This is a genomic window from Sphingomonas sp. Leaf37 (assembly GCF_920939475.1).
Classification (GTDB): domain Bacteria; phylum Pseudomonadota; class Alphaproteobacteria; order Sphingomonadales; family Sphingomonadaceae; genus Sphingomonas.
In genome coordinates, this window is record NZ_CAKLAX010000003.1 from 1 (window position 1) to 57,671 (window position 57,671).

Consider the following 57,671-nt stretch of genomic DNA (forward strand, 5'->3'; position numbering starts at 1 on the left):
TTCGGCCGCCTGAAAGATTGGCGCCGCGTCGCCACACGCTACGACCGATGCCCAACGGTCTTCTTCTCGGCCGTTGCCCTCGCGGCCACAGTCATCTTCTGGCTATGACCAATGAGTCCTGACCCTAGATGACGCGTTCAGCCTCGGTATCTTGACGTCTCGCATCAGCCTCGAATGGACCTTCGCGAATAGCGGACTGATGGGTGTCGCAAAATTCGAACAAGGACACCGATACACCAAGAGCAATATCTTCGACCCCTTCCCCTTCCCCGACGCCACGCCCGAACAGCGCCGCATCATCGGCGATCTCGCCGAGGAGCTGGATGCGACGCGCAAGGCGGTGCTGGCGGAGCATGGCGATCTGACGCTGACCGGGTTGTACAACCTGCGCGAGAAGGTGCGCGGGGGTGTAGCGCTGACGGCGGTGGAGCAGGATCAGCGGCGACGCGGGCTGGTGGACATCATCGCCGAACTGCACGACCGGATCGATGCGGCGGTGGCGGCGGCCTATGGCTGGCCGGGGGACTTGCCGGACGAGGCGATCGTCGCGCAGCTGGTGGCGCTGAATGCCGAACGGCATGCCGAGGAACAGGCGGGCAAGGTGCGCTGGCTGCGGCCGGATTATCAGATCGCCAAGGCCGGGCTGACCGCGCTGCCGACCGCCAAGGCCGCCAAGCCGGAGCAGATCGAGGCACTGTTGCCGGATGCGGCGGCGCGCAAGCCGAGTTTCCCACGCGATGCGATCGGCCAGACCGCGGCGGTGCTGGCGGCGCTGCACCATGGCAATGCGCTGACGGCGGAGACGATCGCGCGCCGCTATGCGCAGGGGCGCAAGGTCGAACGGCGGGTGCAGGCGACGCTGGAGGCGCTGGAGCGGCTGGGTCATGTCGCGGGCACCGATGGCGGCTATCTGTTGCGGCGCGCGGCCTGAGGTCAGGTCGCTGATTTGACGGCGTTCGTTCGCCGGCTACACAGACGGATCGGATCGATCGAAGGGGCGTGTCGCGTGCGGATGATGTCGGGATGTTTGGCGGGTTCCATTCTGGTGCTGGGAATGCTGGCAGGGAGCGGTGCGCAAGGGCAGACGGAGCAAGGTCTGGCCGCGAAGGCGATCGCCGCGCAGCAGGCGCAGGACCCCGGCACCGCCGCACCGGTGCAGTACGACATCGCCTTTGCCAATGCGGTGCATCACGAGGCGCAGGTGACGGCGACGTTCCGGCAGGTGCCGGCCGGGCCGCTGCGGGTGCAGATGGCGCGATCGTCGCCGGGGCGCTATGCGGTGCACGAGTTCGCCAAGAACGTCTATTCGGTGTCGGCGAAGGATGGCGCGGGGCGTGCACTGGCGGTGTCGCGCACCGATCCCTACGGCTGGAGCGTCGCCGGGCATGACGGGACCGTAGTGGTCACCTACACGCTGTTCGGCGACTGGGGCGACGGCACCTATGCGCAGATCGACGCGAGCCATGCGCATCTGAACATGCCGGCGACGTTCCTGTGGTCGCCGGGCTATGCCGACAAGGCGATCCGGGTGCGCTTCCGGCCCTTCGACCCCAAGTGGAAGGTGGCGACGCAATTGCCGGCGGCGCGCGGGACCGACACCTATTGGGCGCCGAACCTGCAATATTTCATGGATAGTCCGACCGAGCTGAGCGACTTCGCGCTGCGGGAGTGGCCGGTGACGGATGCGAAGGGGCGGACGCAGCTGGTGCGGCTGGCGGTGCATCATGCCGGGACCGACGCCGATCTGGATACCTATACCGCCAGGGTAAAGCGGGTGATAGCGCAGCATTACGCGCTGTTCGGGCAGGCGCCACGCTACGATTACGGCAGCTATACCTTCATCGCGGATTACCTGCCGCAGATTGCCGGCGACGGGATGGAACATCGCAATTCGACGATCATCACCGACAAGCGGGGGCTGCGCGAAGCGAATTTCGGCCAGCTCAACACGCTGAGCCACGAGTTCGTGCACAGCTGGAACGTCGAGCGGTTGCGGCCGGTGGAACTGGAGCCGTTCGACTTCACGCGCGCCAACCCGACGCCGAGCCTGTGGTTCGCGGAGGGCTTCACGCAATATTACGGGCCGCTGATGATCCGCCGCGCGGGGGAGATGAGCGTCGACGACTTCCTGAACGGGTTGGGGCGGACGGTGAGCGGCGTCGTCAACGGCGGCGGGCGGCGGTATGGCGGTCCCGAGGAGATGAGCCTGCGCGCGCCGTTCGTCGATGCGGCGAAGGCGATCGATCAGGTCAATCCGAACATCTTCATCTCTTACTATCCGTATGGCGCGGTGGTGGCGCTGGCGCTGGATATGCAGTTGCGGCAGCGGTATCGCGGCGTGTCGCTGGACACATACATGCGGCATCTGTGGACGACGATCGGCGATAGCGAGCGTGCCTATACGCCCGCCGATCTGGAGCGTGGCCTCGCCGAGGTGACGCGCGATCCTGCGTTCGCCAAGGCGTTCTTCGACGGCAGCGTGCATGCGAGCGGGTTGCCGGACTTCGCGCCGCTGCTCGCCCAGGCGGGGCTGACGGTGCGTCCGGTGGATGCGGCGCGCGGCTGGGCGGGGCTGACCGCGGTGGCGGGGGATGGCGGCGTGGTGGTGGGGGAAGCCCCCTCGCCTGCCGCACCGGCCTATGCGGCGGGGCTGGAGCGGGGCGACGTCATCCTGATGCTCGACGGGGCAGCCGTGAGCGATCCGGCGGCGGTCAAGACGGCGCTGGAGGGGCACAAGCCGGGCGACCGGGTTGCGGTACGGTTCCGCCAGCGCGGTGTCGATCGGGACGCCGTGTTGCGGTTGGCAGTGAACCCGGCGTTCGAGGTGGTTCGGAGCGAAACGGCGGGCGTGGCGGTGACGCCGACGCAGATGGCGTTCCGGAAGGGCTGGCTGGGCGAGTAAGCCCGGTGATCCTGCAGAGGCAGGGCCGCCGGGGCAATCGCACCCTCATGGATTAGTGTAACGGAACATTGCTGCGGCGCAGCGGTATACCCGGGGTCGAACCCGGAGTTGCCGCATGAACCACGTCCGCCATCCTGCCCGATGGCCCCATATCCTCGCCGTGGTGATCGGCGCGGTCGGGGCGATCAACCTTGGCGGCGGCGTGTGGCTGGCGACGTTGGGGGGCAGCCTGTTCTATGCCGCCGCGGGGCTGGCGATGCTGGCGACCGCGGTGCTGCTGTGGCGCCGGCGGGCGGTGGCGCTGCACGTGTTTGCGGCGTTGGTGCTGGGAACCGTCGTGTGGGCGTGGGCGGAGATCGGGGCGGACTGGTGGCCGCTGGTGCCGCGGGGCGATCTGATCTTCATCTTCGGGGCGTTGCTGGTGCTGCCGTGGACGGTGAAGCGGCTGGTGCCGGGCACCGGCTGGCGGCGTGCGGCGGGGCCGTTGGCGGGCGCGCTGGCGGTGGCGGCGGCGTTCGGGATCGTGTCGCTGACGCGGGACGTGCACAATCTGGAGGGCACGCTGCCGGGACCGCGCGAGGCGCTGGTGGCGAATGCTGGCGGGGTGCCGGACGATGACTGGTCGGCCTATGCGCGGAGTTGGCGGGGGGACAAATTCTCGCCGTTGACGCAGCTGACACCCGCAAATGTCGGCAACCTGAAGGTCGCGTGGCAGTTGCAGACCGGCGACGTGAAGCGCGAAGGCGATCCCGGCGAGACGACGTATGAGATGACGCCGATCAAGGTCGGCGACACGGTGTATCTGTGCACGCCGCATAATTGGGTGATCGCGGTCGATGCGGAGACGGGCAAGGAGCGCTGGCGCTTCGACCCGAAGATCGCGACGTCCTCGAAGAACATGCAGCATCTGACGTGCCGCGGCGTATCCTATTGGGATGGCGCGCGGGCGGGGGCCGACGTGGGCGATTGCCCGCAGCGGATTTTCCTCGCGACCAACGACAGCCGGCTGATCGCGCTCGACCCGCGGACCGGCGCGCTGTGCCGTAGCTTCGGACAGGGCGGGACGGTCAGCCTGCTGCCAGGGCAGCCGCATTATAATCAGGGCTGGTATCAGGTGACGTCGGCGCCGCTGGTCGCGCGCGGGCTGGTGATCACCGGTGGCGCGGTGTTCGACAATATCGCGACCAAGGTGCCGTCGGGCGTGATCCGCGGCTATGACGCTGCGACCGGACGGCTGGTGTGGAATTTCGATCCGGGCAACCCGAACGACACCGCGCCGCTGGGTGCGGGCAGGCAGTACACGCCGTCGTCGCCGAATAGCTGGAGCACGCCCGCGGCGGACGAGGCGCTGGGCATGGTCTACCTGCCGATGGGCATGGGTGCGGTCGACCAATGGGGTGGCAACCGGCCGGCGACCACCGAGCGGTTTGCGACGTCGGTGCTGGCGCTCGACATCGCCACCGGACGGCCGCGCTGGGTATATCAGACGGTGCACCACGATTTGTGGGACATGGACGTGCCGGCGCAGCCCGCGCTGGTCGACCTGAACCTGCCGGGGCGTGGCCGGGTGCCCGCGCTGGTGCAATCGACCAAGACGGGCAATCTGTTCGTGCTCGACCGGCGGACCGGGCGGCCGGTGTTTCCTGCGCCGGAAAAGGCGGTGCCGACCGGTGCTGCGCCGGGAGACCGCACGTCGCCGACGCAGCCGTTCTCGTCCGTGTCGCTGATGCCGGCACCGGCACGCGAGAAGGACATGTGGGGGGCTACGATGAGCGACCAATTATGGTGTCGCATCCGCTTCAGGTCGCTCGATTACAAGGGTGCGTTCACGCCGCCGTCGCTGCGTGGGTCGCTGGTGTTTCCGGGCAATTTCGGGGTGATGGACTGGGGCGGCATCTCGATCGACCCGGTGCGGCAGGTGGCCTTCGCGCATCCGAATTATCTTGCGTTCGTCGACCGGCTGGTGCCGCAGGCGGGTGGCGACCGGCAGAACGAACGCGGGCCGGCGGGCGGTTCCGACCGGCGCGGATCGGACGAGACGGGGTACAATCCCAACACCGGCGCGCCGTTCGCGGTCGACATGAACCCGTTCCTGTCGTTCGCCGGGCTGCCGTGCCAGCAGCCGCCCTGGGGCTATGTCGCGGGGATCGACCTGACGACGGGCAAGAAGGTGTGGGAGCACAAGAACGGCACGATCCGCGACGAGACGATCCTGCCGCTGCCGTTCAAGCTGGGCGTGCCCTCGCTGGGCGGGCCGATCACGACCGCGGGCGGGGTGGCGTTCATGGCGGCGGCGATCGATAATTACGTGCGGGCATATGACACGCGGACCGGCAAGGTGCTGTGGCGGGCGCGGTTGCCGGCGGGCGGGCAGGCGACGCCGATGTCTTATCGGTCGGCGGCGAGCGGGCGGCAGTTCGTCGTGGTGGTGGCTGGTGGGCATGGGTCGCTGGGGACGAAGCTGGGCGATCATGTGATCGCTTATGCGTTGCCGAGGTGATGGGCGGACCCGTTCCGCGCTTTGTCATCCCCGCGCAGGCGGGGATCCATAGTGGCTGACGTGGCGGCGCTTTACCGGGCGGCGTGATTATGGATCCCCGCCTGCGCGGGGATGACGGCGTGTGGGAGTACCGCTGCTCCCCTTCCCACCGTCATCCCGGCGAACGCCGGGACCCATGGATGCGCGTGGCTGATGGTAGTGCGCCGCCGCTCGTTCGGCGGGTCCATGGGTCCCGACTTTCGTCGGGATGACGGAGTGGGGGGGCGGTAGGGACGATGGCGAGGTTCAGTGCGCCGAGGCTCCTTCCGCGCCGATGCCGGTTTCGGCGCGGATGCGTTGGGCGGGGTAGCCGGCGTGGTCGACCGCTGCCCTGGGGCTGCGGTCCAGTATGGACACCAGCCAGATCGTCAGGAAGGCCAGCGGCATGGAGACGATCGCGGGCGACGAATAGGGAAAGATCGCGGCCGGATGGCCGAGGATCGTGACCCATACCGCGGGCGACAGGATCGTCAGCACCACCGCCAGCACCAGCCCGAGTGTACCGCCGGCGACCACGCCGCGGGTCGTGCACCCCTTCCACAGCAGCGACAGGATCAGCACCGGGAAATTGCCCGACGCGGCGATCGCGAAGGCGAGGCTGACCATGAAGGCGACGTTCTGCTTCTCGAACACGATGCCGAGCAGGATCGCCGCCGCCGCGAGTACCAGCACGGTGCGGCGCGAGACACGCAGTTCGGCGGCGCTGTCCGCCTGCCCCTTGCGGAACACGGTGGCGTAGAGGTCGTGGCTGACCGCCGACGCTCCCGACAATGTCAGGCCGGCGACGACCGCGAGGATGGTGGCGAAGGCGACGGCGGAGATGAAGCCGAGGAACAGGTTGCCGCCGACCGCATGCGCCAAATGGATCGCAGCCATGTTGCCGCCGCCGATCAACCCGCCGGCACCGTCCGCATAGCTGCTGTCGGTGGCGACCAGCACGATCGCGCCGAAGCCGATGATGAAGGTGAGGAGGTAGAAATAGCCGATCCACCCCGTCGCCCACAGCACCGACGTACGCGCCGCCTTGGCGTCCGGCACGGTGAAGAAGCGCATCAGGATGTGCGGCAGGCCGGCGGTGCCGAACATCAGCGCCATGCCGAACGAGATCGCGGACACCGGGTCCTTGATGAAATTGCCCGGCCCCATGATCGATGCGCCGCGCGTGGCAGCCTCGGATGGGGACAGGCCGGTCGCGGCGGCGAGGCCGGTCTTCACCTGCACCGCGCGGGCGAACAGCGCCTCGGGCGAGAAGCCGAACTGCGCGAGCACCATAAGCGCCATGAAGGTCGCACTGCCGAGCAGCAGGACAGCCTTGATGATCTGGACCCAGGTGGTCGCGGTCATGCCGCCGAACAGGACGTAGAGCGTCATCAGCACGCCGACGATGCCGACGGCATATTCGTAGCGGAGGCCGAACAGCAGCTTGATGAGCTGTCCCGCGCCGACCATCTGCGCGATCAGGTAGAACAGGACGACAACGAGCGTGCTGATCGCGGCGAAGGTTCGGACCGGCGTCTGCGCGAAGCGGAACGAGGCGACGTCGGCGAAGGTGAACTTGCCGAGGTTGCGCAGGCGTTCGGCCATCAGGAACAGGATGATCGGCCAGCCGACGAGGAAGCCGATCGAATAGATCAGGCCGTCGTAGCCGTCGTTGAAAATCTGTGCCGAGATGCCGAGGAAGCTGGCGGCGGACATATAGTCGCCGGCGATGGCGAGGCCGTTCTGGAAGCCGGTGATGCCGCCGCCCGCGGTGTAGAAGTCGGATACGGTACGCGTGCGCCGCGCCGCCCAGCGGGTAATGCCGAGCGTCAGCAGCGCGAACGCCGCGAACATGGCGATCGCAGTCCAGTTGGTCGGTTGTTGCTGCATCTGGCCCACCACCGCGTCTGCAAGGGCGGGCGTGGCGATCAGGGCAAGCGGTGCGGCGAGCAGCCAGCGCCTCACGGGCGGTAATCCGCGGCGAGGGCGGCGAGCGCGGCGTCGTAATCGCGGTTGGCGCGCGCGACGTAGAGGCCGGTCAGCAGGATCGCGAGCAGGATGATCGCGAAGCCGATCAGGATGCCGAGCGAGGTGACGCCGCCGGCGACGATCGGCTGCGCGAGGAACGCCTTGTCGAAGGCGATGAGCAGGACGAAGCCGAAATAGGCGGCGAGCATGATGCCAGACAGCAGCCAGCCGAAGCGGCTGCGCGTGCCGGTCAGCGCGATATAGCGCGGATCGTCGGCGATCCGGGTCAGTTGCTCTTCGGTCATGGTCCCCCTCCACCGATCCTATGATCGGGTCGATAGCGGCATCATGACGGATGACGGCCGCGGCGCAACCGGAAACCTGTCGGTATATGGTCGGTGGGCAACTCGGGTTGGAGGAACCGTGAGCCGTCATGGCGCCCTTACCCGGACGGTCGAAAGTTTACTGCGTCTTTCCCCCTCCCTGCGAGGGAGGGGAGCCAGAAGCGTCACCGCCGATCCCGCGGGGCGATCAGGTAATGGAAGCCATCGATGGCGATCCGCATTAGTGTTGCGGGATGAATGATGAGAACCAGACCCGCCGGCGGCGCAGCGTGCTGTTCATGCCGGCCTCCAACCCGCGCGCGATGGCGAAAGCGCGGGAGCTGGCGTGCGATGCGGTGATCCTCGATCTGGAGGATGCGGTGGCGCCGGACGCGAAGGATGCAGCGCGCGGCTCGGCGCTGGCGGCAGCGGCGGAGGGGTTTGGCGCGCGGGACTGCGCGGTGCGGATCAATGCGCTGGACACGCCGTGGGGGCGGGCAGATGCGGCCGCAGTGGCGACCGTGCGCGGCGTGGCGGCGGTGGTGGTGCCGAAGGTGGGGCGTGCGGACGACCTGCAGGATGTGCGGGCGCTGCTGGGCGCGGACGGGCCGCCGATCTGGGCGATGATCGAAACGTGCGGGGCGATCCTGCGGCTGGCGGAGATCGTTGCGGCGGCGGGCGAAACGCGGACCGAACTGATGATCGCCGGGACCAACGATCTGGCGAAGGACATGCGCTGTCGGCCGGGCGTGGCGCGGGAGCCGCTGGTGCCCGCGCTGGTGCAGCTAGTGATCGCAGGGCGGTCCGCGGGGCTGATCGTGCTGGATGGCGTATGCAACGCGATCCGCGAGCCGGAGCGGTTCTCGGCGGAATGCGCGCAGGGGGCGATGCTGGGTTTCGACGGAAAGACGCTGATCCATCCGGGGCAGATCGAGGGGGCGAATGCGGCGTTCGGGCCATCGGCGGAGGAGCTGGCCCAGGCGCGCGCGGTGGTGGCCGCGTTCGCTGCGCCGGGCACGGCCGGGCTGGGAGCGATCCAGCTGGATGGCGAGATGGTGGAGCGGCTGCACCTTGCCGAGGCGGAGCGGGTGCTGGGGTTGGCCGACTAAGCCCCTCCTCTTTGGAGGGGTTCGGGTGGAGGAGGCTGGGAGGGCTGATCTCGGTGAGACTTCCCCACCCCAACCCCTCCCCTGAAGGGGAGGGGATTATCTTGCGCTCTACCCTTCCAGCATCGCGGTGATACGGTCGGTGATGACGTCCATCGCGAAGGGCTTCGTGACCAGCGCCATATTGGGATCGAGCGGGCCGCTGCCGATTACCGCATTTTCCGCATAGCCGGTGATGAACAGCACCTTCAGCGCCGGCAGCAGCGCCATCGCGGCGTCGGCGACCTGACGGCCGTTCATCTGGCCGGGCAGGCCGACGTCGGTGACGAGCAGGTCGACATGGGCGCCAGTGGCGAGCAGGCGGAGCGCGGCGGCGCCGTCGCCGGCCTCCAGCACGGTGTGGCCGAGTTCTTCCAGTATCTCGACGACGAGCATGCGGATCGTCGGTTCGTCGTCGACGACCATGACGGTGTGGCGGCCCTCACCCGGTATCGCGACCGCCGCGGGCATGGGTGCGCGCTCCTCCACCGTGTCGCCGTAATGACGCGGCAGGTAGATGCACATGGTCGTCCCCTGCCCCAGTTCCGAATAGATGCGGACCTGCCCGCCCGACTGGCGCGCGAAGCCGTAGATCATCGACAGGCCGAGCCCCGTCCCCTCGCCCATCGGCTTGGTGGTGTAGAAGGGGTCGAAGGCGCGCGCCTGAACCTCGGGAGTCATACCGGTGCCGGTGTCGGTGACGCAGACCGACAGATACTGGCCCGGTTCGAGGTCGCGCTCCTTCGCGGTGCGCTGATCGAGCCAGCGGTTCGCGGTCTCGATCGTGATGCTGCCGCCGTCGGGCATCGCGTCGCGCGCGTTGATGCACAGGTTGAGCAACGCGTTTTCGAGCTGGTTGGGATCGACCATCGCCGGCCATAGCCCGCCGGCGCCGACCACCTCGATAGTAATGCCGGGGCCGACGGTGCGCTGGATGAGGTCGCGCAGGCTGTCGATCAGCCGGTTGATGTCGGTTGGCTTGGGATCGAGCGTCTGGCGGCGCGAAAAGGCGAGCAGGCGGTGGGTCAGCGCCGCCGCGCGCCGGGCGGCGCCGTGCGCGGCATTGGCGTAGCGTTCGAGCTCGCCGATCCGGCCCTGACTGATGCGCACCTGCATCATCTCGATCGCGCCGGAGATGCCGGTGAGCATGTTGTTGAAATCGTGCGCCAGCCCGCCGGTGAGCTGGCCCACCGCCTCCATCTTTTGCGCCTGACGCAAATGCGCTTCGGCGACCATCAGTTCGCGGGTGCGCGCCTCGACCTGCTGTTCGAGGCTGGCGGTGAGCGCGGCGAGTTCCTGTTCGACCCGGCGTCGTTCGACGGCGTCGCGGACGCGTTCGGCGATATCGCGGACGAAGGCGACCTCTTCGGGCAGCCACGGCCGGGGCACGGCGTTGTTGAGGTAGAGCAAGGCGACGAAGCCGCCCTGTTCGGTGACGGGCATGTTGATGAAGGAGAGTGCGGCAAGGCCTTTCAGCCCCTCTGCCGTATCGCGCGTGCGCGGGTCGTTATAGGCGTTGTCGATCGCCACCGTCTCGCCACGCTTCAGGTCCTCGATATACGAGCCGTAATCGCGGAAGTGGAGGACGGAGGGCAGCGGTTCGATGCCGGGCGCGCACCACGGGCTTTCGGTGACGATCGTCTCCGCCTCGCGATCGATCGTGCCGTAGCCGCAGCGGCTGACGTCGAGCATGCGGCCGAGGATTTCGACCGCGGCATGCGCGATGTGGGCCGGATCGCCGGGTTCGCGAAGGGCGTCGTTGAGCTGGACCAGCGCCTGCAGCCGCAGTTCGGCGGATTTGCGCGCGTCGATGTCGAAGCTGATACCGGGGAAGCGGATCGCGTGACCGTTCGCGTCGAACTGCGCACGCCCGCGGGCCGCAACCCAGCGGGCGCGGCCGTCGGGCTGGCACAGGCGATAGTCGCTTTCGAACGGCCGTCCGCTCGCGAGCGCTTCGGCGATTTCCGCGCGCACGCGCGGCGCGTCGTGAGGATGCATCGCAGCAAAGAAGCTGTCGAGCGCGGCGCCTTCCCGCGCCGCCGCCGGATCGACGCCATAGAGGCGCGCGAACGCGGGATTGGCGGTGACGCGATCGGCGACCACGTCCCAGTCCCAGCTGCCGACGCTGATCGCACCGGCGGTTTGCAGGTCTTCGTCTGCCATTGGCGGCAACAGTCTCTCGTGTCGGGATCAGGAGGGATCGGTGGCCCGGGTGCGGGCTTCGCCGGCCGGTTCTTCCCCGGCAAGGCCGGTGTCGATCGGCGCGTTGGGCGCAGTGCCGTGCGGCACGGCGCCGGTGCTGGCGGAACGCGGGCCCATGCCGCCGCCGCCCGGCTGCGTGTCCAGTGCCTCGTCGTTCAGGACGCCGGCCGCGGTGTCGGGGTCGCGGGGGGTCGGTCGATCGGGTGCGTTGTTCGGCTCTTCGGTCGGCATGGAGCTTCTCCTATGTTGATCCGCCAACGATCCGGACAGCGGAGCGATCCTGCCTTTCCGACGAAGCGAGTGTCAGCGGCGCATGGCGTCGACATCCGTGCGCGACCAGCCGCCGCCCATCGCCTGATACAACGCGACATAGGCGTTGAGCCGGTCGGCGCGCGCCTGCACCAGCGCGAGTTCGGCGGTCAGCAGGCCGCGCTGGGCGTCGAGCTGTTCGATGTACGAGGTGTAGCCGGCGCGATAGCGGTTGCTGGCGTTGCGGAGTGCGCCGGCGAGGGCGTCGACCTGAAGCCCGAGTGCGGTCGCCTGTTCGCCCGAGCGGCGGACGCCGTCGAGCGCGTTGTCGACCTCCTGGAACGCGACGAGCGCGGTGCGGCGGTAGGCGAACGCGGCCTGATCGCGGCGGGCGGTGGCGACATCAGTCTGGGCGCGCAGGCGGCCGCCGTCGAAGATCGGCGAGAGGATGCTGGCGCCGACCGAGAAGACGCCGATCGGGTTGGACAGCGCGGTCGAGAGGGCGACGCCGGCCGATCCGGTAAGCGCGAGGTTGGGCAGCATCGCCGCGCGCGCGCTGTCGAGCGTACGGTCGGCGGCGACGAGGCTCTGTTCGGCCTGGAAGATGTCGGGACGACGGCGGAGCAGGTCGGCGGGCAGGCCGTCGGGGATCGCGGGCGCGAGCAGGCGGTCGAGCGGCGCACCGCGCGGGATCGGGCCGGGGCTGGTGCCGAGCAGCAGGCTGAGCGCATTTTCCTGCCGGCTGATCGCGAGCTGTGCGGCGGGGACGAGTTGCTGGGTGGCGCGATATTCCGCCTCCGCCTGCCGCAGTTCGAGGTTGGAGGTGTAGCCGGCCTCGGCACGGCGACGGGCGATGCGGAGCGCTTCGGTGCGGGCGGCGAGCGTCTCCTGCGCGACCGACAACCGCAGGTCGAGCGCGCGGAGGGTGACGTAGCCGGAGGCGACACCGCTGGCGATGGCGAGGCGGACGGTGTCGCGGGCGCCTTCGCTGGCGAGAAGCTGTGCCTGGGCGGCGCGGGTCGCCTGGCGGAGGCGGCCGAACAGGTCGAGGTCGTAGCTGGCGGTGATCGCCGGCTGCGCGCCGATCGCGTCGCTGGGGGTGCCGAGCGGACTGACGGTCTGGCCGGTGGTGGTCGATAAGCTGCCGCCGAGCGTCGGCGTCTGCTGAGCGCGGGCGAGGCGGGCGGCGGCGCGGGCCTCGTCGATGCGGGATGCCGCGACGGCGAGGTCGACGTTGTCGGCGAGCGCCCGGTCGATCAGGCGGGTGAGGACGGGATCGCCGAACGCGCTCCACCAGTCGGCGCGAATCGGCTGGCCTTGCCCCAGCGCAGCGCGCCATTGTGGTGGCGGGATGACGGCGCTGGCGGCGGGGGGCGCCGGGCGGGGTCCGATGCAGCCGGTGAGCGCGATGCAGAGAAGGATGGTGCCAGCAACGGTGCGGAGCGGCGAGCTGCTGAAGTCCTCCCCCGCAAGGCGGAGGTGGCGCGGCGGAGCCGTGACGGAGGGGGAGGTGAGCGACGGAGTTCGTTGCTTGTGGAAGCGCCCCCTCCACCATTCGGCTGCGCCGAAGGGTCCCCCTCCCCCGCTGAAGCGAGGGAGGAATGAGAGGGGAGTTCCGGGTCGTCCCAATGCCTCCCCCGCGAGGGGGAGGTGGCGCGGCGGAGCCGTGACGGAGGGGGAGGTAAGCGACGGAGTTCGTTGCTTGCGGAAACGCCCCCTCCACCATTCGGCTGCGCCGAACGGTCCCCCTCCCCCGCTGAAGCGAGGGAGGAATGAGAAGCGGGTTCCGGGGCGTCCCAATTCCTCCCCCGCGAGGGGGAGGTGGCGCCGCGCAGCGGTGACGGAGGGGGAGGTAGGCGACGCATCTGGTCGCTTGCGGAAACGTCCCCTCCACCAGCTTCGCTGGTCCCCCTCCCCCGCTGCGCGAGGAAGGAATACGGAAAACAGCCGCATCACTGCACCACCGGGCCGTCGCTGGTGTCCACCCTCGCCTGCACCGACATGCCGGGGCGGAGGCGCTGGATCAGGGCCTGACCCGGATCGATGCGGATGCGGACCGCTATGCGTTGCGGGACCTTGGTGAAGTTGCCGGTGGCGTTGTCGGCCTTCAGGACGGCGAACTCCGATCCGGCAGCGGGGGAGATGCGCTCGATGTGGCCGCGGAGCGTCGCGTTGGCGAGGCCGTCGACGGTGAAGCTGGCGGGTTGGCCGACCGTCATACGCGCGGTCTGGGCTTCCTTGAAATTGGCGATGACCCAGGTTTCGGGAGGAACGAGGAACATCAATTGCGAGCCGGCGGTGACGTACTGGCCGACGCGGACGCCGACTTCGCTGAGGCGGCCGTTTTCGGGCGCGCGGATGACGGTATTGGCGAGGTCGATCTGGGCGAGGCGGCGCGCGGCTTCGGCACCGGAGACGCCGGCGCGCTGGCCGCCGCGGCCGACCTGTACGGTACGGATGTCCTGTTGCGCGATCTGGCGGGCAGCGTTCGCCTGTTGCACCGCGGCCTGTGCCTGACGGAGCGCGGCGAGCGTCTGGTCGCGTTCGCGCTGGCTGACCGAGCCGTCGGTGACGAGGTCGTTGACGCGGTTCATGTCGGCCTGCGCGCGCATCAACTGCGCTTCGGCGTTGGCGACGGCGGCAGTCTGCGCCGCGAGGCTGGCGGTGCGGCTGCGCTCCGACTGCTGGGCATTGGCGAGCGTTGCCGCCTGTGCGTCAACTTGCGCGGTCGCCTGATCGACGCGCTGGCGGTAGATGCGGTCGTCGATCTGGACGAGCGGCTGGCCCGCCTTCACATCGGCGAAATCGCGGACGTAGACCTGCGTGACATAGCCCGACACCTGCGGCGCGATGACGGTGGTACGGCCGCGGACATAGGCGTTGTCGGTCGACTGATAGGCATTGGCGAAGGGCGGCAGGCGCCACGCCGCGAGCACCGCGAGGATACCGCCGATCGCCAGTGCGACGATGACGAACAGCGCGGTGCGGCTGGGCGGCTGCGGTCGCCAGCCGGAACCTGTGGGGGCGCTGGGCGGGGCAACCGCTGCCTGCGCTTCTTCGGTGGCGGGTGTCGGATCGACGGGGCTGCGGGTGTCGGTCATGCTGGGGTTCCGGCGAGGGCGGCGCGACGTTCCCGGCGCGCACGGCGGATCATGAGGAAGACGAGGTAGCAGAAGGTCAGCGCGGCGAGGACGGCGACCAGCCGGAACACGTCGTCATAGGCGAGGACGTTGGCTTCGCGGGTGGCGGTCTGCGACAGGATCGCGCCGCCCTCCGCGCTGCGCAGCGCCGGATCGCCGACGACGCGCGACACCGCCGCGCCACCGGCTTGCAGGCGTTGCGCGACGATCGGGTCGGTGGGATCGATCGCCTGCACCAGCGCGGCGCTGTTCGCCTTCTCCCGGATTACCTGATAGCTGCCGAGCAGGGCGGTGCCGGCGAGGCCGCCGATCGAATTGATCATGCCGAACAGCGCGATGAAGCTGATGATATGGCCGGAGCCTTGCTGGAGCGCCCGCGTCATGCCGAACAGCAATGCCGGGCCGAGGAAATAGGTTGCGGCGAAGGCGATCATCGCCTGCGTGACGTAGAGCTGCGGCGCGCGGGTGAGGCTGGTCGACTGGCTGTCGACGAAGGCGGCGATGGCGACGAGGCCGATCGCGAGCATGATCGGATGGGTCAGGCGGGTGACGTCGAGCGTCACCGCGCTGAGCACGACGCCCGCCACCGAGGCGAGGAAGAGGATCGTGAAGAACGGCACCAGCTGGTCGTTGTTCTGGCCCAGCACCGTCAGCAGGCCGACGGCGGCATAGGTCTGTTCGGACAAGACGATGCGCGCCATGATCGTGACGATCGTAAAGCGGACGATGTCGGCGCTGCCCAGCCACCGCGTGTTGAGCAGCGGATTGACGCGGTGATGCTCGATATACAGCGCCGCGCCGAGCATCGGGATCGCGGCGATCAGCGCCCAGCCGATCCAGGCGACGTTGTTCCACCAGACGATGCGGCCGAGGCCGAGCACGGCGGCGAACAGCGCCATCGATCCCGCGAACAGGACGAAGGTGACGAAGTCGAGCCGCTCGAACGCCTTGGCCCGCGTCGTCGGCGGCAGGCGGAGGAAGGCGACGGCGGCGAGGCTGAGCAGCGCCAGCCCCAGTTCGAACAGGTACAGCGTCCGCCATTGCGACATCGCGAGCAGGTCGGGCGAGAACAGCCGGGCGAGCGGGGTCGCGCATTGCGGGATGCCGATGCCGACCACCACCGCCTTCAACCGCCATTTGAGCGGCAGCGCCTGCATCATGTAATAGAGGCACAGGCTGGAGACCGCCGCGCCCGCCATGCCGCTGGCGGCGCGCACCAATATGGCGGTGTCGAACCCGCGGACGAACAGATGGCCGAACGTCAGCGCGGCATAGATGCTGAGGAAGATCATCGCGAAGGGCCTGAGGCCGTATTGCGCGCGAAACTTGATGAGCAGCAGGTTGATGCTGACGTTGGTCATCACATAGACCGTCGGCAGCCATGCGATCTCGGCCGGGTCGAGGCCGAGCGCGCCTTGCAGCGTGTAGGTATTCGCGGAGATCAGCGCGTTGCCGAAGCCGCCGGTCAGGCCGAGCAGCACCGCGATCACGCCATAGGCGATACGGTGGCGCGTCTGATGCTCCACCGACCCCGGCGAGCCGGGGATCGCCGGGATCTCGTGGGGCAGGAAGTCCCAATGTTCTTCGGAGAGGAAACGGCGCAGCCGGGCAAGCATGGCTGTCCTATAGGCGCAAATCAGGCGGCGGGTCAGCCGCCTATGATGGTTTCGTAGAGCGCGATGTAGCGATCGGCCATGCGTTCGACGCTGAAGCGTTCGGCGACGGCGGCGCGACAGGCGACGCGGTCGATTTCCGGCAGGCGGGCGACGGCGGCGATCGCTTCGTCGACGCTGTTCACCAAGAAGCCGGTGATGCCGTGATCGATCAGTTCGGGCATCGATCCGCGATTGATCGCGATAACCGGCGTGCCGCAGGCCATCGCCTCGATGACGGACAGGCCGAAGGGTTCGTCGAAGTTGATGAGGTGGAGGAGCGCCGCGGCGCTGCCGAGGGCGCGGGTGCGATCGTCGCCGCCGACCGCGCCGGGATGGGTGATGCGATCGTTCAGGGCGGGGACGACGCTGCGCTCGTAATAGCCCTGATCCTGAACGATGCCGTACATCGCGAGCTTGCGATTGGTGGCGTTGGCGACGGCGATGGCCTCGGCGGCGCCCTTGTCGGGGTGCATACGGCCGAAGAAGAGCAGGTCGTCGCTGCCGGTTGCGTCGAAGGGAAAGTCGTCGAGGACGATGCCGTGGTGGATGGTGGCGGCGTAGTTCAGCTTCGGCGAGCGGTCGGCGTCGCTGATCGCGACGTAATGCACGCGGTCCTGATAGGGCTGGTACATCGGCAGGATGCGGTCCGACGAGAAGCCGTGGATGGTGGTGACCATCGGCGTATCGACGAGGTGCGAGAAGGCGTGGGCGGGGAAGTCGGCCTGATTGTGGATCAGGTCGAATTCGCCGGCGCGTTCGAAGACGTGGGCGAGGTGGCGGAATTCCCAGACCTTGGCGTCGATGCTGGGATCTTCTGAATACGGCGCGGGGACGACGCCGGCGAGCGTGCCGGCGGTCTGGCTGTCCTGCGTCGCGAACAGCGTGACGTCGACGCCGCGCCGGACCAGCGCCTCGGTCAGCAGGCTGGTGACGAGTTCCCACGGGCCGTAGTGGCGCGGCGGGGTGCGCCACGAAATGGGGGCGAGCATCGCGATCTTCATGGGCGTGGGCTTAGCGGGTTGCGAGCAGGATGACAGCCGCGTTCGGCGCGAGCGTGTCGGGATCGCGCGCCGGGGCGGTGGTGAGGAGGATGGCGCCGGGCGGCAGGGCGAAGCGCTGCGGCGTGTCGCCGAGATTGAGCGCGATCACGATGCGTTCGCCGTCGTGCCGGCGTTCGTAGGCGAGGACATCGCCCTCCGCCTCGATCAGCCGGAAATCGCCGACCGCGAGCGCGGCGTGCTTGCGGCGGAGGGCGAGCAGGTCGCGGTGGAGCGCGAGCATCGATCCGGGGTCGGCTGCCTGCGCGGCGACGTTGCGGGTCGGCCAGTCGGGATTGAGCGGCAGCCATGGTTCGGCGGTGGAGAAGCCGGCGTTGTCGCTGGCGTTCCAGGGCATCGGCGTGCGGACCGGGTCGCGGCCGAGGCCGAGGCCGGGTTCGCGCAGTTCGCGGGGGTCCTGCACCTCGTCCGGCGGGATCGCTACGTCGGTGAGGGCGAGTTCGTCGCCGTAGTAGATCGTCGGCGTGCCGCGGAGGGTGAGCAGCAGGACGACGGCGACGCGGGCCTGTGCTTCGCCGACGCGGGTGGCGATCCGCGGGCGATCGTGGTTGCCGAGGACCCAGTTGGGCCAACCGCCGGGGGGCAGTGCGGCTTCGTAATCGGCGATCAGTTGCGCGAGTTGGCGGGCGTGCCACGGCGCGTCGATCAGCTGGAAATTGAAGGGTAGATGCACTTCCGGGGCGTCGAGGCCGTAATACTGCATCAGCCGTTCGACGGGCAGGTAGATTTCGCCGATCAGGACGCGGTCGCCGTCGTAACTGTCGGCGATGGCGCGCATCTCGGCGGCGATGGCGTGGACTTCGGGCTGGTCGGTGGAGTGGAGCTGGAGGACGCTGTGCATTGCGCCCATGTCCGGCAGATAGGCCGGGTTGGCCGGATTGTCGGGGAAGTCGGCGTGTTTGACCATGTGCCAGAGCACGTCGATGCGGAAGCCGTCGACGCCGCGGTCGAACCAGAAGCGGAGCGCGTCCATCATCGCGGCGCGCAGGTCGGGGTTGCGCCAGTTGAGGTCGGCCTGTTCCTTCAGGAAGGCGTGATAATAATATTGGCCGGTGGTAGCGTCGTATTCCCAGGCCGAACCGCCGAAGTCGCTGATCCAGTTGTTGGGCGGGCCGCCATCTGCTGCGGGATCGCGCCAGATGTACCAGTCGCGTTTCGGGTTGTCGCGCGACGCGCGGCTTTCCTGAAACCATGGATGGTCGGTGGAGCTGTGGTTGGGGACGAAATCGAGCAGCAGCTTGAGGCCGCGGGCGTGGGCGGCGGCGAGCAGGTCATCGAAATCGGCGAGCGTGCCGAAGCGCGGATCGATGCCGCAATAATCGGCGACGTCATAGCCGAAGTCGCGCATCGGCGAGGGGAAGATCGGGGATATCCAGACTGCGTCCACGCCCAGCGCGACGAGATGATCGAGCCGTGCCTCGATCCCCTTAAGATCGCCGACACCGTCGCCGTCGCTGTCCTGGAACGAGCGCGGATAGATCTGGTAGATCGTCCCCGACTTCCACCAAGCGGTCATGCGAACAGCCCCTTGGACAGGCGGGTCATGCGGCAGGCGAGATCGGCTTCACCGCTGGCGATCAGGTAATCGTCGCCGGTGTCGACCAGCCCCGTCGAGAAGACCACCGGCGTGGGCAGGTACATCTGATGCGCGATCGGGGCGGTGAGCGCGGGGTTCGACTCCATCAGCGGCACGTCGTCCTCGATGCGCAGGATGTGCGACGGGTCGTCGCGGTCGAGCAGCGCCCAGAAGCTGCGGTAGATGCCGACGCTCTCGCGCGCCTCGACCCCGTGATAGATCATCAACCAGCCGTCGCGGGTCAGGATCGGTTGGGTGCCGCCGCCGATCTTCATCGCCGATCGCGACGCCTTGCGGGCGCGCAGGCCGGGGGTGTCGAGCGGCTTCCAGTGGAGCGCGTCGGGGCTTTGCGCGAAGTTGATCGACGGGCCGCCGACGTAAGGGCTGTCGGGGGGATAGGCGAAATAGACTTCGCCGAGCGGGCGGGTGAGCGCCATGAATTTGGTCCCCACCAGCCCCTCGAACAGGATCATGTCCTTGTTCTGATGGTCGAGGACGATGCCCTCCAGCCGGTAGTGCAGGCCGTCGCGCGAGGTGTGGAGCGTGGTGCAATGGCGTTCGGCGCCGACCGAGCAGGTCGTCATGTACCAGGTGTCGCCGATGCGGGTGATGCGGGCATCCTCGACGCCGTAATCCTGAAAGGCGGCGGCGGGTTCGATCGCGGCGTCATAATGGACCGCGACGATCGTCTCGCCGGCGGGGTCGAGTTCGACCGGGAGCAACCAGGACAGCGAGGTCAGCGCGAGGATGCGGTGGCGGCTGCCCTTCAGCTCGAACTGGCGGGGGTCGGTCATGTCGACGCTGGTCAGCGGCCAAGCGTCGAGGACATAGCCCGCGGGAGTCCAGCGGATCGCGTGGACGTGGCCGTCGCGGACGGGCTCGGACAGCGCCTCGGCAATGCGGACCATCAGCAGCAGGTTGCCGTTGGGCAGGCTGGTGAAGCCGGGGTTGAAGGCACCGAGGACATAGGTCGGCTCGGATATCCCGCGGCGAAGCGGCGAACGGGTGAGATCGACGTGGTCGGGGGTGAAGATCAGCGCGTCTTGCATGAGGGGCCTAGCGCTGCGGGGCGGTGGTGGTTCCCGACTTTTCGTTTGGTGAGAGGGCGTCTGTGCTGCTCGCAACGGACAGGGAGGTGAGCGGGGCCCGTCGTTAGACAGTTCGCCGCTCACCTCCCCCTCCGTCACCGCTGCGCGGCGCCACCTGCCCCTGGCGTGGGAGGAATGTTGGCGCTTGATGTGGTTCGGTCAAATTCCAGCGCCAATCGACGCTGCACGCCTTCCTTCCGATCCTCACCCGCGAGGGGGAAATACGACCATTCCGCTCAACGGTGACGGGGGAGGAAGCGGCGACCGGCGTCAGGCCGTTCGCCGCCAACGTTCCCCACTGTCACCACTACGCGGCGGCGCTGGCGATCAGAATGCGGCGGTCAGGGTCGCCAGCACGGTGGCATCCGCAATCGATCCGACGCCGTCCTGGCCCTTGCTGAAGCTTGGCTGGAGATAGGCGGCTTCGCGCTTGCTGATGTCGGTGTCGACATACGCGACGCCGACCGTCAGCGGCGTCCCGGCGATCGTATAATCGGCGCCGATCAGCCAGTCCGCATATTCACCGGTCGGCGCGACGCTGGTCGCGAACGGGCCGAGGCCGTCGTTGCCCTTCGAATAGCCGAGGTGCCCCTTCACCGTCAGGCCGGTGTTCGGCACGGCGGTGCTGATGTCGCCCCAGACATAGAGGTTGTCGTTCTTGTCGCCCGGATCGGTGTAGACGCCGTTCGCGGCGGCCGTGCCGTTGCGGTACCATGCGCCGAGTGCTTCCTGCTTGGGAGCATAGGCGACGCCCGCGGTCAGGCTGGCCGGGCCGAGCGTGCCCGACAGCTTGGCATAGGGTTCGATGAAATCGGTGTTATCGAAGCCGCCCGGATACATATACCAGGTCGCGCCGACATCCAGCGTACCGCCGCCGACCGGCAGTTTGTAGCCGGCGATCAGATCGAGTTCCATATTCGCGCCGCCGAAGGTGCCCCAGCCGGCAAGGTTGGAACCCCAAGTGCCGACGTAGAAACCGCTTTCGTGCGCGATGGTGAAGCCGCCCTGCACGGCAAGTTGCTCGTCGCTCTGCGATACGCCGCGAAAGCGATAGTCGGAAACCAGGCCGACACTGCCGGTGACGGTGACCGGCTTGGGCGGTGCGGTCTCCTGCGCGGCGGCAGGGAGGGCGACGAAGGCTGCGAGCGATGCCGCGGCCAGGCTGAGATACTTCATGGGACCCCTTTCAAACGGTGGAGGGTCCCTCCTGCGTCCGGGCCGCCGGCGCGCTCACTCCCGAAGGAGGGGCACCGATCATTCCCGAACGCCTATTCGCTATCGCAGCATAATCGTCGGTTCAATGCCTTTTTGTCCGAATGCGCGCCGCGCGCACGATCAGTGCGCAAGTGCGGCAGTCTTGCCACGGGCGCCGAACAGCTCGACCGAATCGCCGGCGGCCCGACGACGCTGGAACCAGTCCTTGATCAGTTCCGCACAGGTGTGATCGACGGTGGACAGGTTGGTGACGTCGAGGCGGACCGGCTGGCCGGCGGGCGCGCGCTCCAGCGTGTCCGACAGCTTGGGCAGCGACACGAACGTTGCAGAGCCGGACAGGTTGATGGCATGCGCGCCGCCCTCCTGCCCTTCGGAAACGTTGAGGCCGAGGCGCTTGAGGTGCGGCACCAGTTCCAGCATCGACAGGCCGATGCCGACGAGCACGCCGGTCAACAGATCCTCGGCGACGACGGTGACGAGCGTCGCGAGCCAGATGAACGCGGGCAGCGGACCGTAGTGCGACAGCAGGTGACGTGCATGGCTGAGGCTGACGAGGCGCCAGCCGGTGACGACCAGGATCGCACCCAACGCCGCCATCGGGATTTCACGCAGCACCCACGGCAGCAAGGCGACGAAGCCAAGGATCCAGATACCGTGGAAGATGGTCGACAGGCGCGTGGTGGCACCAGCCTGCACGTTGGCGGACGAACGGACGATCACGCCCGTCATCGGCAGCGCGCCGGCGAGGCCGCAAAGGAAATTGCCGATCCCCTGGGCCCGCAATTCCTTGTTGTAGTTGGTGCGAACGCCGTCGTGCATGCGATCGACCGCGGCGGCGGACAGCAATGTCTCGGCACTCGCGATGAAGGCGATGGCGAGCGCGGCGGTGATGATCGACGGGTTCATCCACTTGGCGAACAATTCGGTACCGGGCAGCGTGATCGCCGACGCGATCGACTGCGGCACGTTGACGCGCGACACGTCGAGACCGAACGCCATCGCCGCGAACGTGCCGGCGAGCACGCCGACAAGCGCACCGGGGACCAGCTTCAGCGACGCGGGCCGCAGCTTTTCCCAGCCGAGCATCGCGATGATCGTCAGCATACCGATACCGAAGGCCAGTTCCGCCGCCTCGATCGTGTCGACCGACAGGCCGAGGATGCGGCCGGGTGCCGCCGCCAGATTCTGGAGGCCGCTGGGCAACGGCTTGGCGTCGAACAGGACGTGGAACTGGCCGACGACGATCAGCACGCCGATGCCGGCAAGCATGCCGTGGACGACCGCCGGGCTGATCGCACGGAACCAGCCGCCGAGGCGGGCGATGCCGGCGACGACCTGGATCAGGCCGGCGAGGATCAGGATCGGGCCGAGGGCCGAGAGCCCCTGGTCGCGGACGAGTTCGAACACGACCACGGCGAGGCCGGCGGCCGGGCCGCTGACCTGCAACGGCGAACCGGCGAGGCTGCCGACGACGATACCGCCGATGATACCGGTGATCAGGCCCTTTTCGGCCGGGACTCCGGAGGCGACGGCGATGCCCATGCACAACGGCATGGCGACGAGGAACACGACGATCGACGCGGTGAGATCACGCGTGATGACCGGCATCGATGGCAGTTTGAGAGCGCCGAGCATGATGGTTACTCCACCCCGCGCGCGATGGCGCGGATCAGGACGGGCGCTTGCGACGTCGGGGCGTGCGTGAACCGATCGTTGTCCGGCAATGTGCCGGGGCGGATGACAGGTTCGGACGATGGGTTCACGGCGCGATACTCCCGGACGGCAAGAGCCGCATTGGATATGCCGTCTATGCCGCCCACCTTGCTGAGTCGGCGCGCGAACGTTTTAATTTGTTTCCGGCGTCCGGGCGCGAGTCCGAAATCAGCGCGGCAGGACGATCGTCGCGCGCAATCCGCCCTCTGCCCGGTTGGCGAGGGTCAACGTGCCACCCTCGGTCTCGACGATTCGCGCGACGATCGGCAGACCAAGACCGAAGCCGACGGTGTCGCGGGGCCGCGCATTGTCGAGCCGGACGAAGGGTTCGAGGACACGGCGGAGCTGATCCTCCGGAATACCGGAGCCATCGTCCTCGACGGTCAGCGTCACACCGTCGGGCGCGCTGTCGAGGCGCAGCACGACGTTGCCGGCATAATGCAGCGCATTCTCCACGAGGTTGGCGAGCGCGCGCTTGAGTGCGACGGGGCGGACGGTGACCTCGCAATGCGCCGGGCCGTCGTAGATGCCGGGCAGGTCTCGGTCCTCGACATCGTCGATCAGCGTCGCGCAGAGCACGGCGATATCGGTCAGCACCGGCGTTTCGGGATCGCTGTCGCCGCCGAGAAACGCAAGCAGCGAGGTGACCATCGCCTCCATTTCGCCGATGTCGCGCTGGATCGCATCGCGCGTGGCAATGTCGTCGACACCATCCGCGCGGAGGCGCAGGCGGGCGAGCGGCGTGCGCAGATCATGGCCGACCGCGGCGAGTGCCTGAGTGCGGTCGGCGATCAGTCGCTGGATGCGCGCGGCCATGCGATTGAAGGCGACGACGACGTGCCGCACCTCGCGCGGGCCGGTTTCCGAGATGGGATCATGCTCGGTATCGCCAAAGCTGTCGGCGGCGGCGGCGAGCTGGCGCATCGGACGCAGGGAGCGGCGGATCAGCAGGCCACCGAGGATCATCAATCCCAGCGCGGGGATCAGCGCGAGCAGGATACGCTCCGCCGCGAGGTTCAGATTGTGCAGCGGTTCGAGCGTGCGGAAATACAGCCAGCTGCCGTCGGGCAGTTGCAGCCCGCCGGTGACGACCGAACTGCGCCCCGGCGACGTCAGCTTCAGGCGCAGATCGGTGGTGGCGAGCGTCGGTTCCCATTCCACCACCTGATGCCGCATGCTGTCGAGCGCGGGCGCGATCGGCGGCGGCGCGGGCAGGTTCTGCTGCCAGTGCAGCGCATAGCGTTCGGTGGTCAGGTCCTCGGCCATGTCGTCGCGGCGCGACACCGGTTGTTCGGCGATCAAGCGGCGGGCGATGACGAGATGTTCGGCAAGGCGTCGGGCCTCGTCGTCGCGCACCGCGAACTGGCTCGCACGTTCGTAAAGCAACGTGCTGACGCCGAATTCGATGACCATCGTCAGGAGGAGGATGGCGACGATCTGGCCGATGATGCCGATCGAGGGGCGCAGGAAGCGTTTCATGCCGAATATGCGGGGTTGCGATCGCCGATCAACGGCGCGTCACCTCGGTATTCAGCATGTAGCCGACGCCGCGGACGGTGATGATCGGCGCATCCTTGCCCGCGCTCGACAATTTGCGGCGCAGGCGGCTGATCAGCACGTCGATGCTGCGGTCCGAGCTGTCGCCCAGCCGCGTGCGCGACAGTTCGATCAGCCGTTCGCGCGCGATGACGCGGCCGGCATGTTCGGCGAGGCTGACGAGCAGGTCGAACTCCGCTCCGGTCAGGTCGACGATCGCGCCGGTGGGGGAGGTCAGCTCGCGGCGCGGCAGCGTGACTTGCCATCCGTCGAAGGTCAGCACGCCCTCTTCGCGCTCGCCGGGATTGCGCTCCAACGAACCGCGGCGCAGCACCGCGCGGATGCGGGCGATCAGCTCGCGCGTGCCGAACGGCTTGGCGATATAATCGTCGGCGCCGAGTTCGAGGCCGACGACGCGATCGGTCTCGCTGCCCTTGGCGCTGATGAAGATGATCGGGACTTCGCTCTTCTGGCGCAGCGCGCGGCACAGGTCGATGCCGCTGGTGCCGGGGAGCATGATGTCGAGCAGGATGAGGTCGACCGGGCCGGCTTCCAGCGCCAGCCACATTTCAGGCGCGGCGGAGGCGGGGCGGACGAGATAGCCGTTTTCCTGCAACGCGCGGGTGGTCAGGGTACGAAGGGCGGGATCGTCCTCTACCAGGAGGATCGTGGGGGCGGTCATGGGCCGAGAGGTAGGCAAGGACGGTGCCGGGGTCAACCGACCCGCATTGCGCACCGGTCCGCTTCGGGAACATCCGCAACCCTCCGCGCGTCCCTTCCGCCAAGGCGGGAGCCCCTTTGCTCCTTTGACCGGAAAAGGGGGCTCCCGCTGACTCAGTCGGCGGCCACGGGTCCGTGACCACCCTTGGGCCGGCGGGTAAACCAGACGATGACGATCAGCACGGCGCACAACCACGCCGAGACGCGGAACAAGTCGGTCGAGGCGAGCAGATAGGCCTGCCCGACCATCTGCCGGGTGATCGCGGCCGCCGCCTGCGTCGAGGTCGCGCCCATCCTCTGGAGGGCTTCGCTCGCCATCTGGAGCGGCATGCCCTGCCCCACCGCTTCCGACAGGCGGCTCTGGTGCAGCGCCTCGCGACGGTCCCATGCGGTGGTGATGATCGACGCGGCGAACGATCCCGCGACGATGCGGGCGAAATTCGAGATGCCGGTCGCCGAGGGCAACCGCTGCGGCGGGATGCCGTCGAGCGAGATGGTGAGCATCGACAGGAAGAACACGCTCATCGCGACGCCCTGCACCAGCAACGGCAGCATGAAGTCCCATGAGCTCGCCGTCGTCGTGTAGCCCGAGCGCATATAATACGACAGCGCGAACGCCATGAAGGCGATCGTCGCGAGGATGCGCGCGTCGATCTTGCCCGACATGCGCGCCGCGAACGGCGACAGCACGACCGCGACGATGCCGCTCGGCGCGGCGATCAGCCCGGCCCAGGTCGCGGTGTAGCCGACCTGCGTCTGCAACCATAGCGGCAGGATCAGGATGTTGGCGAAGAACACCGCATAGCCGAGGCAGAAGGCGATGTTACCGATCGCGAAGTTACGGCTCTTGAACAAGGACAGGTCGACCGCGGGGTTGGCGTCCGTCAGTTCCCAGATCACCCAGGCGACGAAGCCGATCGCGGCGACCACCGCCATCACGCAGATCGTCGTATCGGCGAACCAGTCGGCGTTCTTGCCGAGATCGAGCATGATCTGGAGCGCACCGACCCAGACGACGAGCAGCCCGAGCCCGACGGTGTCGATCGGCAGCTTGCGCGTCGGCGTCTCGCGCGTCTTCAGCCCGCGCCAGCACACGAGCGCGGTGAAGATGCCGAAGGGGACGTTGATGAGGAATATCCAGCTCCAGTGATAATTGTCGCTGATATAGCCGCCGAGGATCGGTCCCATCACCGGGCCGACCAGTGTGGTCATCGACCAGACGCCGAGTGCGGTGCTGCGCTTGTCGGAGGGGAAGACGGAGATCAGCAGCGCCTGACTACCGGGCATCATCGGGCCGGACACCGCGCCCTGGATGATGCGGAACACGATCAGCGATTGCAGGCTCCACGCGATGCCGCACAGGAACGAGGCCAGCGTGAACAGCGCGACCGCGGTGCAGAAGGTGCGGACGACGCCGAACCGGCCCATCAGCCAGCCGGTCAGCGGCACCGCGACGCCGTTGGCGACGGCGAAGGCGGTGATGATCCATGTCGAATTGTCGCTCGATACGCCGAGGTTGCCCGCGATCGTCGTCAGCGAAACGTTGGCGATCGTGGTATCGAGCACCATCATGAACGTGCCGAGCGCGAGCGCGAAGGCGATCAGCGCGAGCTTGCCGCCGGTCAGCGGAGCGGGTTGGGCGGGCATCAGCGTTTGTCCCAACGATGCTGACTGCCCTCACCCTTCCGGCGCTGCGCGCCTCCCTCCCTCTCCCGACGGGAGAGGGAAAAGACGGCGTAGCCGGCGAAGGGTGAGGGCAGGCGCGGAGTCATTAGCGATTGGCGGCGATGATCTGGCGGATGCGCGCCTCGACGGCGGGGTCGCTGCCGTCGGTGGGCTTGCGTCCATACGCCTGCGTCGCGGCGCGGCCGAGGCGTTGGCCGCCGAGGTTCGCGGTATCCACCGTCGCATTGACCGACAGCCCGACGCGCAGCGGATTGCGGTTCAGTTCGCGCGGGTCGAGGCCGATGCGTACCGGCACGCGCTGGACGATCTTGATCCAGTTGCCCGATGCGTTCTGCGGCGGCAGCAGCGCGAAGGCGTTGCCCGAACCGGCACCGACGCCGATGACATGGCCGTGGAAGACCACGTCGTCGCCGTACATGTCGGCGGTGATCGTCGCCGGCTGGCCGATGCGCAGGTCCTTCAGCTGGGTCTCGCGGAAATTGGCGTCCACCCATACCTTGTCGAGCGGCACCACCGCCATCAACGGCGTGCCGGGCGCGACCTGCTGGCCGAGCTGCACCGTGCGCTGCGCGACGACGCCGTCGATCGGCGCGACGATATGCATGTGGCTGCGGGTGATCGCGGCGCGGCGATAGGCTGCGGCGGCGGCGAGCACGGCGGGATTGGTGCTGGTGTCGGTCCCCTGCACCGCCGAGCGCGACTGCGTCTGCTGGCTCAGCGCGAGGTTGAGGTTGGCACCCGCGATCTTCACCGCATCGGCGGCGTGTGCGAGTTCCTCGCCCGAAATCGCACCCTGCGCTGCCGCACCCTGTCGGCGGGCATAATCGGCAGTCGCCGCACCCAATTGTGCGCGGGCCTGCACGACCGAAGCGCCGCTTTCCGACACCTTCGAGATGTCGGCGCGGGTCGCGCGGACGGCGCGGGCGAGTTCCGCCTCCGCCGAGGCCAGCGCGACGTCGGCGGTGGCGGGATCGAGGTCGAGCAGCGGCGCGCCGGCCTTCACCGTCTGGGTATTGTCGGCGTGGATCGCGGTGATCTGGCCGGGATCGCGCGCAGTGATCGCTACGACATCGCCGGCGACATAGGCGTCGTCGGTTTCCTGTTCCGGCTTGGCGAGCAGGAAGTGGAACACCGCCCAGACGATGGCGGCAATCAAGACGATCGCGCCGAGGATCAGGAAGGCGCGGCGACGGGTGCGCGACTTGCCGCCGTCGGCAGCCGGCTGGGGGGCGGGTTCGGGAGCAGGCGCTTGCGTATCGGTCATCGGCTGGATTCCTGGGCGGAGAAGCCGCCGCCGAGCGCCAACACCAGCGCGACGCGCTGACGGGCTGCTTCGGCAGCGAGGTTTGCTTGGGCGAGCTGCGCATCGAGCAGCCGGACATCGTTGTCGACGAGGTCGAGCTTGCTATCGAGGCCGCTCGAGACGCGGATCGCATTGAGGCGGTTGGTTTCGCCGAAGCCGCGGACGACCTCTGCGGTGCGCGCGCGTTGCTGCGTCAAATTGGCGACCAGAGCGATCGCGTCCGCCGCCTCCTTCACTGCGCCGGCGACGCGATCGTTGTAATCGGCGGTGGCGAGATCGAGCGCAGCGGTTGCGCCGGCGAGGTCCGCCTTCAGCCTGCCGTTGTCGAACAGTGGCAGGTGGATCGCCGGGCCTGCCCCCGCCGTACCGGCATCGAGGCTGAACAGGTTGCCGAGGCCGACCGCCTGAAACCCCGCCAGCGCGGCGAGATTGACGTTGGGGTAGAAGGCACGGCGGGCGACCTGACGCCCGGCAGCGGCGGCATCGATCCGGGCGAGACCGGCGGCGATATCGGGCCGCCGGGCGAGCAGGTCGGCTGGCACCTGCGCCGGCAGCGGCAGCGCGGCATCGAAGTTCAACATCGCGGGACGGATGGTCGTGGCATAGTCCGGACCGCGCCCGGCGAGTGCGGCAAGCGCGTTGGTCGCCAGCGCGCGGCTACCCTCGGCGCGGACCAGCGCGCCTTGCGCCTGCGCCAGCAGGGTTTGGGCCGCGACCGCCTGAAGATTGCTCGCGAGGCGGTTGCGGATGCGGATGTTGACCAGCCGCAGCGATTCCTGCCGCGTCGCGATGGTCCGGCGGGCGATGCCGGCTTCGGCTTCGGCACGGGCGAGATCGATATAGGTCTGCACCACCGATCCGGCGATCGCGAGGCGTGCGGCGGCGAGGTCGAGCGCGGCGGCCTGCGTCGAGGCGCGGGCGCTTTCGATCGCCGCCTTTTGCCGGCCGAACAGGTCGAGGTTCCAGTTGAGGTTCGCCTGCGCCTGCCCGACGAAGCGCACCGATCCGGCGAAGGGCGGCGGAATGGTGTAGCGGCCCGAAAGGCGCGCGACCTGCGCCGATCCGTCGAGCGTCAGGTCGGGGCCGTTGGCGGCATCGCGGCCGGCGAGCACCGCCTGCGCCTGCGCCACCCGGGCGAGTGCGGCGTCGAGCGTCGGGTTACCCGCCGTGGCGTCGGTGACGAGGCGGTCGAGCTGGACATCGCCGAAGCCGGTCCACCAGCGATCGGCGATCGCGGGTGCGACGGGACCGGTCAGGCCGAGCGATGCAGGCGCAACGGGAGCGACTGCGGGTGGGCTGTGCGGGACGGCGCAGGCACCGAGCAGCAGCGCCGCGATCGGGGACAGGTTGGCGATCTTCATGCCGAGATGCCGTCGTCCGAGGCCTGTTGCAGGGTGTTGCGGAGTTGGCGAAGGAGACGGGTCAACTCTGAGACATCCTTTTCATTCCAGTCTTTCAGCCAGTCGTTCCACAGCGCGATCACCACGTCGCGAACCGTCGCGGCGATTGCCTCGCCCGCCGGCGTCAGCGCGACGCGGACCAGCCGGCGATCCTCTTCCCCGCGGGCGCGCGTCACCCAGCCACGCTCTTCCAGCGTATCCACCAGCCGCGTCGTCGCGCCCTTGTCGTGACCGAGGTCGCGGGCGATTTCGGCGCAGGTGGAGGCGCGATCGAAATGCAGCGCCACCAGCGCACTCCACTGCGTCTTGGTAATGTCATGCGCGGCGAACACCGGTTCCAGCGCGGACGTGCCGAGCTGTTCCGACCGACGGATCAGGTAGCCGATCGAGTTTTCGGGATGGAAATTCGAGTCGCTGTAGAACGCCATGCGGTTGCCATGGCAATGGTTGCCGAGGCAGTCAATAGTGTTGCATAATGTTGCTATCGCCTCCCACTCCTCCCCCGCGCGGGGGAAGTGGCGCCGCGTTAGCGGTGACGGAGCGGGAGGTGGGCCATGAAACCATGGGTTCGCGGCGACGCCCCATCGACTGTCGGAGCAAGAGAGGAATCGAGCACCTCTCCATCGCTAACCGCTTCTTAGGGCCGGGGCGCTAGGCCATCGCCTTGGACTTCGCAGGACCACCGACCCATGGAATTTCCGCTGATCGCGCCCAATCCGCCGCGACTGAGTGAGCTGACCGACGGCTTGCGCCGGATCGAGGCGTCGGGCGTATTCAGCAACAATGGTCCCGAAGTGAGGGCGTTCGAGGCGGAGATCACCGACCGGATGTTCGGCGGTACCGGGGCGAGCCTCGCGGTCGGCAATGCGACGCTGGGGCTGATGGTCGCGATGCGGCAGGCGGCGGGGATGCATCCGCGGCCGGGCACGCTGGCGCTGATGCCGGCGCTGACCTTCGCTGCCACGGCGCAGGCGGCGGTCTGGTCGGGGCTGACGCCGCTGATCTGCGATATCGAAGCTGCGACATGGGCGGCCGATCCCGCGCAGGAAGAAGCGCTGCTGGCGCGATACGGCGAGCGGATCGGCGTGATCGTGCCCTATGCGACGTTCGGCACGGCGATCGACCTCGATCGCTATGCATGGCTGGCGAAACATTATCAGGTGGGTGTGGTGATCGACGCCGCCGCGTCGCTCGGCACGCTGGATGGCGAGAGCCGCGGGTTCGGCACCGGCGCGCCGTTCACCATCGTCTATTCGATGCACGCGACCAAGACCTTTTCGGTCGCGGAGGGCGGGCTGATCCATAGCGGCGACCGTGCCCTGATCGACCAGTTGCGGAGCATGATCAACTTCGGGTTCGAGGGCGGGCGCAGTGCCACCCTGCCCGGCATCAACGCCAAATTGCCCGAGGTGATCGGACTGATGGCCCGTGCCAAGCTGACCGACATCGACGCGATCTGCGATCATCGCGCCGCGATCGACACGGCCTATCGCGACGCCCTGCCCGCCTTTGCGACGCAGCGGCGGCAGGGCCGGCGACAGGCGACGCAATTCATGCCGGTGCTGCTGCCCGAAGCGCTGGCACCGCACCGGGCCGCGATCGTTGCCGCGCTGGCGCAAGACGGTGTGGCCGTCGGCCAGTATTTCAGCCCGCATATCGGCGAACAGCCGCTGTTCCGCGACATCGCGCTGGTCGAGCCGACGCCGGTCGCCGACGATATCGGCGCGCGGATGCTGAGCCTGCCGATCACCGATGCGATGACTCCGGCGGATGCGCCGGTGATCGCCGGGCGGCTGATGATGGCGATCGAACGGATCGCGGATACCGCGGTCGCGCGGGTGGGAGAGATGATGGACGCTACGGATCTGGCGACGGTGGTGATCGGCGGCGGCCCTGCCGGAACTGCTATGCTGACGTCGGCGAGCAAGCAGAACAAGCTGGTGCCGCTCGTCGAGGCGGGCTTCGCCATCGTCGAACGGCGGACGCGGATGGGATCGGGCGAGCTCGGCAATTACGCGATCCGGTCGGACACCACGGCGGAAACGTTCCTGTCGGCGGTGAAGAACAACCCGCATCCCGAACTCGCGTCGCTGGAGCACCATCCCGCCGGGCAGCTGATGCAGCGCTACGTCGCCGAACTGGGCGCGCCGCTGACCGATACCGCGCCGTTGCTGTCGGTGACCGCGGACCGGCTGAAGGGCATCGTCGCCGCGCACGGCGGCGAGGTGCTGACCGGCCATGACGCGACCAGCGTGCAGCGCACCGGCGATGGCCGCTGGCGCACGTCGGTAAAGGACGCATGCGGGGCAACGCGCACGCTGGTGTCGCGCAACGTCGTGGTGGCGACCGGGGGCTATCAGACCGACGAACAGGTCGCCGCAAAGCGCGTCGCTGGCGTGGCGCTGGGGAAGCTCGCCGGCAAGCGGCTGATGCGATCCGACACGCTGCTGCGGCTCGGCGGGGTCGAACAGGTGCATGAGCGGCTGCGCGGGCGAGCATCGCCACGGGTTGCGATCATCGGCGCGTCGACCAGCGCGATCGCCGCGGCCGTGCTGCTGCTGAAGAACCAGCCGGGCTTCGCCTTCGGTGCCGGCGCGGTGACGATCCTGCATCGCCAGCCGCTCAAACCCTTCTATCCGACCATTGCGGCGGCGCATGCCGAGGGCTTCCACGATTTCAACGAGAACGATATCTGCCCGGTAAGCGGCTTCGTGTTGCGGCTGGCCGGCCTGCGCCTCGAATCGCGCGAATTGGTGCTGCGGATGCTCGCACTGGGCGGTCGCACGCCCGATCCCCGCGTCGCGTCGCACCGGATCGGTGGCGACGAGGATGCCGAGGCGCGAAGGATCATCGCCGACGCCGATCTGGTGGTGGGCGCGCTCGGCTATCGCCCGCGCGCGGTGCCGCTGCTGGAAATGGACGGGCAACCACTGGCGCTCGCGCATCACGACGGTCGCCCGATGGTCGACCGGCACTGCCGTATCCTCGATGCGCAGGACCTGCCGGTGCCGGGCGCCTATGGCATCGGCTTGTCGGCAGGCTTCGTGCCGTGGGGTAAACTGGGTGGCGAGGCGAGCTTCCGCGGCCAGGCGAACGGCCTGTGGTTGTGGCAGAACGACGTCGGCCAGATGATCGTCGACCAGTTGCTGGGACTGGAGCAGCCCGGCGCGGTACTGGCGGACGCGCGGGCGGCGGCGTGACGGATCCGGTCGTCTCGGTCGTCATGCCGAGCTACAATGGCGTGGCCTTTATCGGCGAGACGCTGGAATCGCTCGCGCGACAGACCTTGCGCGATTGGGAAGCGATCGTGATCGACGATTGTTCGACAGACGACACCCGTGCGCTGGTCAAGGCCTGGCCGGATTCCCGTGTCCGGCTGATCGAGCGTAGCGAGAACGGCGGACCGGTCCTCGCCCGCAATTCGGGAATCGCGGCGGTGCGGGGCCGCTACATCGCGGGGCTGGATCAGGACGACCTGTGCCTGCCCGACCGGCTAGCGCGGCAGGTCGCGTATCTGGAGGCGCATGCCGACGTGGTGCTGGTCGGCGCCCAGGCCGAGCAGTTGCGCGAGGGCAAGGTGTCCGCGATGCAGTATGCGCCGCATTCCACGCCGGAACTGATCGCCTGGCTGACCTGGATCGAGAACCCGATCGTCTGGTCGACCGTGATGATGCGAACCGACGCGGCACGGGCGCTCGATCCGTTCAGCCGTCCCGCGCTGGTCTATGCCGAGGATTTCGACCTGTACCATCGCATCGCCCGCTTCGGCAGGGTCGCGCGGCTGGACGAGCCCCTGGTCCTGTACCGTCAGCATGCCGGCGGCGTGTCGAAACGCTTCATCTCGACGATGCAGGCGAGCGCGACGCAGGTGCTGGCGCAGGCCCATGCCGCGCTGCTCGGCGAAGACGAGGCAGCGGCACTGGCCACGTTGCTCGTACGGCATAACATGGGGGGCGAACCGGTGCCGGATCGGGCGACACTGATGCGGCTCGGAAACGGTATCGCGACGTTGCAGGCCGCATTCATCGTGCAGGCGCGCCCGGATGCGGAGAGCAGCAAGCTGATCCGCTGGGAAACCGCACGCCGCTGGGCGCGGATCGGACGGGCGGGGCTGCGATCCGGCGCGGTTTCGCTGGGCGATGTGATAGCCGCCCGCCCACCACATCTGGGCCTCGGCTATGCCGGGATCGAGACGCTGCTGTGGTGCGGCGCGATCGGCGTCGTGCGGCGGTGGCAAGCCCGTGTCCCGTCTGCCAGCGTCACTGGCTGACCGGATGTGAAAGGCCGCCGGATCGCTCCGGCGGCCTCGCGCTAATCATGCGCGATCGATCAGGACTGACCCTGGCTCAGGAATCCGATCAGCTCGGGCTGGGTGAGCGACTGGTTCTTGTCCTTGTCCGCCTGGGCGAACGCGGCATTGACCCAGGACTTTGTTTCGGCGCTCGTCGCAGATGCCTTCGGATCGCTTACCTGCTTCAGCTTGACCATCCAGCTGGCGAATTCGGTCTTTTCGAGCTTGCCGTCCTTGTTCGCGTCATAGGCCGGGAACTCGGTCTGGACGACGGTCGCGACCTGATCGGCACCCGCTGCCGGCTCGGCCGCCGCACTCTGCGCCGCATCCGCTGCAGGAGCAGCCGCGGTCGAGTCCATCGGCGCGGTGGGCTGCGCCTGCGGGTCTGCGGCCGGAGCAGCTTGCGGCGTCGTCGCCGGGTCCACCTGACCGGATGCGGCCTGCGGTGCCGACTGCGTCGAGGTCGGGGCAGTATTGGCCTGCGTCTGCGCGATAGCTGGCGCAGCAATCGTCAGCACGCCGGCGAGAAGAGCATATTTCAGCATTGCTTGTCTCCCATCGTTCTTCATGAAACTTGTAGCGGCTCGATTACGCCGGCCGCCACGCTTACTTGAAATGGGAAATGATCTATTGATTGCAATGGTTCCGCATCGGCAGGTTTGTGGCCGAACGCCCACACTGCTACTGCCCCGCGGAAATCCGCGATTCGTACCGTTTTCGACACGACGAGCCGTGCGCCCATCAGGACGAAGGAACATCATGGTCCCCCGCTATTCCCGCCCCGAGATGACCGCGATCTGGACGCCGGAGAACCGTTTCCGCATCTGGTTCGAGATCGAGGCACACGCCACCGATGCGCTCGCCGAGCTGGGCGTCGTGCCGAAGGAAGCCGCACAGGCGCTGTGGGCATGGTGGAACACCAACCCCGCGATCGACGTCGCCGCGATCGACGCGATCGAGGCGGTCACCAAGCACGATGTCATCGCCTTCCTCACCTGGGTGGCGGACAATGTCGGCGACCAGGCGCGCTTCATGCATCAGGGCATGACCTCGTCCGACGTGCTCGACACCGCACTGGCGGTGCAGCTGGCGCAGGCGTCCGACATCCTGCTCGCCGACCTCGACCGGTTGCTGGAGGTGCTCAAGCGCCGTGCGATCGAACACAAGATGACGCCGACGATCGGTCGTAGCCACGGCATCCACGCCGAACCGGTAACGTTCGGGCTGAAGCTGGCGCAGGCCTATGCCGAGTTCGACCGCTGCAGGACGCGGCTGATCGCGGCCCGGGCGGACATCGCCACCTGCGCGATCTCCGGCGCGGTCGGCACTTTCGCGAACATCGATCCGTCGGTCGAGGAGCATGTCGCCGCCAAGCTCGGCCTGTCGGTCGAACCCGTCTCGACGCAGGTGATCCCGCGCGACCGGCATGCGATGTACTTTGCGACGCTGGGCGTGATAGCGTCGTCGATCGAGCGGCTGGCGACAGAGGTCCGCCACCTCCAGCGCACCGAAGTGCTGGAAGCCGAAGAGTATTTCTCGCCCGGCCAGAAGGGCTCGTCGGCGATGCCGCACAAGCGCAACCCGGTGCTGACCGAGAACCTGACCGGCCTTGCCCGCATGGTGCGCGGTTACGTCACGCCCGCGCTGGAAAATGTGGCGTTGTGGCACGAACGCGACATCAGCCACTCTTCGGTGGAGCGCTACATCGGCCCGGACGCGACGATCACGCTCGACTTCGCGCTCGCCCGGCTGACCGGCGTGATCGACAAGTTGCTCGTCTATCCCGAACGGATGGAAAGGAACCTCAACAAGATGGGCGGCCTCGTCCATTCGCAGCGCGTGCTGCTGGCGCTGACGCAGGCGGGGGTGAGCCGCGAGGATTCATACAGGCTGGTGCAGCGCAACGCGATGAAGGTGTGGGAATCGGACGGCGCGCTGTCGCTGCTCGACCTGCTGAAGGCCGATCCGGAGGTGACCGCGGCGTTGCCGGCGGAGCAGATCGAGGAGAAGTTCGACCTCGGCTATCATCTCAAACACGTCGATACGATTTTCGCGCGCGTATTCGGCTGACGCGGGATTTCGCCCGGTCGGGCGAGGTGGGCGGGTCGCCAGCCGAACGGGAGGGCCGGCTCGCCGATGCCGCCCTCCCCGTGCGCAAGCGAGCGCCGCCCGGCAACGTTTCGTAACAGGAAACGTGCGCATGCCACCGAACCGTTTCGGACCCGATGCGTTACGGGGTTGATGCGGGGGCGAATATTCACGTTGGTCGGTGTGACGGCTGTGTTGCTGTCCGCCTGCAACACGCATCAATCGACGCTGGCGCCGTTCGGTGCGGATGCCATCGACATTCGCCACCTGTTCCTCGTCATGCTGGCCGGCGCCGTGGTCATCGCGACCGGCGTCGCCCTGCTGATGCGACATGCGGTGCGCGCGCCGGAGGGCGAGCTGACGCACGACAAGGGCATGCGGCTGGTGCTGTGGCTCGGCGGTATCATCCCGACGGTCGTGCTGCTCGGGCTGCTGGTCTGGTCGTTGCCTTACATGAAGCCCCGCCCTGTCGGACCCGCCGATCTCAACATCGCGGTAGAGGGCGAGCAATTCTGGTGGCGCGTCGTCTATCGCCCTGCCGGTGCCGCGCCGGTCGAGAGTGCCAACGAAGTCCGGATCCCCGTCGGCCGCACCGTCGCATTTCGCCTGACCGCCGCAGACGTTCTCCACAGCTTCTGGATACCCGGCCTCGCCGGCAAGATGGACATGATCCCGGGTCGCACCAACACGTTGGTCGTTCGCGCCGAAAAGGCCGGACGATATCGTGGTCAATGCGCCGAATTCTGTGGGTTGAGCCACGCGCTGATGGCGATGGACGTGGTGGCGATGGAGCCTGCCGCGTTCGACACATGGCTGGCCGACCAGCGCCGACCGGCGGCAGCGCGCGGTGACGGCGCAAGGCTGTACGCCGCCAACGGCTGCAACGCCTGCCACGCGATCCGCGGCACGCAAGCGAACGGACGGATCGGCCCCGACCTGACGCATTTCGGCGCGCGACCGACGCTGGCGGCGGGTATCCTGCCGATGACCACCGCCAATGTCGCGGGCTTCATCCGCCATCCGCAGACCACCAAGCCGGGCGTGCGCATGCCCGCCTTCCCCCATCTCTCGCAAGGTGAGGCCGTCGCCATCGCCCGCTATCTGCAGGGCCTGCAATGAGCCTCCACACACAGGACGATCCCGAACTCCGCAAGGCGCAGGAAGAGCGGCTGCGCGAAGTGTGGAAGCCGCCGTCGGGCTGGTTCTTCCGCTGGACCGACGTCAACAACAACCGGATCGGCGTCTGGTACACGCTGACCGCGTTCGGCTTCATGCTGTTCGCGGGCGTATTGGCGCTCATCATGCGCACGCAATTGGCGGTGCCGGAGAACGACCTCGTCAGCGCGAACACCTTCAACCAGCTGTTCACGCTGCACGGCTCGATGATGATGTTCCTGTTCGCCGTGCCGATGTTCGAAGCGGTGTCGATCATCCTGCTGCCGCAGTTGCTGGGCGCGCGCGACCTCCCCTTCCCGCGCCTCTCCGCGTTCGGTTACTGGAGCTTCCTGCTTGGCGGCGTGTTCGTCGGCGGATCGATCTTCTTCAACGCCGCGCCCGATGGCGGCTGGTTCATGTACCCGCCGCTGACGACGCGCACCGACCTGTCGGGGCTCGGTGCCGACATCTGGATGCTGGGGCTCAGCTTCATCGAGGTGTCGTCGGTCGCCGCCGCGGTCGAGCTGATCGTCGGCGTGCTGAAATGCCGGCCGCCGGGCATGCGGCTCAACCTGATGCCGCTTTACGCCTGGTACATCCTGGTCGTCGCGGTGATGATCCTGTTCGCCTTCCCGCCGCTGATCGCGGGCGACCTGTTGTTCGAAATGGAGCGGCTGCTCGGCTGGCCGTTCTTCGATGCGGCGAAGGGCGGCGATCCGTTGCTGTGGCAGCACCTGTTCTGGATCTTCGGCCATCCGGAGGTCTACATCGTCTTCCTGCCGTCGATCGCCCTGTTCGCGATGCTGATCCCGACGTTCGCGCAACGGCATTTGCTCGGCTATCCGTGGATCGTGCTGGCGGCGGTCGGCACCGCATTCCTGTCGTTCGGGCTGTGGGTCCACCACATGTTCGCGACCGGGCTGCCGAAGATCAGCCTCGCCTTCTTTTCCGCCGCTTCCGAAGCCGTCGCGATCCCGACCGGCGTGCAGATATTCGCGTTCATCGCGACCCTTTGGGCGGGCAAGGTGAAATGGTCGACGCCGTTGCTCTACGCCAGCGGCAGCCTCGCGGTGTTCGTCATCGGCGGGCTCACCGGCGTGATGGTCGCGATCGCGCCGTTCGACTGGCAGGCGCACGACACCTATTTCGTCGTCGCGCACCTGCATTACGTGCTGATCGGCGGGACGTTGCTGCCGCTGTTCGGCGGGCTGTATTATTATTGGCCGCTGATCACCGGCAAGAAACTGAGCGACCGGCTGGGGCGGATCGCGTTCTGGATCATGTTCGTCGGCGTCAACCTCACCTTCTTCCCGATGCATCTGTCGGGGTTGGAGGGGATGCCGCGGCGGGTGTTCACCTATCCGGCCGATCTCAATATCGGCTGGCTCAACCTCGCCTCGACGTTGGGATCGTATCTGTTCGCGACCGGCGTCGCCGTGCTGGTCGTCGATCTCGCACTGTCGCCGACGCGCAAGAAGGCGGCGCGCAATCCGTGGAACGCCGGCACGCTCGAATGGCTGGCGCTGCCCGAGGACGAGGATTGGGGCATCCGATCGGTGCCGCTGATCGAGAGCCGCTATCCGATCTGGGACCAGCCCGGCTTCGTCGCCAAGGTCGACGAGGGCCGCTTCTTCCTGCCCGATGCCGAGGAAGGCCGACGCGAGACGATCATCACCTCGGTCCTCGACGCCAAGCCGGTGTCGGTGATCCGGCTGGGTACGCCGAGCGTCAAGCCGATGATGACCGCCGTCGCGCTGGGCGCGGTGTTCATCCTGACGACCTATCATCTGTACCTTCTCGCGGCGCTGAGCGGTGTGGCGACGCTGGCGTGCGTCTTGTGGTGGCTGTGGGATACCGCCGAGATCCCGGAGAAGCCGGAGAAGGGGATCGGCCATGGCATCGACCTGCCGCTGTATATCTCCGGTCCCGCCGCGCCGGGCTGGTGGGCGATGTTCATCACGATGATGGCGGATGCGACGGCGTTTTCGGGGCTGGTGTTCGGCTATTATTTCTACTGGACGATCCATCCCGATTTCGGCGCCGGGTTCGACGGGCCGGGCGTGTACTGGCCGATGGTCGCGCTGGCGCTGTCGCTGGCGAGCTGGGCGACGACGGTGGCGGCGCGCGAGCTGAACGTGCGGGCGCGGGTCTTGCCGGCAAGGATGCTGCTGATCGCTGGTGCGGTGCTAGCAGGGATCAGCATCTTTGCCGGTCTGCGGGGGCTGTCCGGCCTTGATCCCAAGGCGAACGTCTATCCGGCGATCGTCTATGTGCTGGTGATCTGGACCGTCGCGCATGCCGCGGTGGGCGTGGTGATGCAGCTCTACACGCTGGCCCGCAGCTTCGCCGGACGGATGACGCCGAAGCACGATGCCGATCTGCGCAACATCACCGTCTACCAGCATTTCTTCGCACTTACGGCATTGGTGGCCTACCTGACGATCGGGCTGTTCCCGGAGGCGGGGCTGTGAGGCGGCTGATCAAGCGCGCGCGCAGCCTGCGCGTCACGCTGTGGACGCTGATCGTACCGCCGACGACATGGGCAGTGCATTTCCTGTTCTCGTATTTGTGGGCGGCGGTGTCCTGCGCGAAGCTGGGCGAATGGGCGCGGTTTCCGACCGCTTTCGCGATCGGGACGGTCATAGCGTTGCTGGTCATCGTCGCCGCAGGGCTGATCGCATGGCAGCAGGCGCGCACGCCGGGCGAGCCTGCACCGCATGACAGCGGGACGGATGTCGATCGCTTGCGCTTCATCGCTTATTCGACGCTGCTGCTGTCGGGGCTGAGCTTCATCGCAGTGGTGTTTACCGCCGCGCCGGTCATCGTACTGAGCGATTGCCGGTGAGCGGTGTGCCGCCCCGTGCTCCTGCGAACGCAGGAGTCCAGAGTGACCGGGGGCAACGCTTGCGGTCCTGGGCTCCTGCGTTCGCAGGAGCACGGGGGGCGTTGGTGATAGGTCTGGCGCTGCTGCCCATCGGCTGGGTGCTGAGCGGCTACGGCATGACCGGTCATATGGCGGCGCACATGATCGCGGTCGCCGTCGCCGCACCGTTGATTGCGGTCGGAGTGCAGGGAGGGCGGTTCGATCCCGCGACCAGCTGGCCGCGGCTCGCCTCTCCCCTGCCCACAGCGATGATCGAGGCGGTGGTGGTGTGGGGCTGGCACGTGCCTGTCCTGCGCAGCCTCGCCGCGCATCATCCGCTTGCACTCGTCGTCGAACAGGCGAGCTTCCTCGCCGCCGGCCTGCTGCTGTGGTCCGCCGTCCTCGCGCCACGACACGGCGCGGCCGGCGTCGGTGCGTTGCTGGTCACATCTATGCACATGACGCTGCTGGGCGCGCTGATCGGCCTCGCGCCCCGTCCGCTCTACATGCATCACGGCGCCGACGCGCTGGCCGACCAGCAACTCGCCGGTGTGGTCATGCTGCTGGTCGGCGGCATCGCCTATCTGCTCGGCGGGCTCGCGATGCTCGGTCGATTGCTCCAGACCCGCCCGGAGGCACGCGCCGTATGACCATCCGCATCACCTGGGCGCGCGCGGTCGCGACATTGGTCGGGCTGGCCGCGGCGGGGATGCTGTTCGCCTGGTCCGGGCTGTTCAACATTGCGGCATCGAGCGGACATTGGCCGATCACCGACTGGTTCCTGCACTGGACGATGCGCAATTCGGTACGGACCTACGCGGCCGTGACCAGCCCCGACGATCCCGCCGACCACAGCGGCATGGTCAGCGCCGCCGGGCATTTCGCCAACGCCTGTTCGATCTGTCACGGCGCGCCGGGCGTCAGGCCCGCGCCGGTGATGCAGGCAGCGACGCCCCCCGCCCCCGACCTCGCGGTCAATGCGAAGGAATGGAGCGACAAGCAGCTGTTCTGGATCCTGCAGCACGGCGTCAAATATACCGGCATGCCGGCGTGGGCGGTGCAGGACCGGCCCGACGAGGTGCGCCGCATGGTCGCCTTCGTCCGCCGCCTGCCGGGCATGACCGCCGCGCAATATGATGCGCTCGTCGCCGAGGCGGATCCGGGCGCGGATCTGGCCACCTGCACCGGTTGTCACGGCACAGACGGCAAGGGGCGAGGTGCGCGCGACATTCCCGTGCTCGGTGGGCAAAAGCCTGCATACCTGCTCGCCGCGTTGCAGGGCTATGCGAGCGGCAAGCGGTCGAGCGCGGTTATGCAGCAGGTTGCGATGCGGATGGATCCGGCCGAGATGGACGACGCCGCGCGCCGCTTCGCCGCGATGCCCGGCCTCGGCGCATCCCCGATGGGCACCGATGCCGCCGCGGCGAGGATCGTCGAACAGGGACTGCCGAAGCTTCAGCTGCCCGCCTGCGCCAGCTGCCACACCGCGGGCAAGGACTATCCGGTGATCGCCGGCCAGCGCGCCGGGTATATCGCGCAACGGCTGCGGCACTGGCGCGGCGAGGAGACGGTCGTGGATGCGCGCAAGAGCCACGCGACGATGCCGGTGATCGCGCGCCGCATTCCCGACGCGATGATCGATCCGCTCGCCCGTTACCTCGCCGGTCGATCCACGCGCTGACGGAACGTGCCGCCGCCTCGTTCGTCCCTGTCCCGAACAGGATAAGGACATCACATCATGGCGATCTTCAACAAGGACATGGTCGATCTCGCGGGCCGCAACACGCTCTGGCAGAAAGAGGTGTATCGCGACGCCAAGGTGCAGATCGTGCTGATGAACATCCCCGTCGGCGAAGAGATCGGCACCGAGACGCATCCCGCCGACCAGACGACCTATATCGTCGAGGGCGAGGCGCAGGTGACGATCGACGGGCATTCGACCAAGGCGACGCCGAACCATCTGGTGGTGGTGCCCAAGGGCGCCGAGCACAACATCGTCAACAAGGGATCGGGCCCGCTCAAGCTGTTTTCGGTCTACGCGCCGCCCGCCGAACCCGAAGGCGCGGCGTTCAAGACCAAGGCCGAGGCGGAAGAGGCCGAGAAGGGACTGTTGTCGAAAGTCGCCGATGCCGTGAAGGACGCGGTCGGCCGGTGAGCGCGCCCGCTCCCCGCCCCGCCCCGCGCGTCGTCATTACCGGCGCATCGAGCGGGATCGGCGCCGCGACCGCCATCGCTTTCGCCAGACAGGGCGCCACCCTGTTCCTCGGCGCGCGCGGGGCGGCAGGCCTCGACGACATCGCCCGGCGCTGCCGCGATGCGGGTGGCACGGCGGAAGTGCAGGTGGTCGACACCACCGATGCCGCCGCCGTCGCCGCCCTCGCGACGGCCGCCAGGGATCGGCTGGGCGGCATCGACCTGTGGTTCAGCTGCGTCGGCGTCGGCGTCGTCGGCCGCTATCAGGACGTGCCGATCGCCGATCACACCCGTGTGGTCGAGGCCAATCTGCTGAGCCACATGAATGATGCGCATGCCGTGCTGCCGATTTTCCTCGCGCAGGGCCACGGCACCTGGGTCAACATGATCTCGGTCGGCGGTTTCCTGGCGACGCCCTATGCCGCCGCTTATGCTGCCAGCAAATTCGGCCTGCGCGGATTCAGCGAGGCGCTGCGCGGCGAGGTGTCGAAGAAGCCGCGCATCCACATCTGCGACGTCTATCCGACGTTCGTCGACACGCCCGGCATCGACCATGCGGGCAATTACACCGGTGCGCGGTTGTCGCTGCCGCCCGGTGCGCTGGCACCCGAGACGGTCGCGAAGGCGGTCGTCCGGCTTGCGCGGTATCCCCGCAACACCACTGTCGTCGGTGCGCCCGGACTGGCGCTGAAGCTGGGCCAGTTCGCCGCCCCCAATCTGGGCGCGGCGATCATGAACGGCTTCATGGACGTCTGGTCGACCAGGGCGGATCGCGGCGAGGACACGCCAGGCGCGGTATTCGATCCTCCTGCGGCGCCCAGCGGTCCCGACGGCGGTCGCCGGCATCCCGAGCGGCGGCGCAAGGCAGCCGCGGCGGCGAGTGCCGGCGCAGCGGTTGGGTTCGCTGCCATCGGCGGGTGGCTGTGGCGACGGCGGCGCTGAATCAGTCGAGGCGCTTGCTGCCGGTCACGGTCAGCCGGACCATGCCGCCGGGGACGCGAGGCCGCTGCGCCCCCGTCGCCGGCTGACCACCACCGACCCACAGGTCGATCGGACCGGGAACGACGGCACGTCGTCCCGCCGTGTCGACGTGGCTCATCCCGCGTGGATCGACGACGAAGCGGACCTCGCGGCTTTCACCTGACTTCAGATGGATCCGCTGGAAGCCGACGAGCGCGCGGATCGGCGCGCCGGCCAGCGCGCGCGACGCGTACAGCTGCACGACCTCGTCGCCGGCGCGGGCACCGGTGTTGGTGACACGCGTCGTTACGACAGCACTCGCGCCTGCACGCAGGTGCGTCCTGTCGAGCGTCGGCGCAGCATAGGCGAAGCGGGTATAGCTGAGGCCGTGGCCGAACGGGTACAGCGGATCGCCCGCGAAGTAGCGGTAGGTGCGCCCCGTCATCGCGTAATCCTTGAACGGCGGCAATTGGCCGACGTTGCGGTAGAAGGTCACCGGCAGGCGTCCCGCCGGGCTGAAGTCGCCCGCGATCAGCCCGGCGACGGCGCGACCGCCCTCCCCGCCCGGATACCAGGCCTCGACGATCGCCGGCACGTGCTTGTCCGCCCATTCGACGCCGAGCGCGCTGCCGTTCATCAGCACGAGCACCAGCGGTTTACCCGTCGCCTGCAGGCGTTCGAGCAGCGCCTGCTGCGGCGCGGGCAGGTCGAGGCTGGTGCGGTCGCCGCCGGCGAAACCGGGCGCGCGGACCCTCATCTCCTCGCCCTCCAGCTTCGCGGTCAGCCCGCCGACGAACACGACGAGATCGGCGTCGCGTGCGGCGGCCACGGCGGCATCGTCGCGCGCGCCGACATTGCTCCATTCGAGGCTCTGGTCGCCGCGCGCGCCGGTCTGGATCGCCTCGACGACGATCTGGTAGCGTTTGCCTGCGGTCAGCGCGATCTCGCCATCGGCGATCGAGGCGGGATCGGCGGCGTCCCAGGCATCGACCACGGTCTTGCCATCGACGCGGATGCGGTAGCCGCCGTCGCCGTTGAGGCGAAAGCGATAGGGTCCCGTCTCCGCGGCGGCGAGATACCCGGTCCAGCGGATCGAGGTCGCGTGCTCGCGCCGTTCGGGACGCCCCCAGCCGAACCGTACGCTCTGCCCGGTCGCGGCGCGGACCGGCTGGCCGGTGAGCGCAATGTTGCCGAATTCCTCGACCTTCACACCGGGTGCGGCACATGCCGGGTCAAGGCATAGTGCGGTCGCCGGCACAGGTTTCAGCGGTGGGCCGATCAGGCCGGTGCCTTCGACGAAATCGATCGTGGCGGCAGGATAGCGTTGTCGCAGTCCCGCCAGCACCGTCACCGGATCGGATGGCGTGCCGTTGTAATTGCCGACCAGCGCATCGACCGAATCCGCATTGGGTCCGATGACCGCAATCCGGCGCGGATCGCCTTTGATCGGCAGCAGGCCGTCGTTCTTGAGCAGCACCATCGATTTGCGCGCGACATCGAGCGCCTCTGCCCGGTGCGCGGGCGTGTCGAAGTCGGCCTTGCCGATACCGCCGAACGTCCCGCCGTCGAGCAGCCCCAGGCGAAAGCGCGCCTCGAACAACCGCGTTACCGCGCGGTCGAGCGTCTCCGGTGTTAGCAGCCCCTGCCGTACCGCATCGACGACGATACCCGGGTCGGCACTTTTGTCGCGCCCGAATTCGGCGCAGATCAGGTCGGTGCCGGCGTTCACCGCCGCAGCGACCGCGCGTTCGGGCGTCGCCACGTAATGGTGCGATGTCGGCAGGAACAGATCGGCGATCGCCGCGCAATCGGACACGATATGGCCGGCGAACCCCCATTGCGTCCGCACGCGACTCTGGAGCAGCGGACTGGCGCAGGCGGGCACGCCGTCGACGGCGTTATAGGCGCACATCAGCCCCTGTACCTTCGCCTCGGTCACCGCGGCGCGGAAAGCGGGCAGATAGGTATCCTCCAGGTCGTGCGCGGACGGGTGCACGTCGTCCTTGTGCCGATCCGCCTCCGGCCCGCTGTGGACGGCGAAATGCTTGACGACGGCGAGCGTCTTGGGATGGGCGGGATCGGGTCCCTGCAGGCCGGTGATGAACGCGACGCCGAGCCGCGAGGTCAGATAGGGATCCTCGCCGAACGTCTCCTGCCCGCGCCCCCAGCGCGGATCGCGGAAGATGTTGACGTTGGGCGACCAGACGGTGAGTCCGCGATAGCGATCCGAACTGCCGTCGGGATGGCGCGAGGCGAGGTATTTCGCCCGAAATTCCGTGGCGATCACGTCCGCCGTGCGATGCACCAGCGCCGCGTCCCACGTCGCGGCCAGCCCGATCGCCTGCGGAAACACGGTGGCGTTGCCCGCGCGCGCGACGCCGTGCAGCCCCTCGCTCCACCACGCATAGGCGGGAATGCCGAGCCGCGGGATCGCCGGCGCGCTGTCCTTCAGCTGCGCCGCTTTTTCCGCCAGCGTCATCCGGGCGACCAGATCGGCGGCCCGCCGTTCCGCCGATAGCGCCGGATCGCGGAACGGCATGTCCTGCGCCGCCGCGGCGCTCGCCGTACCGAGCAGCAGCGCAGCGGCGAGCCGCATCACAGCGTGCGGAACCGGAAGTTGCGGAATCGCGCCTCGCCAGTGCCTGCCGAATAGAGGCCGGGCCGCAGCATCAGGAAGCCGCCGCGGACGTTGTGGTGATAGCCCGACACCTCCATACCGCGGTCGAAGCGCTGCCACGTCTTGCCGCCATCGCCGGAGGTATGGATCGCGACGATATGCCGCTTGTTGGCGATCCGCAGCATCATGCGGCGACCATGCGGATTGGTGGGCCGGCCGCGTTCGATCCCGTATTGGTGCGTGACGAAGCGCTTCTCGTCGAACCCGAGGCCGCAATAGAGCTTGTCGTCGTAGAACAGGACGAGCCCCGCGGTACCGCCGGGCGCGATCTCGACATCGCATTCGAACTCATACGCCTGATCGCCGGCGATCAGCATCAGCGGCGAGGAATCGCTGGGCGCCTTGCCCGTCGCCTTCAGCACCAATGCGCCTTTCTCGATCCGGATACGGTCGCGCTCGTTCGGGCCGGGGCGGAAGAAATTCCACTTCGCGCCGAGCTTGAGCGGCGCGGAGAAATCGTCCGACAGCGGCTGGCCGTGCGCGCCAGCCTGCCCGCCCTTGGGCTTCGGCAACGGTTTCGACAAATCGCCGCCGGTCATCCGGAACCAGCCATCGGCGGTCCAGCGAACGGGGTCGAGCAGCACCTGACGCCCGAGCGTCCAGAAGCCGTTCTCGAACCCGTGATAGACCGACCACCAGCTGCCGTCGGGCGCCTGAACGAGGCTGGCGTGGCCGCGCGACCACCATTTCTCGTCGTTCGACACCGTCCGCACGATCGGATTGCCGGGGTCGTTGACCCACGGGCCGTGGATCGACCGCGACCGCGCGACGATCACCATATGTCCGGTGGGTGGTCCGGCCGTGCCGCCGACCGCCGTGATCATGTAGAACCAGCCGTTGTGGCGGTGGATCTTGGGTCCTTCGGGGCTGAAACCCTCCACATCCCAATCGTCGGGATAGCGCCACGGGTCATAGACATGCTCGACCTTGCCGACCGTCGACAGCCCGTCGTCGGACAGGCGGATGCGGTCGCCGCCGGACAGGAACAGCCAGCGCGACCCGTCCTCGCCGACCGCGTGGCAGGGATCGATATGGCTATGCAGCCCCAGGCTCACCGGGTCGGACCACGGCCCGTCGATAGTCTCGGCGGTGATGACGTAGATGTCGTTCGGGCTTGCCTTGGTCGGGATGTACAGGAAGTAGCGGCCGTTGTGCTTTTCGAGGCTGACCGCCCAGACCGAGCCGATGTTGCGCGTCAGCGCTGCGGTGCGCGGGCGCCAGTTGACGAGGTCGCGGCTGTGCCAGATCGTCAGCCCCGGATAGCTGTCGAAGCTGGAGAAGGTCATGTAATAATCCGCGCCATCCTTCAGGATGGCGGGATCGGGCCGGTCGCCGCCGATCAGCGGGTTGAGGAAGCGGCCATCGCCCAGATCGGCGATCCGCTGCCCGTCGAACCCGCGACGCCAGCTGGCGTCGAACGGGCGGATGCAATCGGGTGCCGCCCTTTCGGCCGCTGCTGCCGGCGCGCCGGGGATCAGCGCCGCGCCGCCGGCGAGCGCGAGCCCGAATGCGTCGCGCCTGTTGAATTCGGTCATGCTGGCTCCTGGATCAGAAAAGGCTGGTCGCGATGCACGACGACATGGCCGCGTGCGTCGAAATCGATCCGGACGATACCGGGTTTCTCGCGGAAATGGCTCGCCTCGTCGTTACCGAAGAACGTTTGCCACCAGCGCCCCTGCCGGTCGCGAAAGATGTTGCCGCCGCCGCAGCACGGCGCGCCTTCGTGCGGTTCGCGCCACGGACCGGTAGGCGTGTCGCTCATCCAGATGCGGAAGGAATAGCGCCCCTCGTACCGGTCGACGACGCCGAGATAGAAGACGCCGTCGCGTTGGAACATCGTCGCGCCCTCATAGCCGAACTTGCGGCAACCTTCGGGGGCACACGGGCTGCGGTGATGGCGGGGATCGTTGTCCCATTCGGTCGCCGTCATCTTCTGCCAGTCGCCGGCGAGGCCGGACAGATCGTCCTTCAGCCGGACGATCTCTTCCGCCGACCCATAGGTCAGCCACACCGACCTGCCGTCGTCGAACAGCGTCGCATCGATGCTGCGGCGGATCGGCGCGTCGGGCGAAAAGGCGTGGACGTACGGCCCCTCCGCCTTGCCCGTTGTGCTCTTCAGCACCGCAAGACCGGCGCGGCTCATCGAATGGCAGATGTAGTAATTGCCACGGATGAAGTGGATCTCGGGCGCCCAGAGCGCGCGGAACGGCACGCCGGCGCGCATCCGCCAGTTCTTCTCCCATACGCCGTCGCGCTCGATCGACCAGACGAGGCCGCGATATTCCCAGCTGTCCAGATCCTTCGAACGCCACAGCTCGACGCCGTCGTTGACCGCCCAGATGTTGTCGCCGGTCGATCCGGTCATGTAATAATAGCCGTCGCCGCCGGGGCAGACGATCGTGTCGCGGATGTGGGCGTCGTGCAGCGGACGGATACGGGGCAGCAGCCCGGCCTTCACCGCGGTGCCGGCATCGGAGTCGTTCCATGGTGCCACCGGGTAGCGTGGGCGACCCGGCCCCTTGTAGCGGACGTCGGGCATGCCGCTGGTCCAGCCGCCGCTGGCGCTCGCCGCGGTGGCGCGTCTTCCGGCCCCGCTGACGCCGCTGAACGGCCAGTAATTCCTTGGCGGAGCCGGGATGATCCGCCCGCTGTCGTCGGCATCCGCCGCCCGCTTCGTACCGGGCAGAGGCGCCGGACCGTAGGGCAGTGCCGTCTGGAGCAGCGGCCGGGCCGCGGCGCTGCCTGCAAGCGCCAGTCCGCCGATCAGCACGTCGCGTCGTTTCATGCCCGTTGTCTCCCTGAACAAAATGGGCCCCGCCCGTCGTTGCCGGTCGGCAGGGCCAGAGGAACTCCCCCCGGGGAGGTGGGGAGGTACGGTAAAGCGAAGATCAGAAGCTGAACCGCGCACCGACGCGATAGACGCGGCCGGAGCTGCCGTATTGGGACACGGCCTCCTGCCCGTCATAGGCGAAGCGGTTGCTGGTCTGGTTGGTTAGGTTGAGCCCTTCGGCGGAGATCGACAGGCCCTTCATCAGGTTGATGTTGATCGACGCATCGACGTTGGTGGTCGAACGGCTGAAGCCGAAGTCGTTGATCAGCGGGCTGTCGCAGCCGACGGTCTCGGTGACCACGCCGTTGACGACGCCACCGCCGACAGTAGTCAGTCCCGGGCTGCACGATCCCGCCGCCAGCGGATACGTCGTGCTGTACCCCGCACGCTGCGCCACCGACACGCGAGCACGAAACGCCTTCGTCTCGTAAAATAAGGTCGCATTGATAGCATCCGGCGACACCCCGAGGAATGGCCCCTGCCCCAGCACCTGCGGCCGGGTTTGCACGCCCGCCGCGCTGACCGCACCTGGATCAAGTATGTAGTTCAGTTCCGACTTGATGTGCGTATAGTTTAACAGCACGCCGAGGTTGCGGAACGCCCATGGCAGGAACGTCAGATTCTGTTGGAAGTTGAATTCGATGCCCTTGATGTAACCACCCGGCGCATCGCGGTACTGACGCGCGACGAACGGGAAGTTGGCATCGAGATACGCCAGCTGGTTGATGTTGGTATATTGCGCCCGGATTGCCGCCCGCGTCGCGTCGTCGACGAATTGCGACAGCGGCGCGGCGAACAACACCGTCTGCGGGAAGTTCGAGATGTCCTTCTGGAACGCCGCGACCGAGATCAGGCTGCTGCGGGTGAAATACCATTCGGCGCTAAGGTCGAGGTTGCTCGACCGGAACGGCGCGAGCTTCGGATTACCGATGGTGAACGAGGCACCTTGATTGTCGCCGTTGTTCGGGATCGAAATCGAGGTGATCGTCGGCGACAGATTGCCGAGCAATGGGCGCGCCATTACCTTCGATGCACCGAAACGCAGGATCAGGTCGGGCACGATTTCGTAATTAAGATTCAACGACGGCAGCCAGTCGGTATAGTCGTTGGTACCGATAATCGGACGCCCGGCCTGCGACGTGCCGTTCGACGTCACGCTGGTGAAGGCGACGCGGGTGCCCGCATTACCTCGCAGCGACCGGCCGAAGACTTCGGTATTGAAGTCGAACTGCAGGTACAGTCCCTTGTCGTATTCATCGACGCCGAAGGTAGCCGAGCCGCCGTTGCGCTTGGTGGTCAGGCGCCAGTCGCCGTATTTGTTGATGCAGTCACACTGGAAACCGAGCAGGTCGTTGAATTTGGCGAGGTCGGGGACGAGGAAGCTCGTTACCGTGCCGGCGGGGGTTTGCAGGCCCTGACCGAAGGGCACGACCTTGCTGTTCTCCGCGGTGGTCGAACCGGCTTCGAGCAGGGTCGGGTTGAGCGTGTCGGTGTTGCGTTCGCCCTGCGACGTAAAGAAGCCGAAGCGGCGCAGCGTCCCGCCGAAGCCGACGTTGAACTGGTCGTTGACCCGCCAGTCGAAATCGGCGCGGATCGATTCATAGGTGTTCTTGACGTAGCGCTGGTAGTGGCGGATCGCCGAGAAGCCCTTCACCGTCTGCCAATTGGCGGGATCGGCGACGTCGAAGCCGAAGTCCATCACCGGCATGTTGCCGCCGGCGCGATCGTCGAAGGTGAAGGTCTGCGGCGAATCCATCCGATTGAATTCGACCAGCAACCCGGTCGAGGCATTGGTCGATTTCGACCGGCCATAGATCGCAGCCATTTTGAAATTGTCGGTGAATTCGTGATCGAGGCGGAACGTGCCCTGCCAGAATTTGGTGGTGTATTCCGAGTAATCGACCGCCGAGCGCATGTCGACGTTACGCAGCTTGAGATAGTCCGCGAGGCCGTTGGTGACGTTGGCGTCGAGCACGTCCACCCCCGGACGGCCGATCAGCTGGCCGCGATAGGCAAGGCCGTTGCTCGACGGGATGTACCCCACCGAATTCGGGTTGTTGTAATAATCGTACGGATCTAGGTTGAACGGGTTGGTCGAGAAGATGTTGGCGTTGGTCGGATTGACGCCGCCCGGCACGACGGCCGCACTGCCCAGCACCGACGCCACGCGCTGCCCCTGCGCGTTGAGCGCGGTGGCAAACGCAGGCGTCGTCCCGTACAGCGACTGGCCGCAATCCTGCGACACCGCGATGTCGCTGCCCGCGGCGGGCGTGCACAGGCCGGGATAGGCCGCACGTGCGGCGATCGGCGTCAGCCGGCCGTTCGCCGTGTTGTAGGCGGCATTGGTGTTGTTGCGGTTGAGGCCGACCGGCGACAGCTGGTTGTTCTCGCTCTCGTTGTGGAAGCGCGAATACAGGCCGTCGATCGAGACGCGGGTCTTGTCGGTGACGTCCCACTGGTACGCGCCGGTGAGGCCCAGCCGCTGATTGCGAACGACCTGATGCGTCAGCGCCGGCAGTGCCGGGATGCGCACGGTGGAATCGTCGAAGCGGCCGGGGGTGTTGTAGGGTGCGCCCGGATAGAGCTTGGCATACGCGGCGGGATCGGAACCGGTCTGAAACGCGGTCGCATCGGGATTGGCGTAGTTGAGCGTGCCGACCGGTGCCGAGAAACCGGCGCGCTGGGTGGCGCCCTCGCCGACGAACTGGCTGCTGCGGTAGAGGTAATCCGACGCACCGACACCGCGGTTATACTGGTCGATGACGTTGATCGTCCGGTTGTAGGCGCCCGAGAACAACAGGCCCATGCGCTTGTCCGCACCGAAGCGGAACGAGGCGAGACCGGCAAGGCGCGGGTTCGTCTTCTTGCTGTTCTCGTTGTAGCTGGCGGTGGCCGATCCGCCGATCCGCGTGCCCTTGAAATCGAACGGCCGCCCGGTTTCCAAATCGATCGTCGCGCCGAGCGAGCCTTCGTCGGTTTCCGCCATTGGCGTCTTCTGCACCTTCAGCGAGCTGAACAATTCCGAGGCGAAGGTCGAATAGTCGAACGAGCGGCTGCGGTTCGGGCTGGTGCCCGAATCGTTCGATCCGGCGGTCGACAGCGCCTCGATGCCGTTGAGGCGGGTGCGGTTGAAGTCGCCGCCGAGACCGCGGACGGTGATGCCGCGCCCTTCGCCATTGTCGCGATCGATCGAGACGCCGGGCAGGCGCTGCAACGATTCGGCGAGGTTGGCGTCGGGGAAGTCGGCGATATCCTGCGCGTTGATCGCGTCGATCTGCACGTCCGAATAACGCTTGTCGTTCAGCGAACTCTGGATCGAGGCGCGGAAGCCGGTGACGACGATGTCCTGCGACGCGTCGCCGGCATCCGTTTGCGCGGCGGTCGACGCGGTCTGCGTCGTGTCCGTGCCAGTATCGAGCGCGCGCGAGGGACCGTTGGGCGCGGGCGTCAGCGTCGGATTGCCGCTGGTGTCGACGGCGGGGTCGGAACCGGTCGGACGCACCGGGCTGGCCTGCGGCACCTGCTCCTGCGCATAAGCCGCGGGTGCGAACAGGCTCGCCAACGCAAGCGCGCCGAGCGACGTCCCCAGTCTGGCCAATGCGGTCGTCGTATAGGTCATCATAGTCTCCCGTGGATTGGCCGGTGCGCTCACGGCGCCCAGCCTTGTAGAATTGCGGTCGGCGTGAAGGCGGCGGCCTCCGCGTCGGTCAGTCGTCGCCGGCTCGCCCCGGCGGGCGCGGCGCCCGGTCCGGTGGATCGCCATTCGAACAATCGCGCCTGCTGCGGCTCCAGCATCCGGCGCACCCCGGCGGGATCGGTGAAGCCCATCGCGGTCCAGCCGTCGGTCTTGATATGGGCATCGAGGCGACAGCGCAGGAACACCGCGGTGCCGAGGATCGCCATGTTGCCGCCAGCGCGCCACGGCCGGCCGAGCCAGGCCGACCGGTCCGGCACCCCTGCCTCGCGCGTCACATGGCAGCGATCGAACACCAGCCCGAACCGTTGGTCGGCAAGCGTGCTCGGCGCCGCGATATAACCCGATTGCAGCGCGTTGGGCACGAAGCGGGTGACGATCGCGCAATTCTGGAACAGCGCCGGGGCGCCGCCGAAGATGAAATCGACGCCGCCGACGATCCGGCAGCGGCGGAACAGCGACCGCGCGTTGACGTACAGCGTGTCCTGATAGCCCTCGATCACGCAGCGATCGACGAACACGCGATCGGCACTGCGCGCCAGCGATAGCGCTACCGCCTGCGCGCCGCCGCTGGCGTGGCTGACGGTATCGGCGATGAAATCGAAATCGTTGCGGATGGTGAGGCCGCGCAGAGTCACGCCGGCGGCCTCGACGATCATCGTGCCCGTGCGGCCGGTGCCCCACGGCTTGCCGTCAGGCGCGATATGGCCTGCCGCGGCGCCATAGACGATGACGACGCCGGGGCCGGCGGCGGTGAGGACTACGTCGGGAACGGAGACGGTCAGCTTTTCGCGATAGGTGCCCGGCGCGATTACGATCTCGACCGGACCGGCGATCGTCGCCGCCTGGCGAAGCGCCTCTGAAATGGTGGTGATACCGGTATCATTTCGACCGACCCGCAACGTGGTCGCTGCCCTGGCGGCGAGAGCGGGTATTGTCGTCAGTATCCCGCCGACCGTCGCGATCGTCGCCGCAGCCTGGCGACGCGAGCAGCTAAGCCGCGGAATATGGACCGGTAATGTCGACACGTCCTCTCCCTCCCTCACCGGTTCTGTCGAACTCTATGGTAGCGCTAAATTTACGCGATTCATTGCAACTGGCAAGCAGATATTGCTACCGGTGTCAGGACAGCGCAACGACGCTGACGAAATCGAGGAAAGGATGCGCTGATGACACGGAAGATGGGGCTTCTCATAGGCTTGACCGCGATGGCATCGCCGCTGGCCGCGGCGGTCGTCGGGCACATGACGCCGCCCCCGTCGCTCGGCGCGGCGCAGCTGTCCGCCCTGCCCGCAGATGCGCGCGCGGCGTGGCAGGCATATCTGGCGCGATCGACCGCGGCGATGGCGCGCGACAAGGCCGCGCTGGCCGCCGAGCGCGCGGGCCTGACCACGATTCCGACGCCGCCGCCCGAATCGAAGGCGGAGACGATGCCGCTCGATTCCTATGCCGGCTGGTATGCAACCGCGCCGGCGCAGGCGGTCGCCGACAATATCGTCAGTTATCAGACGCCGACCGGCGGCTGGGGCAAGAACCAAGACCGCACCGCACCACCGCGGACGCGCGGGCAGATGTACCTGCCCTTCGACAGCAAGGCGGGCATCTATGCCGCGGCGGACGGGGCCGGCGGGTGGAGCTTCATCGGTACGCTCGACAATGACGCGACCACCACCGAATTGTCGTTCCTGGCGCGCGTACAGGCGGGCCGGCCGGGTGCGGCGGGGGAACGCTATCGGACGACGTTCCTGAGGGGCATTCGCTATCTGCTGACGGCGGAATTTCCGGGCGGCGGCTGGCCTCAGGTGTTTCCGTTGCAGGGCGGCTATCACGATGCGCTGACGCTGAACGACGATACGATGGTGAAGGCGACGGCGCTTTTGCAGCGGACCGCGGCGGGCACGGGCGACTATGCCTTCGTGCCGGCGGACGTGCGAACCGCGGCGCGCGACGCGGCGGCGCAGTCGATCGCGACGATGCTGGCGACGCAGATCACGTCCGAAGGGCGCAAGGCGATCTGGGCGCAGCAATATGATCCGCTGACCCGCAAGCCGGTCGGTGCGCGCAATTTCGAACCGATCGCGCTGGCGACCGCGGAAAGCGCGGCGCTGCTCCGCTTCCTGATGGTGCAGCCCGATCCGTCGCCGGCGATGCGGCAGGCGATCACGGACGGCGCGGCGTGGTTCGCGTCGCATGCAGTGCGCGACATGGCGTGGGCGAAATCGTCGGCTCCGGAGGGGCGGCGGCTGGTCGCGCAAGCGGGGGCCGAGCCGCTATGGGCGCGCTTCTACGATCCAGCGACGGGCAAGCCGGTCTTCGGCGATCGCGACCGTTCGATCCACGACGACGTCAACGAGATCAGCCTGGAACGGCGCAACGGCTATTCCTGGTTCGGCACCGCCGGGACCGGCGTTGCCGCGGCCTATGCCAAGTGGCAGCAGCGTCATGGCGCCTGAGCCGAAGGCCGCGATCACGCGGTCGATCACGCGGCGAGGATTGCTCGCCGGCAGCGCGGCGGTGGCGCTGGCCGGCGCCGCCGCAGCGGTGTGCGCCGCCGATGTCGCGCCGGACCGCGCGGCGATCACCGCCGCGATGCTGCGTGCGGCGCGGCACATGGTCGAACGAGTGAGCCACCAGGGTGGCTATGTCTGGCAGATCGCCCTCGACGGTGGGCGGCAATGGGGCGAGCTTGAGGCCTATCCGACCAGCGTCTGGATCCAGAATCCCGGTACGCCGCTGATGGGGCAGCTATTCCTCGATACGTATCGGGCGACCGGGGACGCCTATTTTTACGGGGCGGCGGCGGCGGCGGCGGATGTGCTGGTTCGCGGGCAGCATGAGAGCGGCGGCTGGAACTATCATTTCGACCTTGCGGGCGACGCATCGACCCGGCGCTGGTACGACACGATCGGCAGGAATGCGTGGCGGCTGGAGGAATTCCAGCATTATTACGGCAACGCCACGTTCGACGACGGCTGCACCGCGGATTGCGCCAAGTTCCTGCTGCGCATGTACCTGGAAAAGCGCGACGCCCGGTTCCGCCCCGCACTCGACAAGGCGATCGGCTTCATGCTGGCGAGCCAGTATCCGGTCGGCGGCTGGCCGCAGCGTTTCCCGCTGCGCGACGAGTTCCACCACCACGGCCTGCCCGATTATACGTCCTGCATCACCTTCAACGACGATGTCGCGGCAGAGAATATCGCGTTCCTGCTGATGGTCTGGCAGACGCTGGGCGACCGGCGCGTGCTGGACCCGATCGCGCGCGGCATGCAGTGCTTCATCGCCGCGCAACAGCCGATGCCGCAGCCGGCATGGGGCCTTCAGCATAGCGTCGCCGACCTGAAGCCGGCGGGCGCACGGACGTACGAGCCGAAGGCGCTGGTGTCGCATGCCACCGCGGCGAACGTCGCGCTGATGATGGATTTCTACGAGCTGACGGGCGACGCGGCATTCCTCCGCCGCTTGCCGGAAGCGATCGACTGGCTGGAGTCGATCCGCCTGCCCGCCGCGATCGATCCGAAGCGGCGCTGCCCGACCTTCGTCGCGATCGGCAGCAACCAGCCGATGTACATCCATCGCCGCGGATCCAACGTCGTCAACGGCGCCTATTATCACAACGACGACCCGGTCGGCACGATCGCGCATTACAGCTCGTTCCGCGCGATCGACGTCGACCGGTTGCGCGCGCGGCACAGCCGGCTGGCGGCATTGCCGGTGGCGGAGGCGACGGCGGGATCGCCGCTGAAGGCCGGGCGGCGCGCGTTGCCGAAATACGTGACGCTGGCGCCGATTGGCTTTGCCGAGTTGAAGGCCGATACGCCGCCGACGGCGCCATCGGCGGCCGAGGTGGTGGCCGTGCTGGCCGATCTGGATGCCGAGGGCCGCTGGGTGACGCCCCTGCGCAACACCAGCCACCGCTACACGCGCGATGGCGACCCGCGGCCCGCGCCCGGCAATTATGCGCAGACCTATGTCGGCGACGCGACCGACACCTCGCCCTATCCGGACCCCGAGCCGCAGCGCGGGATCAGCACGGAGGCGTTCGTCCGCAACATGGGGGTGCTGATCCGAGCGATCGCGGCGCGCTGACCGTTACGCGCGGGCCGTCACGCGCTGGTCGTCGCGCGGGCCGTCCCGCGCTGGCCGTCACGCGATCCGCAGGTCCGGCCCGACCAGCCGGACCGGCCGCCCCGGCGTCAGCGTCACCACGCGCGTCGTATCGCCGCAGCGCAGCGTGCGCTGTCCGGCGACCGTGGACGTGATCGTCGCCGAGGCGAGCCGGCCGGACTGCCACGCAAGGTCAACCGAACAGGCGCCCCGCGCGCGGAGGCCGCGGATCGAACCGGTCGGCCAGGCACGCGGCAAAGCCGGCAGCAGCGCGATGTCGTCGCCGGTGCTGCTCATCAGCATCTCGGCGATCGCCGCCGCGCCGCCGAAATTGCCGTCGATCTGGAACGGCGGATGCGCGTCGAACATATTGGGATAGGTGCGCTTGGGCCCGATCAGGAACCGCAGGATGTGGTGCGCACGCTCGCCATCGCCCAGCCGCGCCCACAAGGCGATCCGCCACGCCGTCGCCCAGCCGGTCGCCTCGTCACCGCGGATGTCGAGCGATCGCCGCGCCGCCGCCGCGAGCGCGGGCGTGCTGCGGACGCCGATCTGCCCGCCGGGGTAGACGCCATACAGGTGACTGACGTGGCGATGGTGCGGGTCTTTGGCATCGGCATCCCAGTCCGCCTGCCATTCCTGCAACTGCCCGCCCCGCCCGACCTTGAACGGCGCCAGCCGCGCGCGCGTCGCGTCGAACGTCCGGGCGAGAACGGCATCGCGGCCGAGAATGGCCGCCGCCTGCGACGCCTGCGCGAACAGGTCGCGCAGGATCGCCATGTCCATCGTCGGGCCGGCGCAGACCGATCCGCCGTGCCCATGATTGTTCTCTGGCGACAGCGATGGATTGGTTACCAGAAATCCGGTGCCCGGATCGGTCTGCAACGTGTCGACGAAGAACAGGGCGGCATCGCGGATCAGCGGATAGACCGAGGCGAGATAGCGCCGGTCGCGGCCGTAATCGTAATGGTCCCACAGATGCGTGCACAACCATGCGCCGCCGGTCGGCCACATGCCGTACGCGGGCCCGTCGATCGGCGCGGTCGCGCGCCACAGGTCGGTGTTGTGGTGGCACACCCAGCCGCGCGCGCCGTACATGACCTTCGCCGTGCGGGCGCCGGTCACCGCCAGATCGCGGACCATCGCAACCAGCGGCGCGACGCATTCCGGCAGGTTGGTCGCCTCCGCAGGCCAATAGTTCATCTGCGTGTTGATGTTGATCGTGTACTTGCCGCCCCATGGCGGGCTGACGCTGTCGTTCCACAGTCCCTGCAGATTGGCCGGCTGGCTGCCCGGCCGCGAACAGGCGATCAGCATGTAGCGGGCATAGTTGAAATAAAGCGTCGCCAGCGCCGGATCGCCGCCACTCTCGCCATCGCGGATACGGCGATCGGTCGGCCTGTCCGCGCCGGCGCCGCG

At 67.9% G+C, this 57,671-nt stretch carries 41 protein-coding genes and 2 pseudogenes (1 of these 43 running past the window's edge); 17 read left to right on the plus strand and 26 right to left on the minus strand.

The features are described from left to right. From LRA87_RS09740 to LRA87_RS09755, 4 genes and pseudogenes are all read left to right on the plus strand, one after another. Positions 1-108: pseudogene (locus LRA87_RS09740) on the plus strand (IS5 family transposase); the annotation flags it as partial. A 43-nt stretch (positions 109-151) separates the two neighbouring features. Continuing rightward, positions 152-931 carry a hypothetical protein gene (locus LRA87_RS09745; RefSeq protein ID WP_230631236.1) on the plus strand — a complete coding sequence of 260 codons (780 nt, stop codon included), beginning with the start codon at positions 152-154 and terminating at the stop codon, positions 929-931. A gap of 96 nt (positions 932-1,027) precedes the next feature. Continuing rightward, positions 1,028-2,902: a M61 family metallopeptidase gene (locus LRA87_RS09750; protein ID WP_230631238.1), complete on the plus strand. Its 1,875-nt coding sequence runs from the start codon at positions 1,028-1,030 to the stop codon at positions 2,900-2,902. Positions 2,903-3,017: 115 nt separating this feature from the next. Then, entirely contained in the window at positions 3,018-5,402 is a 2,385-nt protein-coding gene (locus LRA87_RS09755) for a membrane-bound PQQ-dependent dehydrogenase, glucose/quinate/shikimate family (protein ID WP_230631240.1), read from the plus strand. A 285-nt stretch (positions 5,403-5,687) separates the two neighbouring features. On the opposite strand, the gene LRA87_RS09760 is transcribed toward LRA87_RS09755, so the two are convergent. Together LRA87_RS09760 and LRA87_RS09765 are read right to left on the minus strand one after the other, a co-directional pair. Then, positions 5,688-7,385 carry a cation acetate symporter gene (locus LRA87_RS09760; RefSeq protein ID WP_268934850.1) on the minus strand — a complete coding sequence of 566 codons (1,698 nt, stop codon included), beginning with the start codon at positions 7,383-7,385 and terminating at the stop codon, positions 5,688-5,690. Then, complete coding sequence (locus LRA87_RS09765) at positions 7,382-7,693, minus strand: DUF485 domain-containing protein (protein WP_230631242.1); 312 nt, start codon at positions 7,691-7,693, stop codon at positions 7,382-7,384. Before LRA87_RS09765 ends, LRA87_RS09760 begins: the two co-directional genes overlap by 4 nt. Before the next feature lie 272 nt (positions 7,694-7,965). Here LRA87_RS09765 and LRA87_RS09770 point away from each other — a divergent pair, with 272 nt between their 5' ends. After that, the gene (locus tag LRA87_RS09770) at positions 7,966-8,820 is read left to right on the plus strand and encodes an HpcH/HpaI aldolase/citrate lyase family protein (RefSeq protein ID WP_230631244.1); all 855 of its coding nucleotides are present in this window, start codon (positions 7,966-7,968) and stop codon (positions 8,818-8,820) included. A 108-nt stretch (positions 8,821-8,928) separates the two neighbouring features. On the opposite strand, the gene LRA87_RS09775 is transcribed toward LRA87_RS09770, so the two are convergent. From LRA87_RS09775 to LRA87_RS09850, 17 genes and pseudogenes are all read right to left on the minus strand, one after another. Continuing rightward, positions 8,929-10,680 carry an ATP-binding protein gene (locus LRA87_RS09775; RefSeq protein WP_443024881.1) on the minus strand — a complete coding sequence of 584 codons (1,752 nt, stop codon included), beginning with the start codon at positions 10,678-10,680 and terminating at the stop codon, positions 8,929-8,931. Next, a pseudogene (locus tag LRA87_RS18500) lies at positions 10,666-11,019 on the minus strand (PAS domain-containing protein); the annotation flags it as partial. The pseudogene LRA87_RS18500 and the gene LRA87_RS09775, both read right to left, overlap by 15 nt. A gap of 27 nt (positions 11,020-11,046) precedes the next feature. Further along, entirely contained in the window at positions 11,047-11,289 is a 243-nt protein-coding gene (locus LRA87_RS09780) for a hypothetical protein (RefSeq protein WP_230631247.1), read from the minus strand. Positions 11,290-11,361: 72 nt separating this feature from the next. Further along, complete coding sequence (locus tag LRA87_RS09785) at positions 11,362-12,729, minus strand: efflux transporter outer membrane subunit (RefSeq protein WP_230632229.1); 1,368 nt, start codon at positions 12,727-12,729, stop codon at positions 11,362-11,364. A gap of 530 nt (positions 12,730-13,259) precedes the next feature. Beyond that, positions 13,260-14,408: an HlyD family secretion protein gene (locus tag LRA87_RS09790; protein ID WP_230631249.1), complete on the minus strand. Its 1,149-nt coding sequence runs from the start codon at positions 14,406-14,408 to the stop codon at positions 13,260-13,262. Beyond that, on the minus strand, positions 14,405-16,063 hold the full coding sequence (locus tag LRA87_RS09795) for an MFS transporter (protein ID WP_230631250.1): 1,659 nt from the start codon (positions 16,061-16,063) through the stop codon (positions 14,405-14,407). Before LRA87_RS09795 ends, LRA87_RS09790 begins: the two co-directional genes overlap by 4 nt. Before the next feature lie 32 nt (positions 16,064-16,095). Beyond that, positions 16,096-17,103: a glycosyltransferase family 4 protein gene (locus LRA87_RS09800; protein WP_230631252.1), complete on the minus strand. Its 1,008-nt coding sequence runs from the start codon at positions 17,101-17,103 to the stop codon at positions 16,096-16,098. Positions 17,104-17,113: 10 nt separating this feature from the next. After that, on the minus strand, positions 17,114-18,676 hold the full coding sequence (locus LRA87_RS09805; protein ID WP_230631253.1) for an alpha-amylase family glycosyl hydrolase: 1,563 nt from the start codon (positions 18,674-18,676) through the stop codon (positions 17,114-17,116). Then, positions 18,673-19,785 (minus strand): glycosidase, encoded by a 1,113-nt coding sequence (locus tag LRA87_RS09810; protein ID WP_230631254.1) that lies wholly within the window; start codon positions 19,783-19,785, stop codon positions 18,673-18,675. Before LRA87_RS09810 ends, LRA87_RS09805 begins: the two co-directional genes overlap by 4 nt. A gap of 366 nt (positions 19,786-20,151) precedes the next feature. Continuing rightward, complete coding sequence (locus tag LRA87_RS09815) at positions 20,152-21,000, minus strand: TorF family putative porin (protein ID WP_230631256.1); 849 nt, start codon at positions 20,998-21,000, stop codon at positions 20,152-20,154. A gap of 159 nt (positions 21,001-21,159) precedes the next feature. Next, positions 21,160-22,674, minus strand: a complete 1,515-nt coding sequence (locus LRA87_RS09820) for a SulP family inorganic anion transporter (protein WP_230631258.1) — start codon at positions 22,672-22,674, stop codon at positions 21,160-21,162. A gap of 246 nt (positions 22,675-22,920) precedes the next feature. After that, the gene (locus tag LRA87_RS09825) at positions 22,921-24,231 is read right to left on the minus strand and encodes an ATP-binding protein (RefSeq protein ID WP_230631260.1); all 1,311 of its coding nucleotides are present in this window, start codon (positions 24,229-24,231) and stop codon (positions 22,921-22,923) included. Positions 24,232-24,259: 28 nt separating this feature from the next. Continuing rightward, entirely contained in the window at positions 24,260-24,970 is a 711-nt protein-coding gene (locus LRA87_RS09830; RefSeq protein WP_230631261.1) for a response regulator, read from the minus strand. A 152-nt stretch (positions 24,971-25,122) separates the two neighbouring features. Next, positions 25,123-26,655 (minus strand): DHA2 family efflux MFS transporter permease subunit, encoded by a 1,533-nt coding sequence (locus LRA87_RS09835; protein ID WP_230631262.1) that lies wholly within the window; start codon positions 26,653-26,655, stop codon positions 25,123-25,125. Between the two features lie 124 nt (positions 26,656-26,779). Then, positions 26,780-27,958, minus strand: a complete 1,179-nt coding sequence (locus LRA87_RS09840) for an efflux RND transporter periplasmic adaptor subunit (protein WP_230631263.1) — start codon at positions 27,956-27,958, stop codon at positions 26,780-26,782. Next, positions 27,955-29,358 carry an efflux transporter outer membrane subunit gene (locus LRA87_RS09845; protein ID WP_230631264.1) on the minus strand — a complete coding sequence of 468 codons (1,404 nt, stop codon included), beginning with the start codon at positions 29,356-29,358 and terminating at the stop codon, positions 27,955-27,957. The genes LRA87_RS09840 and LRA87_RS09845 overlap by 4 nt, the downstream gene beginning before the upstream one ends. Beyond that, positions 29,355-29,825 (minus strand): MarR family winged helix-turn-helix transcriptional regulator, encoded by a 471-nt coding sequence (locus LRA87_RS09850; protein WP_230631265.1) that lies wholly within the window; start codon positions 29,823-29,825, stop codon positions 29,355-29,357. The genes LRA87_RS09845 and LRA87_RS09850 overlap by 4 nt, the downstream gene beginning before the upstream one ends. 261 nt (positions 29,826-30,086) lie before the next feature. Between LRA87_RS09850 and LRA87_RS09855 the strand changes: the two genes are divergently transcribed. Together LRA87_RS09855 and LRA87_RS09860 are read left to right on the plus strand one after the other, a co-directional pair. After that, positions 30,087-32,597: a DegT/DnrJ/EryC1/StrS family aminotransferase gene (locus tag LRA87_RS09855; protein ID WP_230631266.1), complete on the plus strand. Its 2,511-nt coding sequence runs from the start codon at positions 30,087-30,089 to the stop codon at positions 32,595-32,597. Continuing rightward, a complete protein-coding gene (locus tag LRA87_RS09860; RefSeq protein ID WP_230631268.1) occupies positions 32,594-33,667 on the plus strand; it encodes a glycosyltransferase family 2 protein in 1,074 nt (357 codons plus the stop codon). Before LRA87_RS09855 ends, LRA87_RS09860 begins: the two co-directional genes overlap by 4 nt. A 59-nt stretch (positions 33,668-33,726) precedes the next feature. On the opposite strand, the gene LRA87_RS09865 is transcribed toward LRA87_RS09860, so the two are convergent. Next, positions 33,727-34,233 carry an EF-hand domain-containing protein gene (locus tag LRA87_RS09865; protein ID WP_230631269.1) on the minus strand — a complete coding sequence of 169 codons (507 nt, stop codon included), beginning with the start codon at positions 34,231-34,233 and terminating at the stop codon, positions 33,727-33,729. Positions 34,234-34,447: 214 nt separating this feature from the next. Between LRA87_RS09865 and purB the strand changes: the two genes are divergently transcribed. The 8 genes from purB to LRA87_RS09905 all read left to right on the plus strand — a co-directional run bounded on the left by purB (position 34,448) and on the right by LRA87_RS09905 (position 42,929). Then, positions 34,448-35,758: an adenylosuccinate lyase gene (purB, locus tag LRA87_RS09870; protein ID WP_230631271.1), complete on the plus strand. Its 1,311-nt coding sequence runs from the start codon at positions 34,448-34,450 to the stop codon at positions 35,756-35,758. Between the two features lie 171 nt (positions 35,759-35,929). Next, positions 35,930-36,895 (plus strand): cytochrome c oxidase subunit II, encoded by a 966-nt coding sequence (gene coxB / locus LRA87_RS09875; RefSeq protein WP_230631273.1) that lies wholly within the window; start codon positions 35,930-35,932, stop codon positions 36,893-36,895. Further along, the gene (gene ctaD / locus LRA87_RS09880; RefSeq protein WP_230631275.1) at positions 36,892-39,402 is read left to right on the plus strand and encodes a cytochrome c oxidase subunit I; all 2,511 of its coding nucleotides are present in this window, start codon (positions 36,892-36,894) and stop codon (positions 39,400-39,402) included. The genes coxB and ctaD overlap by 4 nt, the downstream gene beginning before the upstream one ends. Further along, the gene (locus LRA87_RS09885) at positions 39,399-39,776 is read left to right on the plus strand and encodes a hypothetical protein (RefSeq protein ID WP_230631277.1); all 378 of its coding nucleotides are present in this window, start codon (positions 39,399-39,401) and stop codon (positions 39,774-39,776) included. Before ctaD ends, LRA87_RS09885 begins: the two co-directional genes overlap by 4 nt. Positions 39,777-39,877: 101 nt before the next feature. Further along, positions 39,878-40,444, plus strand: coding sequence for a cytochrome c oxidase assembly protein (locus LRA87_RS09890; protein ID WP_230631279.1), 567 nt, complete (start codon positions 39,878-39,880; stop codon positions 40,442-40,444). Next, positions 40,441-41,475, plus strand: a complete 1,035-nt coding sequence (locus tag LRA87_RS09895) for a c-type cytochrome (protein WP_230631281.1) — start codon at positions 40,441-40,443, stop codon at positions 41,473-41,475. Before LRA87_RS09890 ends, LRA87_RS09895 begins: the two co-directional genes overlap by 4 nt. Before the next feature lie 57 nt (positions 41,476-41,532). Continuing rightward, positions 41,533-41,949, plus strand: coding sequence for a cupin domain-containing protein (locus LRA87_RS09900; RefSeq protein ID WP_230631283.1), 417 nt, complete (start codon positions 41,533-41,535; stop codon positions 41,947-41,949). Next, positions 41,946-42,929 (plus strand): SDR family oxidoreductase, encoded by a 984-nt coding sequence (locus LRA87_RS09905; RefSeq protein ID WP_230631285.1) that lies wholly within the window; start codon positions 41,946-41,948, stop codon positions 42,927-42,929. Before LRA87_RS09900 ends, LRA87_RS09905 begins: the two co-directional genes overlap by 4 nt. Before the next feature lies 1 nt (position 42,930). Here the strand turns inward: LRA87_RS09905 and LRA87_RS09910 are convergent, their stop codons facing one another. The 5 genes from LRA87_RS09910 to LRA87_RS09930 form a co-directional block, all read right to left on the minus strand. Further along, positions 42,931-45,543 carry a glycoside hydrolase family 3 C-terminal domain-containing protein gene (locus LRA87_RS09910; RefSeq protein ID WP_230631287.1) on the minus strand — a complete coding sequence of 871 codons (2,613 nt, stop codon included), beginning with the start codon at positions 45,541-45,543 and terminating at the stop codon, positions 42,931-42,933. Further along, positions 45,543-47,159 (minus strand): family 43 glycosylhydrolase, encoded by a 1,617-nt coding sequence (locus tag LRA87_RS09915; protein WP_230631289.1) that lies wholly within the window; start codon positions 47,157-47,159, stop codon positions 45,543-45,545. Before LRA87_RS09915 ends, LRA87_RS09910 begins: the two co-directional genes overlap by 1 nt. Further along, positions 47,156-48,409, minus strand: coding sequence for a family 43 glycosylhydrolase (locus LRA87_RS09920; RefSeq protein WP_230631291.1), 1,254 nt, complete (start codon positions 48,407-48,409; stop codon positions 47,156-47,158). The genes LRA87_RS09915 and LRA87_RS09920 overlap by 4 nt, the downstream gene beginning before the upstream one ends. Positions 48,410-48,512: 103 nt before the next feature. Beyond that, positions 48,513-52,076, minus strand: coding sequence for a TonB-dependent receptor domain-containing protein (locus LRA87_RS09925; protein ID WP_230631293.1), 3,564 nt, complete (start codon positions 52,074-52,076; stop codon positions 48,513-48,515). A 26-nt stretch (positions 52,077-52,102) separates the two neighbouring features. After that, on the minus strand, positions 52,103-53,176 hold the full coding sequence (locus tag LRA87_RS09930) for a pectinesterase family protein (protein WP_230631295.1): 1,074 nt from the start codon (positions 53,174-53,176) through the stop codon (positions 52,103-52,105). A 141-nt stretch (positions 53,177-53,317) separates the two neighbouring features. Here LRA87_RS09930 and pelA point away from each other — a divergent pair, with 141 nt between their 5' ends. After that, complete coding sequence (pelA, locus tag LRA87_RS09935; RefSeq protein WP_230631297.1) at positions 53,318-54,601, plus strand: pectate lyase; 1,284 nt, start codon at positions 53,318-53,320, stop codon at positions 54,599-54,601. After that, positions 54,591-56,234: a pectate lyase gene (locus tag LRA87_RS09940; protein WP_230631299.1), complete on the plus strand. Its 1,644-nt coding sequence runs from the start codon at positions 54,591-54,593 to the stop codon at positions 56,232-56,234. The genes pelA and LRA87_RS09940 overlap by 11 nt, the downstream gene beginning before the upstream one ends. Positions 56,235-56,291: 57 nt before the next feature. Here the strand turns inward: LRA87_RS09940 and LRA87_RS09945 are convergent, their stop codons facing one another. Then, positions 56,292-57,671, minus strand: partial view of a glycoside hydrolase family 95 protein gene (locus LRA87_RS09945; protein ID WP_230631301.1) — the 3' portion only. Its footprint extends 1,062 nt past the window's final position; the window shows 1,380 of its 2,442 coding nt (coding positions 1,063-2,442); its start codon lies off the right edge, out of view — the gene reads right to left on this strand; the stop codon is at positions 56,292-56,294.

Excerpts from the sequence above, each read along its gene's own strand:
- LRA87_RS09900 (WP_230631283.1), top strand. The coding sequence starts at position 41,533 with ATGGCGATCTTCAACAAGGACATGGTCGATCTCGCGGGCCGCAACACG.
- LRA87_RS09920 (WP_230631291.1), bottom strand. The coding sequence starts at position 48,409 with ATGAAACGACGCGACGTGCTGATCGGCGGACTGGCGCTTGCAGGCAGC.
- LRA87_RS09810 (WP_230631254.1), bottom strand. The coding sequence starts at position 19,785 with ATGCAAGACGCGCTGATCTTCACCCCCGACCACGTCGATCTCACCCGT.
- LRA87_RS09795 (WP_230631250.1), bottom strand. The coding sequence starts at position 16,063 with ATGCTTGCCCGGCTGCGCCGTTTCCTCTCCGAAGAACATTGGGACTTC.
- LRA87_RS09780 (WP_230631247.1), bottom strand. The coding sequence starts at position 11,289 with ATGCCGACCGAAGAGCCGAACAACGCACCCGATCGACCGACCCCCCGC.
- LRA87_RS09755 (WP_230631240.1), top strand. The coding sequence starts at position 3,018 with ATGAACCACGTCCGCCATCCTGCCCGATGGCCCCATATCCTCGCCGTG.
- LRA87_RS09910 (WP_230631287.1), bottom strand. The coding sequence starts at position 45,543 with ATGCGGCTCGCCGCTGCGCTGCTGCTCGGTACGGCGAGCGCCGCGGCG.
- LRA87_RS09765 (WP_230631242.1), bottom strand. The coding sequence starts at position 7,693 with ATGACCGAAGAGCAACTGACCCGGATCGCCGACGATCCGCGCTATATC.
- LRA87_RS09855 (WP_230631266.1), top strand. The coding sequence starts at position 30,087 with ATGGAATTTCCGCTGATCGCGCCCAATCCGCCGCGACTGAGTGAGCTG.
- LRA87_RS09895 (WP_230631281.1), top strand. The coding sequence starts at position 40,441 with ATGACCATCCGCATCACCTGGGCGCGCGCGGTCGCGACATTGGTCGGG.
- LRA87_RS09770 (WP_230631244.1), top strand. The coding sequence starts at position 7,966 with ATGAATGATGAGAACCAGACCCGCCGGCGGCGCAGCGTGCTGTTCATG.
- LRA87_RS09790 (WP_230631249.1), bottom strand. The coding sequence starts at position 14,408 with ATGACCGACACCCGCAGCCCCGTCGATCCGACACCCGCCACCGAAGAA.
- LRA87_RS09915 (WP_230631289.1), bottom strand. The coding sequence starts at position 47,159 with ATGACCGAATTCAACAGGCGCGACGCATTCGGGCTCGCGCTCGCCGGC.
- LRA87_RS09835 (WP_230631262.1), bottom strand. The coding sequence starts at position 26,655 with ATGCCCGCCCAACCCGCTCCGCTGACCGGCGGCAAGCTCGCGCTGATC.
- LRA87_RS09940 (WP_230631299.1), top strand. The coding sequence starts at position 54,591 with ATGGCGCCTGAGCCGAAGGCCGCGATCACGCGGTCGATCACGCGGCGA.
- LRA87_RS09800 (WP_230631252.1), bottom strand. The coding sequence starts at position 17,103 with ATGAAGATCGCGATGCTCGCCCCCATTTCGTGGCGCACCCCGCCGCGC.
- LRA87_RS09825 (WP_230631260.1), bottom strand. The coding sequence starts at position 24,231 with ATGAAACGCTTCCTGCGCCCCTCGATCGGCATCATCGGCCAGATCGTC.
- LRA87_RS09865 (WP_230631269.1), bottom strand. The coding sequence starts at position 34,233 with ATGCTGAAATATGCTCTTCTCGCCGGCGTGCTGACGATTGCTGCGCCA.
- coxB (WP_230631273.1), top strand. The coding sequence starts at position 35,930 with ATGCGGGGGCGAATATTCACGTTGGTCGGTGTGACGGCTGTGTTGCTG.
- LRA87_RS09840 (WP_230631263.1), bottom strand. The coding sequence starts at position 27,958 with ATGACCGATACGCAAGCGCCTGCTCCCGAACCCGCCCCCCAGCCGGCT.
- LRA87_RS09830 (WP_230631261.1), bottom strand. The coding sequence starts at position 24,970 with ATGACCGCCCCCACGATCCTCCTGGTAGAGGACGATCCCGCCCTTCGT.
- ctaD (WP_230631275.1), top strand. The coding sequence starts at position 36,892 with ATGAGCCTCCACACACAGGACGATCCCGAACTCCGCAAGGCGCAGGAA.
- purB (WP_230631271.1), top strand. The coding sequence starts at position 34,448 with ATGGTCCCCCGCTATTCCCGCCCCGAGATGACCGCGATCTGGACGCCG.
- pelA (WP_230631297.1), top strand. The coding sequence starts at position 53,318 with ATGACACGGAAGATGGGGCTTCTCATAGGCTTGACCGCGATGGCATCG.
- LRA87_RS09925 (WP_230631293.1), bottom strand. The coding sequence starts at position 52,076 with ATGATGACCTATACGACGACCGCATTGGCCAGACTGGGGACGTCGCTC.
- LRA87_RS09820 (WP_230631258.1), bottom strand. The coding sequence starts at position 22,674 with ATGCTCGGCGCTCTCAAACTGCCATCGATGCCGGTCATCACGCGTGAT.
- LRA87_RS09805 (WP_230631253.1), bottom strand. The coding sequence starts at position 18,676 with ATGACCGCTTGGTGGAAGTCGGGGACGATCTACCAGATCTATCCGCGC.
- LRA87_RS09815 (WP_230631256.1), bottom strand. The coding sequence starts at position 21,000 with ATGAAGTATCTCAGCCTGGCCGCGGCATCGCTCGCAGCCTTCGTCGCC.
- LRA87_RS09850 (WP_230631265.1), bottom strand. The coding sequence starts at position 29,825 with ATGGCGTTCTACAGCGACTCGAATTTCCATCCCGAAAACTCGATCGGC.
- LRA87_RS09845 (WP_230631264.1), bottom strand. The coding sequence starts at position 29,358 with ATGAAGATCGCCAACCTGTCCCCGATCGCGGCGCTGCTGCTCGGTGCC.